Source organism: Lysobacter sp. P5_C4, from assembly GCF_054049695.1.
Genome location: NZ_JBFULX010000003.1, coordinates 337204 through 394874 on the forward strand (window position 1 = coordinate 337204; position 57671 = coordinate 394874).

47 protein-coding genes (2 of these 47 only partly in view) are annotated in these 57671 nt (G+C 66.5%); 14 read left to right on the forward strand and 33 right to left on the reverse strand.

Annotation, left to right across the window (positions count from 1 at the left end; translation table 11 throughout):
• Together ACXJJ8_RS09570 and ACXJJ8_RS09575 are read right to left on the reverse strand one after the other, a co-directional pair.
• Nucleotides 1–335, reverse strand: the 5' end (the start) of a protein-coding gene (locus ACXJJ8_RS09570; protein ID WP_499029309.1) for a DUF4145 domain-containing protein. The gene continues 349 nt to the left of window position 1, outside the view; 335 of the gene's 684 nt are visible here — the first part of the coding sequence; the start codon lies at nucleotides 333–335; the stop codon falls past the left edge of the window.
• A gap of 71 nt (nucleotides 336–406) precedes the next feature.
• Nucleotides 407–799, reverse strand: a complete 393-nt coding sequence (locus ACXJJ8_RS09575) for a hypothetical protein (protein WP_499029311.1) — start codon at nucleotides 797–799, stop codon at nucleotides 407–409.
• Between the two features lie 95 nt (nucleotides 800–894).
• Between ACXJJ8_RS09575 and ACXJJ8_RS09580 the strand changes: the two genes are divergently transcribed.
• The gene (locus ACXJJ8_RS09580) at nucleotides 895–1137 is read left to right on the forward strand and encodes a hypothetical protein (RefSeq protein WP_499029314.1); all 243 of its coding nucleotides are present in this window, start codon (nucleotides 895–897) and stop codon (nucleotides 1135–1137) included.
• A gap of 5 nt (nucleotides 1138–1142) precedes the next feature.
• Here ACXJJ8_RS09580 and ACXJJ8_RS09585 read toward each other — a convergent pair whose 3' ends face one another.
• The 12 genes from ACXJJ8_RS09585 to ACXJJ8_RS09640 all read right to left on the reverse strand — a co-directional run bounded on the left by ACXJJ8_RS09585 (nucleotide 1143) and on the right by ACXJJ8_RS09640 (nucleotide 15773).
• A complete protein-coding gene (locus ACXJJ8_RS09585) occupies nucleotides 1143–1367 on the reverse strand; it encodes a hypothetical protein (protein ID WP_499029316.1) in 225 nt (74 codons plus the stop codon).
• Entirely contained in the window at nucleotides 1364–1993 is a 630-nt protein-coding gene (locus ACXJJ8_RS09590; RefSeq protein ID WP_499029318.1) for a VC1465 family Xer recombination activation factor, read from the reverse strand. Before ACXJJ8_RS09590 ends, ACXJJ8_RS09585 begins: the two co-directional genes overlap by 4 nt.
• Before the next feature lie 73 nt (nucleotides 1994–2066).
• The gene (locus ACXJJ8_RS09595) at nucleotides 2067–5096 is read right to left on the reverse strand and encodes a tyrosinase family protein (protein WP_499029320.1); all 3030 of its coding nucleotides are present in this window, start codon (nucleotides 5094–5096) and stop codon (nucleotides 2067–2069) included.
• Between the two features lie 115 nt (nucleotides 5097–5211).
• Nucleotides 5212–5616 (reverse strand): DUF4124 domain-containing protein, encoded by a 405-nt coding sequence (locus ACXJJ8_RS09600; RefSeq protein WP_499029322.1) that lies wholly within the window; start codon nucleotides 5614–5616, stop codon nucleotides 5212–5214.
• 216 nt (nucleotides 5617–5832) lie between these two features.
• Entirely contained in the window at nucleotides 5833–7950 is a 2118-nt protein-coding gene (locus ACXJJ8_RS09605; protein ID WP_499029324.1) for a diguanylate cyclase domain-containing protein, read from the reverse strand.
• 43 nt (nucleotides 7951–7993) lie between these two features.
• Complete coding sequence (locus ACXJJ8_RS09610) at nucleotides 7994–8560, reverse strand: hypothetical protein (protein ID WP_499029327.1); 567 nt, start codon at nucleotides 8558–8560, stop codon at nucleotides 7994–7996.
• A gap of 69 nt (nucleotides 8561–8629) precedes the next feature.
• The gene (crcB, locus tag ACXJJ8_RS09615) at nucleotides 8630–9028 is read right to left on the reverse strand and encodes a fluoride efflux transporter CrcB (protein WP_499029329.1); all 399 of its coding nucleotides are present in this window, start codon (nucleotides 9026–9028) and stop codon (nucleotides 8630–8632) included.
• Entirely contained in the window at nucleotides 9025–10203 is a 1179-nt protein-coding gene (locus ACXJJ8_RS09620; protein ID WP_499029331.1) for an MFS transporter, read from the reverse strand. The genes crcB and ACXJJ8_RS09620 overlap by 4 nt, the downstream gene beginning before the upstream one ends.
• On the reverse strand, nucleotides 10203–11573 hold the full coding sequence (locus ACXJJ8_RS09625) for a replication-associated recombination protein A (protein WP_499029595.1): 1371 nt from the start codon (nucleotides 11571–11573) through the stop codon (nucleotides 10203–10205). The genes ACXJJ8_RS09620 and ACXJJ8_RS09625 overlap by 1 nt, the downstream gene beginning before the upstream one ends.
• A gap of 40 nt (nucleotides 11574–11613) precedes the next feature.
• A complete protein-coding gene (lolA, locus tag ACXJJ8_RS09630) occupies nucleotides 11614–12231 on the reverse strand; it encodes an outer membrane lipoprotein periplasmic chaperone LolA (protein ID WP_499029333.1) in 618 nt (205 codons plus the stop codon).
• A 65-nt stretch (nucleotides 12232–12296) separates the two neighbouring features.
• Complete coding sequence (locus ACXJJ8_RS09635) at nucleotides 12297–14645, reverse strand: DNA translocase FtsK (protein ID WP_499029335.1); 2349 nt, start codon at nucleotides 14643–14645, stop codon at nucleotides 12297–12299.
• Between the two features lie 60 nt (nucleotides 14646–14705).
• On the reverse strand, nucleotides 14706–15773 hold the full coding sequence (locus ACXJJ8_RS09640; RefSeq protein ID WP_499029336.1) for an alanine dehydrogenase: 1068 nt from the start codon (nucleotides 15771–15773) through the stop codon (nucleotides 14706–14708).
• 131 nt (nucleotides 15774–15904) lie between these two features.
• On the opposite strand from ACXJJ8_RS09640, the gene trxB reads away from it, so the two are divergent.
• The 4 genes from trxB (at nucleotide 15905) to infA (ending at nucleotide 19029) form a co-directional block, all read left to right on the forward strand.
• Nucleotides 15905–16858, forward strand: coding sequence for a thioredoxin-disulfide reductase (gene trxB, locus ACXJJ8_RS09645; RefSeq protein ID WP_499029338.1), 954 nt, complete (start codon nucleotides 15905–15907; stop codon nucleotides 16856–16858).
• 6 nt (nucleotides 16859–16864) lie between these two features.
• Nucleotides 16865–17986 carry a GNAT family N-acetyltransferase gene (locus tag ACXJJ8_RS09650; protein ID WP_499029340.1) on the forward strand — a complete coding sequence of 374 codons (1122 nt, stop codon included), beginning with the start codon at nucleotides 16865–16867 and terminating at the stop codon, nucleotides 17984–17986.
• Nucleotides 17983–18717, forward strand: a complete 735-nt coding sequence (gene aat, locus ACXJJ8_RS09655) for a leucyl/phenylalanyl-tRNA--protein transferase (RefSeq protein WP_499029342.1) — start codon at nucleotides 17983–17985, stop codon at nucleotides 18715–18717. Before ACXJJ8_RS09650 ends, aat begins: the two co-directional genes overlap by 4 nt.
• A gap of 93 nt (nucleotides 18718–18810) precedes the next feature.
• Entirely contained in the window at nucleotides 18811–19029 is a 219-nt protein-coding gene (gene infA / locus ACXJJ8_RS09660; protein WP_036168934.1) for a translation initiation factor IF-1, read from the forward strand.
• Between the two features lie 69 nt (nucleotides 19030–19098).
• On the opposite strand, the gene clpA is transcribed toward infA, so the two are convergent.
• Nucleotides 19099–21369 (reverse strand): ATP-dependent Clp protease ATP-binding subunit ClpA, encoded by a 2271-nt coding sequence (gene clpA, locus ACXJJ8_RS09665; protein ID WP_499029344.1) that lies wholly within the window; start codon nucleotides 21367–21369, stop codon nucleotides 19099–19101.
• Between the two features lie 120 nt (nucleotides 21370–21489).
• Nucleotides 21490–21810 carry an ATP-dependent Clp protease adapter ClpS gene (clpS, locus tag ACXJJ8_RS09670; protein WP_499029346.1) on the reverse strand — a complete coding sequence of 107 codons (321 nt, stop codon included), beginning with the start codon at nucleotides 21808–21810 and terminating at the stop codon, nucleotides 21490–21492.
• Between the two features lie 121 nt (nucleotides 21811–21931).
• On the opposite strand from clpS, the gene ACXJJ8_RS09675 reads away from it, so the two are divergent.
• From ACXJJ8_RS09675 to acnA, 4 genes are all read left to right on the forward strand, one after another.
• A complete protein-coding gene (locus ACXJJ8_RS09675) occupies nucleotides 21932–22393 on the forward strand; it encodes an NUDIX hydrolase (protein WP_499029348.1) in 462 nt (153 codons plus the stop codon).
• 45 nt (nucleotides 22394–22438) lie between these two features.
• The gene (mnmA, locus tag ACXJJ8_RS09680) at nucleotides 22439–23539 is read left to right on the forward strand and encodes a tRNA 2-thiouridine(34) synthase MnmA (RefSeq protein ID WP_499029598.1); all 1101 of its coding nucleotides are present in this window, start codon (nucleotides 22439–22441) and stop codon (nucleotides 23537–23539) included.
• Nucleotides 23536–24174 (forward strand): high frequency lysogenization protein HflD, encoded by a 639-nt coding sequence (gene hflD, locus ACXJJ8_RS09685; RefSeq protein ID WP_499029350.1) that lies wholly within the window; start codon nucleotides 23536–23538, stop codon nucleotides 24172–24174. The genes mnmA and hflD overlap by 4 nt, the downstream gene beginning before the upstream one ends.
• Nucleotides 24175–24296: 122 nt before the next feature.
• Nucleotides 24297–27068 carry an aconitate hydratase AcnA gene (acnA, locus tag ACXJJ8_RS09690; protein ID WP_499029352.1) on the forward strand — a complete coding sequence of 924 codons (2772 nt, stop codon included), beginning with the start codon at nucleotides 24297–24299 and terminating at the stop codon, nucleotides 27066–27068.
• 51 nt (nucleotides 27069–27119) lie between these two features.
• Here the strand turns inward: acnA and ACXJJ8_RS09695 are convergent, their stop codons facing one another.
• Complete coding sequence (locus ACXJJ8_RS09695; RefSeq protein ID WP_499029354.1) at nucleotides 27120–27557, reverse strand: nuclear transport factor 2 family protein; 438 nt, start codon at nucleotides 27555–27557, stop codon at nucleotides 27120–27122.
• Nucleotides 27558–27700: 143 nt separating this feature from the next.
• Here ACXJJ8_RS09695 and ACXJJ8_RS09700 point away from each other — a divergent pair, with 143 nt between their 5' ends.
• Together ACXJJ8_RS09700 and ACXJJ8_RS09705 are read left to right on the forward strand one after the other, a co-directional pair.
• A complete protein-coding gene (locus ACXJJ8_RS09700) occupies nucleotides 27701–29383 on the forward strand; it encodes a long-chain fatty acid--CoA ligase (RefSeq protein WP_499029356.1) in 1683 nt (560 codons plus the stop codon).
• A 175-nt stretch (nucleotides 29384–29558) separates the two neighbouring features.
• A complete protein-coding gene (locus ACXJJ8_RS09705) occupies nucleotides 29559–30431 on the forward strand; it encodes a crotonase/enoyl-CoA hydratase family protein (RefSeq protein WP_499029358.1) in 873 nt (290 codons plus the stop codon).
• Nucleotides 30432–30478: 47 nt separating this feature from the next.
• Here the strand turns inward: ACXJJ8_RS09705 and ACXJJ8_RS09710 are convergent, their stop codons facing one another.
• The 12 genes from ACXJJ8_RS09710 to dapB form a co-directional block, all read right to left on the reverse strand.
• Nucleotides 30479–32665, reverse strand: coding sequence for an ATP-binding protein (locus ACXJJ8_RS09710; RefSeq protein ID WP_499029599.1), 2187 nt, complete (start codon nucleotides 32663–32665; stop codon nucleotides 30479–30481).
• Entirely contained in the window at nucleotides 32662–33738 is a 1077-nt protein-coding gene (rpfG, locus tag ACXJJ8_RS09715; RefSeq protein WP_499029360.1) for a cyclic di-GMP phosphodiesterase response regulator RpfG, read from the reverse strand. The genes ACXJJ8_RS09710 and rpfG overlap by 4 nt, the downstream gene beginning before the upstream one ends.
• Before the next feature lie 114 nt (nucleotides 33739–33852).
• Nucleotides 33853–34230, reverse strand: coding sequence for a PilZ domain-containing protein (locus tag ACXJJ8_RS09720; protein WP_499029363.1), 378 nt, complete (start codon nucleotides 34228–34230; stop codon nucleotides 33853–33855).
• Between the two features lie 81 nt (nucleotides 34231–34311).
• Nucleotides 34312–35832, reverse strand: coding sequence for a lysine--tRNA ligase (gene lysS, locus ACXJJ8_RS09725; protein ID WP_499029365.1), 1521 nt, complete (start codon nucleotides 35830–35832; stop codon nucleotides 34312–34314).
• Between the two features lie 13 nt (nucleotides 35833–35845).
• Nucleotides 35846–36974 (reverse strand): peptide chain release factor 2 gene (gene prfB, locus ACXJJ8_RS09730; protein ID WP_499029367.1). Its coding sequence is split into 2 segments (ribosomal slippage): nucleotides 35846–36898 and nucleotides 36900–36974, totalling 1128 coding nucleotides; the frame shifts between segments, so codons are not numbered across the junction.
• Nucleotides 36975–37050: 76 nt separating this feature from the next.
• Nucleotides 37051–39720: a DUF2135 domain-containing protein gene (locus ACXJJ8_RS09735; protein WP_499029369.1), complete on the reverse strand. Its 2670-nt coding sequence runs from the start codon at nucleotides 39718–39720 to the stop codon at nucleotides 37051–37053.
• A gap of 60 nt (nucleotides 39721–39780) precedes the next feature.
• Nucleotides 39781–41496 carry a single-stranded-DNA-specific exonuclease RecJ gene (recJ, locus tag ACXJJ8_RS09740; protein ID WP_499029371.1) on the reverse strand — a complete coding sequence of 572 codons (1716 nt, stop codon included), beginning with the start codon at nucleotides 41494–41496 and terminating at the stop codon, nucleotides 39781–39783.
• On the reverse strand, nucleotides 41493–42389 hold the full coding sequence (locus ACXJJ8_RS09745) for a phosphoglycerate mutase (RefSeq protein ID WP_499029600.1): 897 nt from the start codon (nucleotides 42387–42389) through the stop codon (nucleotides 41493–41495). The genes recJ and ACXJJ8_RS09745 overlap by 4 nt, the downstream gene beginning before the upstream one ends.
• 49 nt (nucleotides 42390–42438) lie before the next feature.
• Nucleotides 42439–42903: a transcription elongation factor GreA gene (greA, locus tag ACXJJ8_RS09750; protein ID WP_499029373.1), complete on the reverse strand. Its 465-nt coding sequence runs from the start codon at nucleotides 42901–42903 to the stop codon at nucleotides 42439–42441.
• 17 nt (nucleotides 42904–42920) lie between these two features.
• Nucleotides 42921–46169 carry a carbamoyl-phosphate synthase large subunit gene (gene carB, locus ACXJJ8_RS09755; protein WP_499029376.1) on the reverse strand — a complete coding sequence of 1083 codons (3249 nt, stop codon included), beginning with the start codon at nucleotides 46167–46169 and terminating at the stop codon, nucleotides 42921–42923.
• Nucleotides 46170–46173: 4 nt separating this feature from the next.
• Nucleotides 46174–47313: a glutamine-hydrolyzing carbamoyl-phosphate synthase small subunit gene (carA, locus tag ACXJJ8_RS09760; RefSeq protein WP_499029378.1), complete on the reverse strand. Its 1140-nt coding sequence runs from the start codon at nucleotides 47311–47313 to the stop codon at nucleotides 46174–46176.
• Between the two features lie 181 nt (nucleotides 47314–47494).
• Nucleotides 47495–48226 (reverse strand): 4-hydroxy-tetrahydrodipicolinate reductase, encoded by a 732-nt coding sequence (gene dapB, locus ACXJJ8_RS09765; protein ID WP_499029380.1) that lies wholly within the window; start codon nucleotides 48224–48226, stop codon nucleotides 47495–47497.
• 215 nt (nucleotides 48227–48441) lie between these two features.
• Here dapB and ACXJJ8_RS09770 point away from each other — a divergent pair, with 215 nt between their 5' ends.
• Together ACXJJ8_RS09770 and ACXJJ8_RS09775 are read left to right on the forward strand one after the other, a co-directional pair.
• Nucleotides 48442–49992, forward strand: a complete 1551-nt coding sequence (locus ACXJJ8_RS09770) for a tyrosinase family protein (protein ID WP_499029382.1) — start codon at nucleotides 48442–48444, stop codon at nucleotides 49990–49992.
• 170 nt (nucleotides 49993–50162) lie between these two features.
• Nucleotides 50163–51671, forward strand: a complete 1509-nt coding sequence (locus ACXJJ8_RS09775) for a tyrosinase family protein (RefSeq protein WP_499029384.1) — start codon at nucleotides 50163–50165, stop codon at nucleotides 51669–51671.
• Nucleotides 51672–51743: 72 nt separating this feature from the next.
• Here ACXJJ8_RS09775 and dnaJ read toward each other — a convergent pair whose 3' ends face one another.
• The 4 genes from dnaJ to hrcA form a co-directional block, all read right to left on the reverse strand.
• Complete coding sequence (gene dnaJ, locus ACXJJ8_RS09780; RefSeq protein ID WP_499029386.1) at nucleotides 51744–52871, reverse strand: molecular chaperone DnaJ; 1128 nt, start codon at nucleotides 52869–52871, stop codon at nucleotides 51744–51746.
• A 6-nt stretch (nucleotides 52872–52877) separates the two neighbouring features.
• Nucleotides 52878–54794: a molecular chaperone DnaK gene (dnaK, locus tag ACXJJ8_RS09785; protein ID WP_499029387.1), complete on the reverse strand. Its 1917-nt coding sequence runs from the start codon at nucleotides 54792–54794 to the stop codon at nucleotides 52878–52880.
• 109 nt (nucleotides 54795–54903) lie between these two features.
• Complete coding sequence (grpE, locus tag ACXJJ8_RS09790) at nucleotides 54904–55419, reverse strand: nucleotide exchange factor GrpE (protein ID WP_499029389.1); 516 nt, start codon at nucleotides 55417–55419, stop codon at nucleotides 54904–54906.
• 86 nt (nucleotides 55420–55505) lie between these two features.
• On the reverse strand, nucleotides 55506–56558 hold the full coding sequence (gene hrcA, locus ACXJJ8_RS09795; RefSeq protein WP_499029391.1) for a heat-inducible transcriptional repressor HrcA: 1053 nt from the start codon (nucleotides 56556–56558) through the stop codon (nucleotides 55506–55508).
• An 80-nt stretch (nucleotides 56559–56638) separates the two neighbouring features.
• Here hrcA and recN point away from each other — a divergent pair, with 80 nt between their 5' ends.
• Nucleotides 56639–57671 carry the 5' portion of a DNA repair protein RecN gene (gene recN / locus ACXJJ8_RS09800; RefSeq protein ID WP_499029393.1) on the forward strand. The gene runs 638 nt beyond the window's last position, so only the first 1033 of its 1671 coding nucleotides appear in the window; its start codon is at nucleotides 56639–56641; its stop codon lies beyond the right edge, outside the window.

The window sequence follows — 57671 nt, forward strand, 5'->3', positions numbered from 1 at the left end:
CTCAGGTCACGAATAGCGCACGCCTCCTCGTAGTCCTCCCGAATCGGGGCAGGAACGTACGAAGGAAATGCCTTCGCGCTAGATTGGGGCCTCAGCTGCCAACTAAGCAGTTTTCCTACGAAGCGGTCGGTTTGAGCGTCGATTTTGTGCAGAGACGCCTTAATCGAGTACTCGCGGCACTCCGGCACTGGGCACGTAGTCGATTCAACGAGAACACCGAGGCGCACCTCCTCCTTGTTTTGGTCGTAGAAGGTGACCGTGCCCGAGGTGTAGTTCGATGACGTGATCGTCGTCGCCCGACCGCAATACGGGCACGTCCATGGAAAGGTCTTCATGAATGGCTGACCACCCTTTGATCTGACGCAAGACTACGGAAGCTGGTTCTGGGGAACAAGGCGGTGTCCGATTAGCTGGGCGTCTCTACAAAGCGGTCAGCAGGAACAAAGGCGGCCACCGCAAGGCTGCGCCCTGCACCCGGTTCGACCTGATCCTCGGGCGCGTCCTGTTCTTCGACCTCGGTCCACGGACGTTCGCTCAGATGACCAGTCTCCAACGCCATCACGCGCAGACGCTCGGCGACTTGGAACGTGAGGGCTTCGTAGAAGTCACGGGCGTCGCCCCACGGATCGCCATCCACGATCCAACGCCGGCCATCCGGCGGGACCATCTTCCGGGTCGCGGCCAGATACGCCTTCATGGCCAACGCGAGGAACGAGTCGCCGTCGATGAAGATGGTCGACGCGAGAGTCGGATAACGGTGCGCCTGGGCGGCTGCCCACGTTTCAACATGGCGTGTCATTGAGTGGCACCTCGTCCTGGTATGGGTTCCGTCGAAATTTCACGACAGGTTGTTAGGCTTGCCCCACCCGGGACACCGGGCATGGGAGAGAGACCATGCAAGAAGCCGACCTGACCGACCTCCGCGCCGAAGTCGTGTTTTTGCGCCACGTTCTGGCGGAGTTCCTCAACAGAAAAGGCGGCACAAGTAGCGACATCGATCAACTGGTGCGAGCTGCGATGAAGGACGCCGCGCAGGGTGGCGGCATCTTCGACACGAGCAACATTCACCTCAGCTCTCCTCTGGGCGGCAGCCCGCTGGATAAAGCGCGAGACCGTTTCCGAAAGCTGCTGAAGTAGACAGCTCATCGCGCACCCCCTTTTGGAGGTTGCTCGGCATCAAGCATCGCGGCGCTCCTGAGCCACGCAGCAAGCAGGCGCACGTCGGGATCGGTGGGTTCGGCGTCGAATGGTTCGAGTCCTTCCCACTGGCGCGAACGAAAGAGGAGCAAGGCGTTGATCGTCCGCGCCAGCGGCAGACATTCGTCGGCCGTGAGCGCTTCGATCGCGCGTTTGCGGGGCCCCATCATGCGGCGACCCCCTTTTGGCCCGTGTTACTCCCCGGGCCAATCGCCAACACCGCCTCTACCCTTTTCACCGGGTTCCACCGGGGAAAAGCCCCATCCGACGAGTGTTCCACGACGCCGACTGTCCCAACGGCGGGCCACCGGCGCAGTTGCATGTGCGGAAATGCGGACGCGCTGAGCGCAACGTGCGGGGCGCGGGCATCGCTGCGCTTACGCGCAGCGAAGGCCGCGCCCTCGCCCACCAGCTCCAGCTTCCTGCGCGTTTCCGTAAACGCCTCTGCGCGCCGGACGAGCAGCGAGAGCCACGTCAGGTCGTGCGGTTCGAAGGCGTGGTTCTCAGGCGTCACCAGTCGGCCGCCGATGATTGAATAACCCTCCCAACGGGGATCGATCAGATCCCCGTGTCGGAAGACGCGCAGCAGCCGGAACGCAGCCCACGCGGGACGCGCCTTCCCAGTCTCCCAATGGCCGATGGTGCGCAGGCTGACGCCGAGAAACTCGGCTGCCTGCTCCCGGGAAAAGCCCGATTTCTTGCGTTCTGTCGCGAACTGCTCGGGCGTGACAATGGGCGTTTTACGCGGGAATTTCCCGTGTTTTCCGGCTCGCGCCGGGTGACGCCTTGGATGCATTATGCGAAGTCTCGTAGATGGGCATGGGCGGGTTCTCTGTTCGGTCCCCGCCCATCCTGGAGGCCCCTGGCCCTCACTTCGCGCTTCGATGTGGCCCCACGTGGATGTGCGTACTCGCGTCGCCGACTTCGCCGCCATCGTCGGTCACGCGCACGGTCACGATGCGGTGTTCGGTTTCCGGCACCTGCACCGTCACTTCGAACGGCGGCGCCTTGCGGGCGCCCACAGGGACGAACTTCGCCTCGAACAGGTCGCTGTCGGCCAGGAAGAATTGCACGTCGCGGATCTGGCCATCGGGGTCCCGGGCATCGGCCGTCAGGATCACGGTGCCCGGCGCATCACCGGCGCGGGCCTGCAGCGTCACGACGGGCGGCAAGTTCTCCACGCCCAGGACCAGGCGGTCTTCGGACGCCGTCAGGCCTTCGCTGTCTTCGGCGACGACGCGCAGGCGTTGCGGGCCGACCGCGGGCGTCCATTCGAACGTGGAGGCGCCCGCCTCCGCCTGCACGGGCTTGTCGTCGACGAAGAGCGTTACCTTGCGGATCTCGCCGTTCGGATCGACGGCATCTACGTTCAACTGCATCGGTTGGCCCGCGTGCACGAGCACATCGTCCAGTGCCATGCGCACGCTCGGGGGTTCGGTGGTGTCGGCGCGGTTCGCCACGAGTGCTGCGTCGAAGACCAGGGTGTCCCGTGCATCGTCCTGATACCGATGCACTTCGACCGCCAGTACGTTCTCGCCGGCGCGCAACACCTCCGGCGACATTCGCACGGGGAAATACGCGAGTTCGGCCGCTCCCGTGATCGGCTTCAGGACTTGCTTGTCGAAGTTCACGCGGTGCACTTCGCGGCCGTTGAGGTAGACAACGGCGCCGTCGACTGCGCGCAGGCGCAAGGTCAGGTCGCGCAAGGCCTGCGGGTCGCGCACGTCGAAGTGTTTGCGGAAGTAGGCAGTCTGCGTTCCAGGTGCCACGCCCGACATTGCCTCGAGTTGCGGCGCGAATCCCAACGGCGCCGGCGCCTCCTGCCAGTGCGTATCGTCGAACTCCGGCGCGCTCCAATCCGGCGGCGGCTGGTCGAAGGTCTGGAGTCGCCACGCGCTGCGCTCCCGCACCAGGTTCAGTTGCGAGACGTCGAGCGCAAACCGCACGCCGCCGACGACCACGGGCACCTTGCAATCCGTTCGCTGTTGCACGACATCGAACAGCAGCGGCTCCTTCATCGGTTTGTAATCGCCACGCAGTTGGAACACGAGGTGGAGCGGGAATCGCTCTCCAGGTTTCAACGAGACGTGCCTGAGCGCCTCATCGGATCCACGAAGCGGCATGAAGACGGTGTCCTTCGGCAGGTGGGCCATCCCCTGCCGTTGTTTCGCAAGTGCCCTCCCCCGCACCCCCTGCCCGCCGATGCGGCTGAACAATTCCGCCGGCATGCCGACTTCGACCGTTTCAACGGATTGCCCGAGCTGCGCGTAGCGCTGCGGCACTTCGCGGAATTGCAGCGCCATCGTCGTTGGTGCATCGGTGTCGTTCCCGACCGACATCGACATCGCCGCCATCGTGCCGCTGAAACTGTCGAGGACCTGGATGTTCCGCCAGGCGAGGTTGTTGCCGTTGCGCACGTTGGTCGTGACATTGGTCCCTTCGGCGGTGCTGATGGGCGTGATGCGACCCAGCAACGCGAAACCGTTCACGTCGCCGAGGCAGGCATAGTTGCCCGGTTTCGGCGGATACCACGGGACTTCGAGGATCACTGCCTGGCCCGGCGCCAGCACGGGAATCGTGAGGGGCGCGGCGTCGTAGATCGGCGGAGACAACACCGAACGATCGAAGCTGGACTTGGTCACGATGAAACCGCCTGCCGAGGTCCACGGGTCGATCGGCGCGCCGGACGGCACCACGCCGCTCCACGGGCGCAAACCATTCACCAGCACCGCACTCGTCGCCGAGGAACCGTAAGCGGTGCCCGCTTCGGCGCGTGACGTGTTCGCCCGTTGCCAGCGCGCCCATTGTTCGTCGACCTTGCCGTGCAGCAGGAAGAAAAACGGATCGCGGGTCGCCGACGCAACGACGGCCATCGACCCGCCCGTGCCGCCGATATAGCCGTGGTTCGCGTCGTGGTTGGGCGTCTGTTCGATGTTCACGCTGAAGTTTTCCGCGGCGTTGGTGCCACGGTAGTTGTTCCAACCCAACTGCGTTGCATCCGACTGCGTGGCGGGCATGCCCGTTCGCAGGTTGCGCACCACGCTCGCGCTTTCCGCGGCAATCGGATCCAGCGCCGGCGTCAGCGGCGCGCCCATCCCGGTGCCGCCCGTACCGCGACCGGAGTTGCCCATGAACGTGGAGGTGTAGAGATTTGTTCCGCCGGTGCTGTTGGTCGGATCCGTCGTCCATTGCCAATACATCAATTTGACGCGCGGGTCGGCCTCTTGCAGCAGGAGTTCGAGGCGGTTGAGGAACTCGCGGTGCCACGGCAGGAAACCCGGGTTGTGGTGCTCCGGCGCGCGCACGTGGACTTGCTGTTGCTTCGTCCAGTAGTCGTAGCCGGTGAGCAGTGCGAATGCCGGCGTCGTGGCGACTGCGATGTACGCATCGCGCAGGCGTTGGCGTTGCGCGGCCGTGGCGGTTGCGGCGTTGACGCGCGGCTTGGTGATCTCCGCGCCCATGAGCCGGCTCGCGCCGCAAACGGTCGGGTAAGAATCCACCCAGCTGGCCGGCCACGCCGGGCTTGCCGACGCTTTCGCCCAATACAGATGCATTTGCTCGGTGCCGGCCGACGAAGACGTGCCGAGATTGCGCACGCGCACGTAGACGTAGTTCGGCAAGGCGAAGCGCGGGTTGCGATATTCGGGGTTCTGGTGCGCCGCTGGGGTCCACGATGGCGACGCGGGATTGAACGGCGTCGGCCGATAGTTCGGATCGGGGCTGTTGCGCACCCAGATGTCTTCGGAGATCCACATCGGCCCGGCATCGGGATTGGGTTGCACGCCGGTGTCGGCGGGCGTGTCGCGAATGTACAGATCCGCCTGGGCGATCGCCGCATTCGCGGCGCAACACGCGAGCGCGGCGACGACGCACTGCTTCAACCTGAAGAGCTTGCGCATGACGATCTCCTCCGCGCCCCTGCAATGAGGAAGGACGCAATCAATCGCCCGAATGGGTCACGCCGGTCGATGGATGCGACGGGAGCCGCATTCATCGGGGCCGACGCCCTCGCGCTCATAGGCCCTTGCACGCCGCCTGCACCTTGTCTCCCAAGGTTCGCAACTGTTCGAAGGTGCGTTCCAGGCCTGCTCCATCGAGTATGCGTTGCTCTTCGGCGCGAGCCGCTGCGCACGCCTGTCGTTGTCGATTGCGCTTGTCGCCTTTCCCGGGTTTTGCGCCACCACGATCGATTTTCGGTGCTTGCGCCTTGGCGCCTTTCGCGGACTTGGATTTCACGACACGCTCCTGCGCATGCGGCGCCTCCGGCACCGCGATGGTTTTCGTCAACCGACTGCCGGCTTCGCACGGCGTGTCCTGGTACGACACGGCGCCATCGGCGGCCACGCATCGCAACAACTCCGTGGCGCAGGCAAGGGCCGGCGCCATCGACAGCACGAAGGACAACGCGAACCGTTGCATGTCGGCATCCTTGCCTTTCCGCCCGGCGACGGGCCGGGCTTCCTTGAATCGCAACATCGATGACGGCGACGCACGTTGCCGGAGTCGTCGTGGCTCCGAGGGGCCTTCGCAGCGGGCGCCGCCGCCATCGAAGTCCAGATTGCCGTTTCGGCGGCGCGGAATCTGTCAGGGAACTCCGCAACGCAATGTCAGAACCCTGCTTTTTTTTCCAGGGCATCAGTCTTCGATCACCCGCCAGGTGTTGCGCCCGGCCGACTTCGCTTCGTACAGGGCCTTGTCGGCCAGCGCGAGCAATGTATTCGCCGACGCCGCCTGCGCGACAAATGCGATGCCGATGCTCGTGCCCATCTGCAATTGCAGACCCTCGAACACCACGGGCGCGCGCACCACGGCCAGGAGCTTCTGCGCGATCACTTCGGCCACTTGCGGCGTGCGCGCATCCTCGATGAGCACGGCGAACTCGTCGCCACCCAGGCGCGCCACCGCGTCCACGTCGCGCACGCACGTGGACAACCGCTCGGCGAAGGCCTGCAGGACCGCATCGCCGGCGAGGTGCCCGTGCGTATCGTTGATCGCCTTGAACCTGTCGAGGTCCAGCGCCATCAGCACCAGCGGCGAACCCTGCCGCCGCGATCGTGCGATCGCCTGCGCCAGTCGCTCGTCGAACTGGCGCCGATTGCCCAGCCCGGTCAACGCATCCACGCGCGCCAACTTCGCCAAGGCCTGCTCAGCCTCTTTCAGGGGCGTGATATCGAACGTCAGCGCGTAGAACCCGCGATGCGTTCCATCCGGCGCGAGATCCGGCACGAAATGCGACTGCAGGTACCGGCCGCCGGACGACGCACTCGGATCGCGCTCGAACCGCTGCTCCTGCCCTTCCAGCGCACGATGGATGTAGGGCGCCCATTCCAGGTAGGCCGTTTCCCCGCGTGCCTCGCGAATCGTGCGCCCGAGCAGTTCGTCGGGCTTGCGGCCGAACAAGCGCTCGTAATACGCATTGATGAAGGTGTAACGCTCCTCCGCGTCGATGTGCACGATCAGGGCCGGCATGTTGTCGGCCACCGCGCGCAGGCGCGATTGGCTTTCATCCAGCGCCGCCAACGCCTGCATCCGCTTGCTGATGTCGCGCGCGGAGGCGACCAGCTCCCAGGGCGCATCGGGGTCGCCGCTTTCCACGCGCGTCGCCGCGACTTCGACCCATCGCTCCAGCCCATCCTTGTGCAGGATGCGGAAGGTCACCGGCTCCGAAATGCCGGTGGCCGCGATCCGCTGGAATGCCGCGGAAGCCTCCGGAATATCGTCCGGATTCACCAGGTCCCAGCGCGCCCGCAGGAATTCCTCCGGTTCGTAACCCAGCACGTGGCGGATGGCGGGCGACACATACGACGGCGCGCCTTCGGCCGACATGCGCACGACCAGGTCGCGGCTGTGATCGGCCAGCGTGCGATAGCGCACCGCCAGCCGGCGACGCTCCGACAACACGGTCGCCACCGGCAACGCGAGCAGGCAGGTCGCCGCAACGAACAATTGCAGCAGCAAGGTCCGCTGCAGCAACGAAGGCGAGGCCACCAGTGCGAACGGCCCCGTACCCAGCGCGGTGGCAATGCCGCTCAAGGTCGCGATGACCACCGTCGCACCCACCACGCCCGCGAACCCGTGCCGGAACACCACCAGCAGCAACGGCACGAAGACCAGGAACAGCAGCGGAAATCGTTCCTGCGTGAACACGATCGCGCAGACGGCGAGCAACGCGCCCATGCACAGCCCGTAGTCGAGGTGGCGTCCACGCCGCCCGAGGATCCAGCGCCCTTCCCTGCGCGCCACGACCATCAAGGTCGCCACGATCACCATGCCGATGACGTGCGCGCAGTACCAGGTGAGGAAGGCGCCGCCGAACGATGTGCCACCGTTCAACGCGTTGACGAGGGCGCCGATCAACGCGGACAGTGCGCACGCCAGCAGCGTCGATGCGGTGGCCGTGAACGCCAGCGTCAACAGTTGCGCGGGGTCGGTGATGTCCGGCACGCGGCGTCGAATGGCGCCGGCCACGCAGGCGATCTCGACGAGGTTCGCGAACGAATTGCCGAACGACATGCCCAACGCGTCGCCATGGACCAGGCGCGCCGCGATCTCGCCGACCCACCCCGCCGCGATCCAACACGGCCATTGCCGCGTCGGCTTGAACAGCAGCACGCCGACGACGATGCCGTTGGCGATCCACGCCGACGAGACACTGCCGGCCACGCGCGTGAGGTCGATCGCGATCCACGCGAAGACCGCCGTTGCGATCGCGAGCAGCAACAGGCGGCCCGGAACCCCAGGCCACCGTGGCATGCGTGTGGTCGGGCTCACCACGCGTGCACCGCGCAGGATGGCCTCAGCGGCCGCGGCCCAGCCACCAGGCGATCGGCACGCTGGCGATCAACAGGCCCAGGCCCGTGTCGAGCAAGGCACCGACGGTGAAATCCATCGGGAAGCGATACCAATTCCAATACGGCACGCTCGTGGTCAGCCAGGCCATCACGCCCAGTGCGCCGCCCATCAGCACGCGCTTGCCGAAGGCCACGGGCGCCAGCGAAAGAATCCACGCAGCGAACAAGGCGACGAGTACGTCGATGACGAACTGCTTGGCCAGCGCAGGCCCCATCGTCTGCAGGTTCGGGTTGGGCGTCGGATCCCAAACGACGAAGGCCGATGGCGCATCCTTGTATTTGGTGGTGAAGGCATTCATCGCCTCGGTGTCGCGCCACATCGCCGGGTCCATGCCGGGGACCATGTACACGCCCGGGCCCTTGTCGGCGCTGGCGTGCAACGCGGTCATCGCCGCATCCTGGTTGCTGGCGACCTTCATGCCCATCTCGCCGATGGGCAACACGACGTGGGCGATGGCGCCCCACAGGAACAACACGATTCCGCCGATCAAGCCGGCAACGAAAGTCCGCATGCCCGTCCCCTTCCGATGCGCGGCGGATGCCGCGTGGCGAGGATGCACCGGCCCTGCCCCGTCGGCAACCTAGCAGGGCGGGCGAATCCAGCTCGCCGTGCGTGCGCCGAACCACACCAGCAACAAGCCTGCGACAAGCGTCACACCGAGGTACAGCAACGCCTGGTCACTGCGTTGCGAACGGGAGAACAGCAGGCATTCGAGCATCAACGCCGAATACGTCGTCAGACCGCCGAGGAAACCGACGATCAGGAACGCACGCCAGTACAAGGCCGCGGGGCCGCGATTCTCGAGCCAGATCGCGATGAAGCCGGCGAGGAACGAACCGGCGAGGTTCACCGCCAGCGTGCCCCACGGCAGTCCGTCGCCCAGGCGGCGCAACAACGCACCACCGACCCAGAACCGCCCGGCGGCGCCAAGGGCGCCACCCAGCATCACCAGGACCAACTGCTGCCACCAAGCGTTCATGACATGACTCCGGCGCGTTGCTTGAGCGGCCACAGCACGATCCCGGCGCACAGCGCCAGCGCCGCACTCGTTCCGAACGCGATCATCGGCGCGCCGTTCTCCCACAGCATTCCGAACACCGCCGAGGCCGGCAACAACAGCAATCCCGTGATCAGGTAATACCAACCGAACGCCGTGCCCGCGCGATCGGCGGGGATGAGGTCGGCGACGAGCGCGCGCTCGGCCCCTTCGATCGTTGCAGTGACCAGGCCGTAGGCGGGGAACAACACCCACAACCAGTGTTTGTCGATCGGCACCACGCCGAGCAGCACATACAGCAACGCGTATCCGGCCCAGCCGGCGAGGATCAGGCGTTTGCGGCCGATGCGATCGGACAGCGCCGACAATGGTGTCGACGCCAATGCCGCCACCGCGGAGAACGATGCCCACAACAACGTGATCCGGCTCGCGCCAAGCCCCAGGTCCTGCGCGCGCAGCAGGAGGAACATGTTCGATGCGTTGCCGAGCGTGAACAACCCGAGGGCGAACAGATAGCGGCGATACGGCGCGGGCAATGCCGAGAAACGCCAGTCGATCGGGCCGGACGACTTGACGTGCGCGTGCGTCGGCTCACGCAGGCGGAGCGCCATGATCAGCACGAAGACGGCGGGCACGAAGGCGAACAGGAATACCTGTCGCAGCGAGAACCCCAGCGCCAGCAAGGCCGCGGCGATCAACGGGCCGATCACCGCGCCGGCGTTGTCCATCCCGCGATGCAAGCCATACGCGAGCCCGCGTTGCTCCGGTGCCACGCTCGCGGCCAACATCGCGTCGCGTGGCGCGGACCGCAATCCCTTTCCCACGCGATCCACGAACCGAAACACCAGCACGCCGAACCAACTCGTCGCGATGCCGATCAACGGCCGCGCGATGCCCGCAAGTCCATACCCCACGACGACAAAGGGCTTGATGCGCCGCATGCGATCGGCCAGGGCGCCCGAGAACAATTTCAACAGACTGCTCGCCGCCTCGGCGACGCCTTCGATCCAGCCCAGCGCTTTCGGCCCGGCCATCAGGACGCTCGCGATGTACAGCGGCACGAGCGGATAGATCATGTCGCTCGCCGCGTCGTTGACCAAACTGATCGCGCCCAGCAGCCACACCGTCTTCGGCAGGCGCGCGAGCGCTTGGCGCATCAGGCGGCGTCCCCGTCCGTCGTTCCCGGTGCGTCACCGCGCGCTTTCGACCGCGCTTCGCGCAAGGCGTCGAGCTTTTCTTTCATGCGACCTTCCAGGCCGCGATCGGTCGGCGCGTAGTACACGCGTTCGCCCATCTTGTCGGGGAAGCCGGTCTGGCCCAATGCGATGCCACCGGCGGCGTCGTGGTCGTATTGATAGCCCTTGCCGTAGCCGAGCTGCTTCATCAGTTTCGTCGGTGCGTTGCGGATGTGCATCGGCACGTCCAGCGTGCCGTATTCCTCGACGTCGCTGCGCGCCTGGTTCCAGGCGGTGTACGCGGCATTGGATTTCGACGTGGTCGCAAGATAGATCGCGACTTGCGCGAGTGCGAGATCGCCTTCGGGGCTGCCCAGGCGGTCGTAGGTATCCCATGCATCCACGGCCATCTGCAATGCGCGCGGATCGGCCAGGCCGATGTCTTCCACCGCCATGCGCGTGAGCCTGCGCGCGAGGTAACTCGGATCGGCGCCGCCATCGAGCATGCGCGCAAGCCAGTACAGCGACGCATCCGGATTCGAACTGCGCACCGACTTGTGCAACGCGGAGATCTGGTCGTAGAACTGCTCGCCGCCCTTGTCGAAGCGGCGCGTGCGATCGGCCAGCACCTGCGCGAGCGTCTGCTCGGTGATCGTGCCGCCCTCCCCCGCCAGGTCCGCCGCGATTTCCAGGAAGGTCAGCGCGCGTCGGACGTCTCCGTCGGCGGCGCGTGCGATGAGCAGCAGCTGCTCCGGCGCGACGTGCAAGTCGCGATCGCCGAGCCCGCGTTGCGCGTCGTCGAGTGCGCGTTGCAACGCGACGGCGATGTCTTCCGGCGACACCAATTCCATCACGTGCACGCGGCACCGCGACAAGAGCGCGGAGTTGAGTTCGAACGACGGGTTCTCGGTGGTCGCGCCGACGAACAGGATCGTGCCGCGTTCGATGTGCGGCAGGAAGGCATCCTGCTGCGCCTTGTTGAAGCGATGCACCTCGTCGACGAACAACACGGTGCGCCGGCCTTCGGCGAATCGATGGCCCGCTTCGGCGAGCACCTGGCGCACTTCGGGCAATCCGACCAGCACGGCGGAGACAGCGCGGAACTCTGCGTCGGCATACGTCGCGAGCAACTGCGCGAGCGTCGTCTTGCCGCAGCCCGGCGGGCCCCAGAGGATCATCGAGTGCACGTGGCCGGATTCGATCGCGCGCCGCAACGCCGAACTGGGTGCGAGCAGGCGGCGCTGCCCCACCATTTCATCGATCGTGCGCGGCCGCACCCGCTCGGCGAGCGGACGCAGCGCGTCGCGATCGACGCTCAGCAGGTCCTGCTCTTGCGGAGCAAGCCCGGGGATTGCAGGGGTGCGCTGTCTCGCCACAGCGCGATGATAACGATCAGCCGCCCGCGACGACGTCGACGCCCTTGGACGGCGCGAAGGAGAACGTGCCCTTGGCGAAGCCCGGGTTCTTCTTCCAGGCCGAGAAGCTTAGTTCGGTGCGCTGGCCGAGCGGGTCGACGATGCGCATGCGCCTGAGGCCGGCGTTGTCGAAACCCAGGCGCGCGGATTCGAAGCTGGCGTTGTCGGGGTTGCGCGGACGCAGTTCGATCCAGTCCAGGCCCTCTGCGGTGGGAAGCTCCTTGACCGCGAATTCCTTGTCCAGTCGCGTGGGATCGATCAGCGCGGTGAGCGGCGAGCTGCGCTCTTCCACGCCCTGGGCGCGCTTGGTGACTTGCTTGAGGTCGGGGTCGTAGACCCACACGGACTTGCCGTCGGCGACGATCAATTGTTCGAAGGGCTTGGCGTACTCCCAGCGGAAGTTGCGCGGCGCCGACATCGCGACGCGGCCGCTGGAGGCTTCCTTCTTCTTGCCGTTGGCATCGAAGACCTGCTGGGTAAACGTACCGTCCAGCCCCTTGAGGTTCTTCGTGAACGCGGTGAGGTCGTCGCGGCCGCCGGCGTGGGCGGTGGTGGCGAGCAACGCGGTGGTCAGGCCGATGGAAAGCAGGCGCATGGCAGTGTCCGTGGAGACGTTGCGGAAAGTCTGCCGGGAAAAGGATGAATGGGGGATCACGCGCCCTACTTCGGAGGCGGCGGTGCCAGCACGCTGCGATCGCCGTTGTGTTCCGGCGGCGTCACCACGCCTGCCGCTTCCATCGCTTCGATCAGGCGCGCGGCGCGGTTGTAGCCGATCTTCAGGCGGCGTTGCACACCGGAAATCGATGCGCGGCGGGTTTCGGTGACGATGCGCACCGCCTCGTCGTACAGCGGATCGGATTCATCGCCGCCACCGCCGCCGGACTCCGGCAAGCCGGTGGCACCGACGACAACGCCATCGCCCATCGTCTGGACTTCATCGAGCACGCCGTCGATGTAATCCGGCCGGCCGCCGATCTGCTTGAGATGTTCGACGACGCGATGCACTTCTTCGTCGGAGACGAAGGCACCGTGCACGCGTTCGGGCATCGCGGTGCCCGGCGGGAGATAAAGCATGTCGCCGTGGCCGAGCAGCGTTTCGGCGCCCGACTGATCGAGGATCGTGCGCGAGTCGATCTTGCTGGAGACCTGGAACGCGATGCGCGTCGGGATGTTCGCCTTGATCAGGCCGGTGATGACGTCGACCGACGGGCGTTGCGTCGCAAGAATCAAATGAATGCCGGCCGCACGCGCCTTCTGCGCGAGGCGCGCGATGAGCTCTTCGACCTTCTTGCCGACGATCATCATCATGTCGGCGAATTCGTCGATGAACACGACGATGAACGGCAGCGTTTCCAGCGGGCGCGGCGCTTCGCCGAGTTCCGGGTTCGGCTTGAACAAGGGATCCATCAAGGGCTGGCCGGCCTCGATGGCGTCCTTCACTTTCTTGTTGAAGCCGGCCAGGTTGCGCACGCCGACCGTCGACATCAATTTGTAGCGGCGCTCCATTTCGGCGACGCACCAGCGCAGGCCGTTGGCGGCTTCCTTCATGTCGGTGACCACCGGCGCCAGCAGATGCGGAATGCCCTGGTACACGGACAACTCCAGCATCTTCGGGTCGATCATCAACATGCGCACGTCCTTCGCGGACGCCTTGTAGAGCAGCGACAAGACCATCGCGTTGACCGCGACGGACTTGCCCGAGCCCGTGGTGCCCGCGACGAGCAAATGCGGCATGCGCGCGAGATCGGCCACCGTCGGCCGCCCTGCGATGTCCTTGCCGAGCGCGAGCGTCAGCGGGCTGGGCGACTTGTCGTATTCCTTCGAACGCAGCAGTTCGCTGAGATAGATCATCTCGCGCGAAGTGTTCGGCGTTTCCAGGCCGACCACCGACTTGCCCGGGATGACGTCGACCACGCGCACCGACTTCACCGACAGGCCGCGCGCGATGTCCTTGTCGAGCGAGGAAATCTGGCTGACCTTGACGCCGGGCGCGGGCTCCAGTTCGAAGCGCGTGATCACCGGGCCCGGATACGCGCCGACGACCTGCGCATCGATGCGGAAATCCTTGAGCTTGAATTCGATCTGGCGCGACAGCGTTTCGAGCGTTTCCTCGCTGTAGCCCTTCACCTGCGGCTTGGGATCGTCGAGCAATGCGAGCGGCGGAATGCCCGTGCCGTCGCCGGTATGGAACAGCGGGATCTGCGTTTCGCGCTTGGCGCGATCGCTTTTCTCGACAACGGGCGCCGGCGGCGGTTCGATCTTGACCGGCGCACGCTTGGCGCGCAGTTCGGTTTCGATCTTGCGCGTCTCTTCGCGTTCCTCGCGGAAGGCGCGCGCCTGCTGCCATTCGGCCGCCTGCTGCGTACCGCGGCGGAGCAGCGGCGGAATCTTGAGCACCCACGCGCCGATGCGGTCCATCACCGTCAGCCACGAGATGCCGGTGGCGAGCGTGGTGGAAATCAGCAACAGCGCGACGAGGAAGAGATTGGCGCCAACTGGCCCGAAGCCGTGGTACAGCGAACGGCCGACGATCTGGCCGAGGATGCCGCCGCTGCCCGCCGAGAAATCCGGGGCGCCGCCGATGCGCAGATGCAGGAAGCCCGTCGCAGACACGAGGAAGCCGACGATGCCGACCAGCCGCAGCGCGGGCCCGAGATCGGCATCGCCGTCGCCATCGCTGTCCATGCCGAACAACGCGATCCAGGCGATGAGCCCGAGCATGATCGGCAACAGGAAGGCGACGTAACCGCACAGATACAACAGCACGTCGGCGGTCCACGCACCGACGATGCCGCCGAAGTTGTGCAAGGGGGCGGTGACGCTGCCCGAATGGGACCAGCCCGGATCGTCCGGCGAGAAGGTCCAGAGGCTCGCCATCAGGTAGGCGAGCACGGGGGCGATGGCGATCAGCGCGAGGTCGCGCCACAGGCGCTGCCGGCGCGCGCCGCCGCCCGCGGCGACCGGAGCCGCCGCGTTCTTGCGCCTGGATTTGCCGCCTTCCAAAGCCACCGGCCTTGCCGACACGTATGACCTGCCTTTAGGTGTATCCCCTAGGGCCTTGATCCTACGTCAAACTTTCATGTCCTGCAGCGCGGGATGCACGATTTTCCCGGCTTCGACGTTGATGCCGCGCACCAGCGCCTCGTTCGAGCGCCAGTTGCCCGAAGCGAGCTTGTTGACCCACGGCAGGATGGCCGCGCAGATGGCCTGCGACGAGGTCTGCGGCACGGCGCCCGGCATGTTGGTCACGCAGAAGTGGGTGACGCCCTCTTCGACGTAGGTGGGCTCTTTCCAGGTGGTCGGGCGCGAGGTTTCGAAGCAGCCGCCCTGGTCGATCGAGATGTCGACGACGACCGATCCATCCTGCATGCCCTTGAGCATTTCGCGCGTCAGCACGTGCGGCGCGCGGGCGCCGGTCACGAGCACGGCGCCGACGACCAGGTCGGCCGACGCCACTTCGCGCGCGACGACGTCGGCGTAGGGATACAGCGCGGTGACGTTGTTGCCCATCGCCATCATTTCTTCCATTCGGTCCTGGCGCATTTCGAACACGACCACGTTCGAACCGCCCGCCGCGGCGAGTTCCGCCGACGCGCGACCGGCCTTACCGCCGCCGAACACCACGACCTTGCCGCGCTCGGTCGACGGCAGGCCGCCGAGCAGCTTGCCCTTGCCGCCTTCGGGCTGGTGCAGCAGGTGCGTGCCGACCTGCACCGCGATCTTGCCGGCGATCACCGACATCGGCGCCAGCAGCGGCAGGTCGCCGTTGGGCAGCTCGACGGTTTCGAACGCGACGCCGGTCAGGCCGATGTCGAGCAGGCGGCGCGTCAGCACCGGCTCCGCCGCCAGGTGCAGGTAGCAGAACAGCAGGTGGTCCTTGCGCAGGAGCTTGAGGTCGCCTTCGATCGGCTCCTTGACCTTCACGATGAGTTCGCCCTTCTCGTACAGGGCGGCCGCGTCGTCGGCGATCTTCACGCCGAGCTGCGTGTATTGCTCGTCCTTGAAGCCGCTCTTCAGGCCCGCGCCCTGCTCCAGCCACACTTCGTGGCCACGCTTGACGAGGTCGCCCGCCGCCGCCGGCACCAGCGCGACGCGGCCTTCGAGGGTCTTGGTTTCCTTGGGGACGCCGATCCGCATTGCAGTGTTCTCTTCGTGGGAGGCGCGAGCGCCTTGTGTTGTCGTGGGGTCGCCGCCACTATTCCGCGACGCGGCGAGGGATGAAAAACCAGTCGCGCATCTTACGCGAACTCCCCACCGGACGCCCCTGCATGACTTCTGCGAAGCACTGCTCCCTGCTCATCCTCGGCTCCGGCCCCGCGGGCTGGACCGCGGCCGTTTATGCCGCGCGCGGCAACCTCAAGCCGGTGGTGATCACCGGCCTGCAACAGGGCGGCCAGCTGATGACGACCACCGAGGTCGACAACTGGCCCGGCGACGTGCACGGCCTGCAGGGCCCGGCACTGATGGAGCGCATGCAGCAGCACGCCGAGCGTTTCGAAACCGAGATCATCTTCGACCAGATCCACACGGCGGACCTGTCGCAGCGCCCCTTCCGCCTGAAGGGCGACTCGGGCGAATACACGGCCGACGCGCTGATCATCGCGACGGGCGCGACGGCGAAGTACCTGGGCCTGGAATCGGAACAGAAATTCCTGGGCCGCGGCGTATCGGCGTGCGCCACCTGCGACGGGTTCTTCTTCAAGGACATGGACGTGGCGGTGATCGGCGGCGGCAACACCGCGGTCGAGGAAGCGCTGTACCTGTCGAACATCGCGCGCAAGGTCTACGTCGTGCATCGCCGCGACACGCTGCGCGCCGAAAAGATCATGCAGGACAAGTTGTTCGCGAAGGTGCAGGCCGGCAAGATCGAAACGATCTGGCACCACACCGTCGACGAGGTCATCGGCGACGATGCCGGCGTCACCGCGCTGCGCCTGAAGTCCACGCAGGACGGCTCGACGAAGCAGATCGACATCCACGGTTTGTTCGTCGCGATCGGGCATACGCCGAATACCTCGTTGTTCGAAGGCCAGCTGGCGATGCACAACGGCTATCTCGAAATCCGTTCCGGCCTGTCGGGCATGGCGACGCAGACCTCGGTGCCCGGCGTGTTCGCCGCCGGCGACGTCGCCGACCAGGTCTATCGCCAGGCCGTGACCTCCGCCGGCTTCGGCTGCATGGCCGCGCTCGACGCCGAGAAATTCCTCGACAAGGAAGGCTGAGGCCCGATGCACGCGCGCATCCTCGGCGCGCTGACCGATGTCCCCGCTGATGCGTGGGACGCGCTGCACGACGGCGGCAATCCCTTCGTGTCGCATGCGTTCCTGGCGGGCCTGGAGGAATTGCAATGCGTGCGCGCATCGCTGGGTTGGGTGCCTGCGCACCTGGCGTTGTTCGACGGGCAGTCGTTGGTCGGCGCGGCGCCGGGGTATCGCAAGCGCAATTCGCACGGGGAATTCGTGTTCGATCATGCGTGGGCGCAGGCGTATGCGCATCACGGGCTGTCGTATTTTCCGAAATGGCTCGGCGCGGTTCCCTACTCGCCCGTGACCGGGCCGCGGTTGCTGGCGCGCGACGATGCGACGCGTGCGTTGCTGGCCGCGGCCATCATCGCGGTCGTGCGCGAAGCCGGCTGGTCCTCGGCGCACGTGAACTTCCATCGGGCGGACGAAGCAGCGGCCTTCGATCCCGACTGGATTCCGCGCATCGACGTGCAGTATCACTGGGAGAATCGCGGCGGCTGGGGCGACTTCGACGCCTTCCTTGCCGCGATGGACCACAAGCACCGCAAGAACATCCGGCAGGAACGCGCGAAGGTCGCGCGCGCCGGCGTGCGCATGCGCGTGGTGCATGGCGATGAAGCCAGCGACGCCGACCTGGCGGCGATGCACGGGTTCTACCTGCAGACCTTCCACGAGTACGGCAACACGCCTGCGCTGACGCTCGATTTTATCCGCCACCTGGCGCATACGATGCCGCGCGCGCTGGTGTTGCTGCTGGCCGAACTCGATGGCGAAACCATCGCCGGCGCGCTGTGCCTGCGCGGTGGCGACACCTTGTACGGACGCTACTGGGGCGCCACGCGCCTCGTGCCCGGGCTGCATTTCGAAACGTGTTACTACCAGGGCATCGATTACTGCCTGCGCGAGGGCTTGCAACGCTTCGAACCCGGTGCGCAGGGCGAGCACAAATTGGCACGCGGTTTCCTTCCGACGCTGGTGCACAGCCGTCATTGGATCGGCGAGGAAGATTTCGCCGACGCGATCCGGCACTGGTGCACCGAGGAAGCGGTCTCGGTGCGCCGTTACTGCGCCGCGTTGCAGGCGCATTCGCCGTTCCGGGTGCCATGACCTCGCGCATGCCGATGCTGCTCGGTCCCGATCCGGTGTTCCCGCCGGTGGAACTGGCGCTGCGCGAACCCGATGGATTGTTGGCGGTGGGCGGCGATCTGTCGGTGCCACGGCTGCTCGAGGCGTATCGACACGGGATCTTCCCGTGGTTTTCCGCGGGCCAGCCGATCCTGTGGTGGTCGCCCGATCCGCGCATGGTGTTCCGCACCGACGGTGGCGTTCGCCTGTCGACGAAGTTCCGTCGCGCGTTGCGGCGTTCGCCCTGGGTGGTGCGCGCCGATACGCGGTTCGAGGCGGTCATCGAAGCCTGTGCGACCATCCCGCGCCTGGGGCAGCGCGGCACCTGGATCGTGCCGGCGATGCGCCGCGCGTACGGTGCGCTGCACGCGCACGGGCATGCGCACAGCGTCGAAGTCTTCGACGGCGATCGCCTGGTGGGCGGGCTCTACGGTGTGTCGGTCGGCGCGATGTTCTTCGCCGAGAGCATGTACAGCGGCGCTTCGGGCGGATCGAAGGTCGCGCTGGCCGCCCTCGCCCACCGCCTGCAGGCGTGGGGTTGGCCCTTGATCGACGCGCAGGTCGAGAACGATCACCTGGTGCGGATGGGGGCCGGATCACTGCCGCGCGACGCGTTCCAGCGCATCGTGGCGACCCAGGTGGCCTGCCCCGCGGAACCGGGCCCCTGGACCGCGCGCTTCGGCGAACTCGACGCCGCGACCCTCGCCGGCTGAACGCGCCGCTTGGCGCTCCAGCGCCGCGCATGCCAGAATGCGCGACTTTGCGGGCGGCCGAACGCCGAACCGCCCTATCCGATCAGGAAATACATGGCCAAAGACGACGTCATCGAGTTCGAGGGTACGGTCACCGAAACCCTCCCGAACACCATGTTCCGGGTGAAGCTCGAGAACGGCCACGAAATCATCGCCCACATCTCCGGTCGCATGCGGAAGAACTACATCCGCATCCTCACCGGCGACAAGGTCAAGGTGGAAATGACGCCTTACGACCTGACCAAGGGGCGCATTACGTACCGTATGAAATAAAGCACGCAAGTGCTTGAATGAAAAAGGCGACCCGAGGGTCGCCTTTTTCGTTTACGCCGGCTTCGACGGTCAGACCGTCACCGGCAGCAGCTTCTCCGGCTCGGGCTGCGCTTCCACCTTCAGCTCGCCCTCGACCACGTCGATGCTGACCTTGCCGCCGCCGACCAGCTTGCCGAACAACAGTTCGTCCGCGAGCGGCCGCTTGATCTTGTCCTGGATCACGCGGGCCATCGGGCGGGCCCCCATCAACGGGTCGAAGCCGTGCTGGGCGAGCCAATCGCGGGCCGCCGGCGTGGCCGACATCGACACGTCCTTCTCGTGCAACTGGACCTCCAGCTCGATCAGGAACTTGTCCACCACGCGCAGGATGTGTTCCATGCCCAGCGCCTGGAACTGCACCACCGCGTCGAGGCGGTTGCGGAACTCGGGGCTGAAGCTGCGACGGATCACCTCCATCGCATCGGTGCTGTGGTCCTGGCGCGTGAAGCCGATCGTGCGACGCGCGGCCTGCGCGGCGCCGGCGTTCGTCGTCATCACGACGATCACGTTCTTGAAGTTCGCTTCGCGCCCGTTGGTGTCGGTGAGCACGCCACGGTCCATGACCTGCAACAGGATGTTGAAGATGTCCGGATGCGCCTTCTCGACCTCGTCGAGCAGCAACACGCAGTGCGGCGTCTTGACGATCTTCTCGGTCAGCAGGCCGCCCTGGTCGAACCCGACGTAACCCGGGGGCGCGCCGATCAAACGGCTGACCGAATGCGGCTCCATGTACTCGGACATGTCGAAGCGCACCAGTTCGATGCCCAGTTGCAGCGCGAGCTGGCGCGTCACTTCGGTCTTGCCCACGCCGGTCGGGCCGGAGAACAGGAAGTTGCCGATCGGCTTGTCGGGATTGCCCAGGCCGGAACGTGCGAGCTTGATCGCGGAGACGAGCGTGTCGATCGCCGGATCCTGCCCGAAGATCACCATCTTCAGGTTGCGATCCAGGTTCTTCAGCACGTCCTTGTCCGAGGCGCTGACCTGCTTGGTCGGGATGCGCGCCATCTTGGCCACGATCGTTTCGATTTCCTCGACATCGATCAGCGACTTGCGCACGGCGGCGGGCAGCAAACGCTGGCGCGCGCCGGCTTCGTCGATGACGTCGATCGCCTTGTCGGGCAGAAGGCGATCGCCGATGTGCTTGACCGACAGGTCGACCGCGGCCTGCAGCGCTTCGTCGGCGTAGGTCACGCCGTGGTGCGATTCGTAGCGCGGCTTGAGGCCGTGCAGGATTTCGACCGTCTCGCCTACCGTCGGCTCCACGATGTCGATCTTCTGGAAGCGACGCGCGAGCGCGCGATCCTTTTCGAAGATGCCGCGGTATTCCTGGAAGGTGGTCGACCCGATGCAACGCAGCTCGCCCGAGGCCAGGACGGGCTTGATCAGGTTGGAGGCATCCATCGTGCCGCCCGACGCCGAGCCGGCGCCGATGATCGTATGGATCTCGTCGATGAAGAGGATCGCACCGGGGTGCTTCTTCAACTGCGCGAGCACGGCCTTCAGGCGCTTCTCGAAATCGCCGCGATACTTCGTGCCGGCCACGAGCGCGCCGAGGTCGAGCGCGTAGATCACCGCGTCGGCCAGGACTTCGGGCACGTTGCCTTCGACGATGCGCTTGGCCAGCCCTTCGGCGAGCGCGGTCTTGCCCACGCCGGCTTCGCCGACGTAGAGCGGATTGTTCTTGCGACGGCGGCAGAGCACCTGGATGGTGCGTTCGACTTCATCGGCACGGCCGACCAGCGGGTCGATCTTCCCGGCGAGCGCGAGGTCGTTGAGGTTGCTGGCGAATTCGGCCAGCGCGTCGCCCTTGTGTTCGCCCTCCTCGCCCTGGCGCGTTTCGTCCTGCGACTGCGATTCCTCGCCTTCGCCGGTGCGCGTGATGCCATGGGAAAGATAGTTGACGACGTCCAGCCGCGTGACGTCCTGCTGGTTGAGGAAATACACGGCGTGGGAATCCTTCTCGCCATAGATGGCGACCAGGACATTCGCACCGGTGACTTCCTTCTTGCCCGAAGACTGGACGTGGTACACGGCACGCTGCAGCACGCGCTGGAAACCCAGCGTGGGTTGCGTGTCGCGCCCGTCGTCGTCCGCCAGGCGCGCGACCGAGGTTTCGATCGCCTTTTCCAGTTCGTGGCGCAGGCGCGGGAAATCGGCGCCGATCGCCTTGAGCACGGCTTCGGCCGAGGGGTTGTCGAGGAGCGCGAGGAGCAGGTGCTCCACGGTCATGAACTCATGGCGGGCCTCGCGGGCCCGCTTGTAGCACTGGCCGATGGTCTGCTCGAGATCCTTGCTGAACATGTTGCGTGGCCTCCGACGGCTTGGCCCTGTTAGGTATCCAGCGTCCTATATGGGGAACGCGAAATACCTTTTCCAGTGGCCTTCGTCAGGGCTTGCCAACGAGCGGCCTTCGCGAGGTGTTTACGCCTTTTCCATCGTGCACAGCAAGGGGTGCTGGTTGACCCTTGCGTACTCATTCACCTGCGCCACCTTCGACTCTGCAACGTCCCGCGTGAATACTCCGCAGACGCCGCGGCCGCGCGTGTGCACGTGCAGCATCACCTGGGTCGCCTTTTCGAGATTCATGGCGAAAAACCTCATCAAAACGTCCACGACGAAGTCCATCGGCGTGTAATCGTCATTGAGCAACAGGACCGAATACAGCGGGGGACGCGCCGTTTCGGGCTTGCTGGTTTCCACCATTGCGCCGTGATCGCGCTCATGTTCGTTCTTTCGTGCCATGGGCGGGATTATACGGAGGGGCGCAAGCCCTCCCGACGCCCCGCGTTGGACGGCCGACTGGCGCCGCCGTCACAATGCCCGTGTGAAAACACCTTGACCCCCGACAAGGATCCAACCCCACGTGACCTACCGCGAAGGCCGCTTCTGGCAACCCGACGTCACCGTCGCGACGATCGTCGTGCGCGACGGGCGGTTGCTCATGGTCGAAGAACGGGTGAACGGCAAGCTCGTATTGAACCAGCCCGCCGGGCATTTGGAGCCCGACGAAAGCCTGGTCGACGCGGCCCTGCGCGAAACGCGCGAGGAAACAGGCTGGGACGTGCGTTTGACGGCGTTCGTCGGCGCTTATCAGTGGAAGGCCGAAACAGGCCGCCATTACCTGCGTTTCGCGTTCGCCGCCGAACCCGGGCAGCATGATCCCGCGCGCCCGCTCGATACCGGCATCGAACGCGCCGTATGGATGACGCCCGCCGAACTGCAAGCCGCGCACGACCGCCACCGCAGCCCGCTCGTGTGGCGCGTGGTGGCCGACCATCTCGCCGGACGTCGACATCCCCTGTCGATGGTGCAGCAGTTGGCCTGAGGCAGGCACGTGGACGCGAAACCGCAGGTGCGCACCATCGTCGGCATGTCCGGCGGCGTCGATTCGTCGGTCGCCGCCTTGCTGCTGCAGGGCCGGGGCGAGCCGATCGCCGGCCTCTTCATGCAGAACTGGGCCGACGACGGCAGCGGCGACTGCCGCGCCGACGAGGATCGTCGCGATGCGGTCGCGGTGTGCGGTCGGCTCGGCATCCCGATCCACTTCCGCGATTTCTCGAGCGAATACTGGAACGGAGTGTTCCGGCATTTCCTCGACGAATACGCCGCGGGCCGCACGCCCAACCCCGACGTGCTGTGCAATCGCGAGATCAAGTTCAAGCATTTCCTCGACGCGGCGCATGCCCTGGGCGCAGAGCGCATCGCGACGGGCCATTACGCGCGCGTGGATCACGCGGGCAGTCGCGTGCGCCTGCTGCGCGCGGTGGATCGCAACAAGGACCAGAGTTACTTCCTGCACCAGCTCGGCCAGGCGCAACTGGCATCGACCGTCTTTCCGCTCGGCCATCTGCCGAAGGACCAGGTGCGTGCGATCGCACGCGAGGCCGCGCTGCCCACGCATGCGAAGAAGGATTCGACCGGCATCTGTTTCATCGGCGAACGCGACTTCCGCGAATTCCTCGCGCGTTACCTCCCTGCCCGGCCCGGGGAGATTCGCGATCCGCGGGGGAACGTGGTCGGCGAACACCCCGGTGTTTTCTTCTTCACCCTCGGGCAGCGCGAAGGCCTGCATATCGGTGGCGTGCGTGGGCGCGATCCGGCGCCGTGGTACGTGGTCGACAAGCACGTCAACGACAACGTGCTCATCGTCGACCAGGGCAGCGACAGCCCGCATCTGTATTCGACGACGCTCTGGTCGGAAGCCGCGCATTGGATCGCCGGCAGCCCGCCGGCAGCGCGCTTCGAATGCACGGCGCAGACGCGTTATCGGCAGCACGAGGAGGCGTGCACGGTGACGGTCGCCGACGACGGCACGCTGGCGGTACGCTTCGTCCGTGGCCAGCGCGCGGTCACGCCCGGGCAGTCGCTGGTGCTTTACGACGGCGATACTTGCCTCGGCGGCGCGGTCATCGCCCGCACGGATGCAAGGTCGGACGCGATGCTTTCGACGAAGGAGTGGCAGAACGCATGACGGACAACCCCGCCCCGGCCAATTCGATCGAGGAACGCGTGCTCGCCCTCGCCGGCCTGGCGCAGGCCTTGCGCCAGGTGCGCCAGATCGCCGAAACCGGGCAGGCCGACACTTCGGTGCTGCAGACGGCCACCGACAGCGTGTTCCGCCTGGATGCCGACACGCCGGTGGAGGTCTATGGCAACGAACACGCGCTCGCGCCGGGCATGCAATTGCTGCACGACTACTTCACGAGCAGCGCCGATTCGCGCGACGAACTCCTGCCGCGCCTGGCATTCGCCGTGCTGCAACTCGAACGCCGCTTCGTGCGCGAAGGCGCGACGGCGCAGAAAGTGCAGGAAGGCATCCTCGCGCTCGCGCCGACGGCGCAACGCCTGGGCAGCACGCATCCCGACGTGCTCGGATCGCTCGGCACGCTGTATGCCGACACGGTCAGCCACCTGCGCCCGCGCGTGATGGTGCAAGGCAATCCGCACTATCTGGGCCAGGCGGCCATTGTTTCGGAGATCCGCGCGGTGCTGCTTGCCGCGCTGCGTTCGGCCGTGTTGTGGCGCCAGCTCGGCGGCAGCTTCTGGGATTTCGTCCTCCGCAGGCGCGCGATGGTCGGCGCCGTGCAGTCGCACTTGCGACTGTGAACACGCGCAAGCTGGGCGGGGACACCCTCGATCCGGCATAATTACGGGGCTCAGCCCTGCGAATTCCGCGGCTCGCCGCGATTCGCCGGCCCCCACACCGCAAGACACCGGAGCCCCAACCGATGGCCGACTCCTTCGCCACCCGCGCCGAACTCGACGTCAACGGCAAGTCCCTCGCCTACTACAGCCTGCCCCGCCTCGGGCAGCGCTTCGACCTGTCGAAGCTGCCGTACTCGATGAAGATCCTCCTCGAGAACCTGCTGCGGCACGAAGACGGCGTCACGGTGACGCCCGAGCACATCGAAGCGGTTGCCACGTGGGACCCGAAGGCCGAGCCGGACACCGAGATCGCCTTCATGCCGGCGCGCGTGGTGCTGCAGGACTTCACCGGCGTGCCGTGCGTCGTGGACCTGGCGGCGATGCGCGACGCCGTGGTGCGCCTGGGCGGCGACGCCACGCGCATCAATCCGCTGATCCCCTCTGAGCTGGTGATCGACCATTCCGTGCAGGTCGACGTGTTCGGCCGCGCCGATGCGCTGGAACTCAACGGCGAGATCGAGTTCTCCCGCAACATGGAGCGTTACAGCTTCCTGCGCTGGGGCCAGAAGGCGCTGAACAATTTCAAGGTCGTGCCGCCGAACACCGGCATCGTGCACCAGGTGAACCTCGAGAACCTGGCGCGCGTGGTCGTCGAACGCGAAGTGCAGACGCGTGATGGCCGCACCGAACTGCAGGCGTTCCCGGACACCGTGTTCGGCACCGACTCGCACACCACGATGATCAACGGCATCGGCGTGCTCGGCTGGGGCGTGGGCGGCATCGAAGCCGAAGCTGCGATGCTCGGCCAGCCCTCGTCGATGCTGATTCCGCAGGTCGTGGGCTTCAAGCTCACCGGCAGGTTGCCGGAAGGCACGACCGCCACCGACCTCGTGCTCACCGTGACGCAGATGCTCCGCGCGCTCGGCGTGGTCGGCAAGTTCGTCGAATTCTACGGCGACGGCCTGCAGCACCTGCCCCTCGCCGACCGCGCGACGATCGCCAACATGGCGCCCGAATACGGTGCGACCTGCGGCATCTTCCCCATCGACGCCGAAGCGCTGAACTACCTGCGCCTGTCGGGTCGCAGCAAGGAACAGATCGCGCTCGTCGAGGCCTATGCCAAGGCGCAGGGCATGTGGCACGACGCGCAGACGCCGCACGCCACGTACTCGGCCACGCTCGAACTCGACCTGGGCGACGTCAAGCCCTCGCTCGCCGGCCCGAAGCGCCCGCAGGACCGCGTGCTGCTGGAGAAGGTCAAGGACAACTACCACGCCAATCTCGAAGGCCTCATCGCCAATCGCACGGCGAAGAAGACCGAAGTCGTGCGCTTCGATGCCGAAGGCGGCGACCAGCCGCAGGCCGATCATCTCGCTGCCAAGCCCAAATCGAAGATCCGCGTCGCCGACCAGGATTGCGAACTCACCGATGGCTCGGTCGTGATCGCCGCGATCACCTCGTGCACCAACACCTCCAACCCCGCCGTGATGCTCGGCGCCGGCCTGCTCGCACGCAACGCGGTCAAGCTCGGGCTGAAGGTCAAGCCGTGGGTGAAGACTTCGCTCGGCCCGGGTTCACTCGTGGTCACCGATTACCTCAAGAAGGCCGGCGTGCTGGCAGAGCTGGAGAAGCTCGGCTTCTTCGTCGTCGGTTACGGCTGCACCACCTGCATCGGCAACTCCGGCCCGCTGCCGGACGAAGTGTCCAAGGGCATCGCGGAGAACGAACTCGTCGTCGCGTCCGTGCTGTCGGGCAACCGCAACTTCGAGGGCCGCGTGCATCCCGAAGTGAAGATGAACTATCTCGCTTCGCCGCCGCTGGTCGTCGCCTACGCGCTCGCCGGCACGGTCGACATCGACCTGGTCAACGAACCCCTCGGCCACACCCCCGACGGCAAGGACGTGTACCTCCGCGACATCTGGCCGACGAACAAGGAAATCGGCGACATGATTTCCGCCACCGTCGGCCCGGAGCTGTTCGCGCAGAACTACGCCGACGTGTTCAAGGGCGATTCGCGCTGGAACAAGATCGCCTCGCCCGACGGTGCGGCCTTCCAGTGGGACGGCGCGTCGACGTACATCAAGAACCCGCCCTACTTCGACGGCATGACGATGGACATCGGCTCGATCGCCGACATCCATGGCGCGCGCGTCATGGGCCTGTTCGGCGATTCGATCACCACCGACCACATCTCGCCGGCCGGCAACATCAAGAAGGATTCGCCGGCAGGCCGTTTCCTGCAGGCGCGCGGCGTGCAGCCGGCGGACTTCAACAGCTACGGTTCGCGCCGCGGCAACGACGACGTCATGGTGCGCGGGACCTTCGCCAACATCCGCATCAAGAACCTGATGTTCGGCGGCGAAGAAGGCGGCAACACGCTGTACTTCGACCGCGCGGGCAATCCGGGCGAGAAGCTCGCGATCTACGACGCGGCGATGAAGTACAAGGCCGACAACGTGCCGCTGGTCGTGTTCGCGGGCAAGGAATACGGCACCGGTTCGTCTCGCGACTGGGCGGCGAAGGGCACCAACCTGCTGGGCGTCAAGGCGGTCGTGGCAGAAAGCTTCGAGCGCATCCACCGCTCCAACCTCGTCGGCATGGGCGTGCTGCCGTTGCAGTTCATGGAAGGCGAGAATGCGAAGTCGCTGGGCCTCACCGGTGCCGAGACGATCGACGTCGTCGGCCTGGACGACGGCAAGTCGCGCACCGCGACGGTCATTGCGCGGGGCGCAGAGGGCGAAAAGCGTTTCGACGTGCGCGTGCTGTTGCTGACGCCGAAGGAAGTCGAATACTTCCGCAACGGCGGCATCCTGCATTACGTGCTGCGCCAGTTGGCTTCGAAGAAAGCGGCGTAATCCGCTTCCCGGCGGATCGGAAAAGGCGGCCCCGCGGCCGCCTTTTTTCGTTCAGAGCCTCGGTTCCCACTCCGCGCTCAACAGTTCCCAGTCCTCGCCGTCCTGGCGCCATTGCGTCGTGACCTCGTAGACCTGTCCGAGGTCGGCATCAAAGGTCGAATCGCCACCGGTCAACGCAGCGGTGCAATGCACGCGCGCCCCGCCCGGCTGCAATTGGATATCCAGCGGCCCGAGGGTCACGCCCACTTGCCTGTTCTGCAGGAACACCACCGCGGCCAGGCGCTGCGCGCCCTTGCGGTCCATGCCGTCGGGGCCGATGAAATCCCGTGCGATGCCGTCCGCCAGCGTCGATGCGTCGCGTTTTTCGATGGCGGTCTGCATCTGCGCAATGCTGCGCCGCAGCGACTGCTCCGGCGGCGTTCGCGAACAAGCCGCGAGCAGGAGAACGCAGATCGGAAGCAGCACCACCACCTGCAGGAACCGCCGCATCGCCCTCTCCTTCGAAACCACGCCGCAAGCCAGATGGAGCGCCTTGCCAGCGTTTGGTGCCTATGCTCCAATCGGGAGCGATCCGTACGGTCCCGCATCGGCCGTACACATGGTTTGGAACGCGATTACATCGGGGAGATCGCATGCAGCAGGCACGTCCGTGGTTGGCCAGTTACCCGCAAGGCGTGCCGGCGCAAATCGATCTCGAGGAATTCCCGTCCATCGTTTCGGTCCTGCAGTCCTCGCTGGAAAAGTATCGCGACCGTCCCGCGTTTTCCAACCTGGGCAAGACGCTCACCTACGCCGACGTCGACCGCCTGAGCCAGCAGTTCGCGGCCTACCTGCTCGGTGAGCTCAAATTGAAAAAGGGCGATCGCGTCGCGATCATGATGCCCAACTGCCTGCAGTACCCCATCGCCACGTTCGGCGTGTTGCGTGCGGGCCTGACGGTCGTCAACACCAACCCGATGTACACCGCGCGCGAGCTGAAACACCAGCTCGTCGATTCGGGCGCGACCGTGCTGGTCGTACTCGACAACTTCGGCGCCGTCGTGCAGGAAGTCCTCGCACAGACGCAAGTCAGGCAAGTGATCACGACGGGCCTGGGCGACATGCTCGGATTCCCGAAGGGCCCGATCGTCAACTTCGTCCTGCGCCACGTGAAAAAGATGGTGCCCGACTACGACATCGACGGCGCGATCCGCTTCCGCGATGCGCTCACCCTGGGGCAGATGCAAACCCTGGCCGACGTCGCGATCGATCCGCAGGATCTTGCGTTCCTGCAATACACCGGTGGCACGACGGGCGTGGCGAAGGGCGCCATGCTCACCCACCGCAACCTCGTGGCCAACATGCAGCAGGCCGCGACGTGGATCGGCACCAACGTGAAGTACGGCGAAGAAACCATCATCACCGCGTTGCCGCTGTACCACATCTTCGCGTTGACGGCGAACGGCCTGGTCTTCATGAAATTCGGCGGCCACAACCACCTGATCACCAATCCGCGCGACATGCCCGGGTTCGTCAAGGAGTTGAAGAAGATCCCGTTCACCGCGATCACCGGCGTCAACACCTTGTTCAACGGCCTGCTCAACACGCCGGGTTTCGCCGACATCGATTTCTCGCGCCTGCACCTCACGCTGGGCGGTGGCATGGCCGTGCAACGCGCCGTGGCCGAACGCTGGAAGCAGGTCACCGGCTGCACGCTCGTCGAAGCCTACGGCCTCACCGAAACCTCGCCCGCCGCGTGCATCAACCCGATGGACCTGGCCGAATACAACGGCGCGATCGGCCTGCCGATTCCCTCCACCGACGCCTGCCTGAAGGACGAAGACGGCAACATCGTCAGCGTCATCGGCGAGGTCGGCGAGTTGTGCATCCAGGGCCCGCAGGTCATGCGCGGCTACTGGAACCGCCCGGATGAGACCGCCAATGTCATGGATGCCGACGGCTGGCTGCACACCGGCGACATGGCGAAGATGGACGCGAAGGGGTTCTTCTACATCGTCGATCGCAAGAAGGACATGATCCTGGTCTCGGGCTTCAACGTGTACCCGAACGAAGTCGAGGACGTGATCGCCATGCTGCCGGGCGTTCTCGAAGTCGGCGCGGTCGGCGTGCCCGACGAGAAATCCGGCGAGGCGGTCAAGGTCGTGATCGTCCGCAAGGATCCCAAATTGACCGCCGAAGAGGTCAAGGCGCATGCCCGCGAGAATCTCACCGGGTACAAGCAGCCCAAGTACGTCGAGTTCAGGACCGAGTTACCCAAGACCAACGTCGGCAAGATCCTGAGACGCGAGCTCCGGGAGCAGAGCGCCAAGCGCTGACCCGCAATCGGCGGATCCGTCGCGATCGGCTACCGTCCGTCGCCCGGTGACTGGAAACGCTTGCAATTTCACCCGGCGATGACGTTTCACCGGGTGTAGCATCCCCTGCGTGGGTCATTCGCCCGCCCGCTACCCACCCCTGTTCGCGGACGGGCTCCCTAGGGGAACACCAAACATGAGCAACATCGAGAAGCTGCAGCGCAGCCATCGCTATCCCACCCTGCGTGTCGAAGCGGAGCCGTCGGGCGCGTCCCATTGGCTCTACATGCATGCAGACGCCGGCACCGGCATCCGTCCGTGTTTCCGCACGGAACTGATGGACGAGATGTGGCGTTACCTCAGCAGCATCACGCTCACCAAGGGCCAGCGCCAACCCGGCAACCTGCGCCACGTCGTCATCGCCTCGGACGCCCCCGCGTTCAACCTCGGCGGCGACCTCGAACTGTTCGCTCGCCTCATTCGTGAAAACAACCGCGAGCAACTGCTGGCCTACGCGCGTCGCTGCGTCGATGGCGTGCACAGCATCCACGGCGGCCTCGGCGGCGACGTGCGCACCATCGCGCTGGTCCAGGGCGACGCGCTCGGCGGCGGCATGGAACTCGCGCTGTCCTGCCACACGATCGTTGCCGAAGAAGGCGTGGGCATGGGCCTGCCGGAAGTGCTGTTCGGCCTGTTCCCGGGCATGGGCGCCTACTCGTTCCTCTGCAAGCGCGTGACGCCGCAGCAGGCCGAGAAGATGATCCTGAGCGGGCAGATCTATTCGAGCGAAGAGCTGCACAAGATGGGCGTCGTCGACATCCTCGTTCCGAAGGGCGAAGGCGAGCTGGCCGTGCAGGACCTGATCCGCCAGCAGCAGCRCTCGCCGCATTCGCATCTCGCGCTGAACCAGGTGCGCCAGATCGCGCAGCCGGTGGGTTACGACGAACTGATGGGCATCACCGAGGTGTGGGTGGATACGGCACTGGCGCTGGGCGATCGTTCGCTCAAGACCATGGACCGCATCGTCCGCGCGCAGGAACGCCGTTCGGGCGCCGAAGCCGCCGCGTGAGCGTCACCAGGATGCACCGCTCGACCTGACGTCTTGTTTCGCCAGATCTAGCTGTTTTCGTTGTCGCGCGCGGCACGATGCCCGCGCGCGTCCAGCGCAGCCCGGCCTTGCGCCATGCGTTCGCACAGCACGGAAAGCCGCGAACGCCATTCGCGCGTGAGTTGCCATTCGGGGATGCGCATCCACTCGCTGCTGGCCGCGGCCAGCTTCACCAGGCCGAGGTTGCTCGACACGCCCTTGAGCGCGTGCGCGTGATCGCGCACGGCCGCCCAATCGCCGGCCTCGCCGGATTTTTCCAGCGACGCCAGGCAGGTTTCCGCGTCGCGCAAGCATTGCGCGATGAACTCGCGCACGAAGGTTTCGCCCATGCCGAGCGAGCCGAGTTCATCCAGGACGCCCGGATCGAAGTCGTCGTCCGAAACCGGCAACTCGATGCGCGGGCTGGTGGCCTGCACGTTCGACTGGCCGCTGATGGCGACCTCCGCCAGCGTATCGAGCAGGCGCGCCGCGACCACGGGCTTGGGCAGGAACGCGCGGGCACCGGCCTGCGCGCACTGCTGGATGGCCTCGGGCGTGACGTCCGCGGTGAGCACGATGACCGGCGTGCGCTTGCCGCCGCCGGCTTCCATCACGCGCAACTCGCGCAACAGGTCCAGGCCGCTGACGCCGGGCATGTGCAGGTCGACGATGGCGGCGTCGAAGGTGTTGGCCGACATCGCATCGAGCACTTCCTCGCCGTCGGCGACGCTGGTCACGCGATGCCCCGCCTTCTGCAGCAGGCGCTGCAACACCATGCGGTTCGCGGCGTGGTCGTCGGCGATGAGCAGATCGAGCGAACGCACGCGCGCACGATGGCGCAGGAACGGATCGCCGAACGCGATGACGTTGGCCGCCGTGTCGCCGAAGGACACCGCCACCGGCGCCGCGGGCTTGCCTTCGACCGCGGGCGCGGGCGCACTGACCGGAACGGCCTGCACTTGGTCGAAAGGCAATTCGACCCAGAACCGGCTGCCCCGCTTCTCCGAACTCTCGAAGCCGATGCTGCCGCCCATCGCTTCGGTCAGGCCCTTCGCGATCGTGGTGCCCAGGCCCGTGCCGCCGTAACGGCGCGACAGGCTCGCATCGGCCTGCTCGAATGCTTCGAACAAGCGGGCGCGCGCGGCCGCGGGAATGCCGATGCCCGTATCGATGACGGTGAAACGCAGGCGCACCTGCCTGCCGTCGGATTCGGGGTGCGCCAGGGCGACTTCCAGGCGCACCGAACCTTCGTCGGTGAACTTGATCGCGTTGCCCGCGAGGTTGATCAGCACCTGGCGCACGTGGCCAGCGTCGCCGATCACGCGGTCGGGCACGTCCTGCGCGATGCGCGCGAGATATTCGATGCGCTTGTTGCGCGCGGTGGGCTGCAGGATCGCGCCGATGTTCTCGAGCAATTCGCCCAGCGAGAACTCGACCGCATGCAGCTTGAGCTTGCCCGCTTCGATCGCGGAGATGTCGAGCACGTCCTCCACCAGCGACAGCAACGTCCGCGTGGAGGCCTGGATGGTGTTGAGGCACTCGCGCTGTTCGGCATCCAGGCGCGTCGTGGCCAGCAGTTCGGACATGCCCGCAAGGCCGTTCAACGGCGTGCGGAATTCGTGGCTCATGTTCGCCAGGAACCGGCTCTTCGCTTCGTTGGCGCGCCGCGCTTCCTCGGTCGCCCTGGTCAAGGCACGCAGCAGGCCCGACAGATACAGCGGCACGGCGACCAGGCCGACGAGCAACCCGATGCCCAGGCTGCTGTTGTCGTGCCAGTAATCGCTGAAGAGCAGCGTGCAGCCGAAGCTCGTCACCGCGCCGGCGACGGCCAGGTAGAGATAGCGATTGCCGAAGCGCAGGCCGTTGCCGACCGTCACCCACATCAGGATGACGTAGACCCACGCGAGCGGTTCGCCCATGCGGATCATCGCCAGGCCCATGAGCCCGTAGTCGGACAGCATCCCGACCGCGCGCCGCACGTGCGAGACACCCGGCCGCGCGACGATCGACAACACGATGCCCAGGCCCACCGCGAAACCGGTGCCGACCATCAGCAGCACGTCGCGATATTCGGCCCAGGGTTCCGAACCCGGCCCGCGCAGCAGCAGGTAGGCCAGCACGACCGACAGCACCGCCAGGCGAACGAGCGCCTGGCCGTGTTCGCTGTCGGTGCGGTTGGTCAGGCGCTGCCGGAGTGCCGCGAATGCCACGATCAGGCTTCCAGTGCCGGCCGCGCGCTGACGGTGGAGAAGCGCTGGCAGATGTCGTCGAGGCGTGCCCGCTGGCGGATCAGCACTTCGACGCACTTGGGATCGAACAGGCGGCCACGTTGCGCGTAGAGGTACGCCAGCGCCGCTTCGATGGTCCACGCTTCCTTGTAGGGGCGCGGGGAGATCAGCGCGTCGAACACGTCGGCCACCGCGACGATGCGCGCCTCGAGCGGGATCGCTTCGCCGACGAGGCCGTCGGGATAACCGCTGCCGTCGTAACGCTCGTGGTGGCGTAGCGCGACGGTCGCGCCGGTCTGGATGAAACGGCTCTGGCTGCCGCTCAGCAGCTCGTGGCCGATGCGCGGGTGGCGACGCATGATCTGCGTTTCCTGGTCCGTCAACGGGCCGGGCTTGAGCAGGATGGCATCGGGAATCGCGATCTTGCCCATGTCGTGCAGGGGCGCGGCGAGTTCGATCAGGCGCGCCTCTTCTTCCGTCAGGCCGAGGCCTTCGGCGATGAGGCCTGCAACATGCGCCATGCGTTCGAGATACGCGCTGGTGCCGATGTCGCGGTATTCGATCGCGCGCGCCAGGCGCGACAGCGTTTCGCGCTCGCGCTCTTCGACCTCGTTCATGCTCGACAACAAGCGTTGCTCGAGCGAGAGCGCACGCTGCTTCACCGTCTCGGCCTGCTGGCGCAGGTGCAACAGGTTGCGGCAACGCGCGCGCAGTTCGCGCGGGCGCACGGGCTTGACGAGGAAGTCGATCACGCCGGCTTCGAGCGCGGCCTGGCGGACGGGTTCGTCGCCGACCACGGTGACCAGCACGATCGGCACGTCGCGGTGCACCGGCGGGCGGCGGAAACGGCGCGCGAACTCCAGGCCATCCATGCCGGGCATGCGGTAGTCGAGCAGCAGCAGGTCGGGCCGGTTGTTCTCGCACCACGTGAGCGCGGCGGCGGGATCGCCGAAATCGTGCACGGCCAACTCGGGACCGATGTCCTCGAGGATGTGGCGCAACATGGTGCGCGCCGATGTCTGGTCGTCGACGATGACCACGTTCACTTCATTGACCCGCATGCGTTGGCGCCCCCCGGAATCCTTCCCCCGGCGTTGGCCGGGAGCATACCCCGCCAAGCGGCGGGGAAGACGGAACGGCAGTGGAATCCGCGACGGCGTCCGCAACGCGGAAGATCAACGACGCCCCCGCCGTTCGTCGGGGCCGCCGGTGTGCAGGGTGCCGTACTGCGAGAGCACCCGTTCCAGCGTTCGCGCCATGCGGTCGGGCATCGGTGCGAAGCGCAGGCCCACGGTATCCGAATCGGTGCGTGCAACGCGCGCCATGAGAAGGAACTCGACCCCCGCTTCCTGTGGCCCGCAACGCACCTCGACCTCCACTGCCTGCCCCACGCGCAGGGCGAAGCCCGGCGGGCGCAGCATGTGAAGACCGGAGATCGACAGGTCGCGGAGGGGCGCACGGAAGTCGCCATCCGGCCCCCGGATGAGCGCCTCGCCCTCGACATACACGCGCGAGCGCCGGATGTCGGACTGCGCCGTCGGCGCCATGCCCATGGTGTAACCGCCCTGCGTCCCCTGTTCCCGGTTTTGACGGGCAAGGGCACCGCAAGCGGACATCCGGGTCGCGAAAACGGCTTAACCGTGCGCTTCCGGGCGCATGTAGGGAAACAGCAGCACGTCGCGGATCGAGTCCGAATCCGTCAGCAGCATGACCAGGCGATCGATGCCCACGCCCAGGCCACCGGTCGGTGGCAGGCCGACTTCCAGGGCGCGGATGTAGTCCGCGTCGTAGTGCATCGCCTCGTCGTCGCCGCCTTCCTTCGCCTCGACCTGTGCACGGAAACGCGCCGCCTGGTCTTCCGGATCGTTGAGCTCGGAGAAGCCGTTGGCCAGTTCCTTGCCGCCGACGAAGAGCTCGAAGCGATCCGTGATCCCCGCCTCGGTGTCCGATTCGCGCGCGAGCGGCGAGACTTCCACCGGGTAATGGGTAATGAAGGTTGGCTGGATCAGGCCCGTTTCCACGGTCTTTTCGAAAATTTCCAGTAGCAACTTTCCCCAGCCGTAACCCGGCTTCACCGGAATGCGCAAACGCTCGCAATGACGCGCCAATGCGGCGCGGTCGCGGCAGTCGGCGACGCTGATTTCGGGGTTGTGTTCGCGCACGGCTTCTTCGAGCTTCCAGCGACGGAAACGCGGGCCGATGTCGATGGCGTTGCCTTCCCACGTCAACGCCGTCGTGCCGATGGCGTCCTGCGCAGCGTGGCGGATCATGTCCTCGGTCAGGTCCATGACCTCGTCGTACGTGGCGTAGGCCTCGTACAACTCGAGCATCGTGAACTCCGGGTTGTGCCGGGTGCTGACGCCCTCGTTGCGGAAGTTGCGGTTGATCTCGTACACGCGTTCGAAACCGCCGACGACCAGGCGCTTGAGATACAGCTCCGGCGCCACGCGCAGGAACAGGTCCAGGCCCAGCGCGTTGTGGTGCGTGGTGAAGGGCTTGGCGGTCGCGCCGCCGACGATGTAATGCATCATCGGTGTTTCCACTTCGAGGAAGCGGCGCGCGTCCAGCCAGCGGCGGATCGCACCGATCACCTGCGAACGCTTGACGAACACATCGCGCGCCTCGGGCGTCACGATCAGGTCGACGTAACGCTGGCGATAGCGCTGCTCCACGTCGGCCAGGCCGTGCCACTTGTCCGGCAGCGGGCGCAGCGACTTGGTGAGCAGGCGCAGCGCATCGACCTTGACCGACAACTCGCCGGTCTTGGTGCGCATCAGGGTGCCTTCGGCCGCGAGGATGTCGCCGGCGTCCCAGCCCTTGAAGGCGTCGTAGGTCTCGCCCAGCGTGTTGGATTGCAGGAACAGCTGGATGCGACCGCTGACGTCCTGCACCTGCGCGAACGCAGCCTTGCCCATCACGCGCTTGGCGAGCATGCGGCCCGCGAGTTTGACGCGGCGTCCCTGCGCTTCGAGCGCTTCGCCGGTCCACTGGCCGGCGTCGGCGTATTCGGTTTGCAGATCCCCGGCGTGGTCTTCGCGACGGAAGTCGTTGGGGTACGCGTTGCCTTGCGTGCGCAATTGCGCGAGCTTCGCGCGGCGCTCGGCGATCAGGTGGTTTTCGTCGTGTTGCGGCTGGGTGTCGTCGGTCATCGTCATTCGTGTCGTTGCATCAGGCAGCGTCGCTGCGCTTGGAGCCGGCTTCGAGGCCGGATTTGAGGCTCGCCTCGATGAACTCGTCGAGGTCGCCATCCAGCACGTTCTGCGTGTCGCTGCGTTCGATGCCGGTGCGCAGGTCCTTGATGCGGCTCTGGTCGAGCACGTAGTTGCGGATCTGGCTGCCCCAACCGATGTCGGACTTGGTGGCTTCCAGCGCATCCTTCTCGGCGTTGCGTTTCTGGATCTCGGCCTCGTACAACTTGCCCGCCAGCATTTTCATCGCGCGGTCGCGGTTGGCGTGCTGGCTGCGTTCGGTCTGGCACGCAACGACGATTCCGCTCGGCACGTGCGTGATGCGCACCGCCGATTCGGTCTTGTTGACGTGCTGGCCGCCGGCGCCGGACGAGCGATACACGTCGGTGCGCAGGTCGGCCGGGTTGATGTCGATTTCGATCGAGTCGTCGACTTCCGGCGAAACGAACACCGACGTGAACGAGGTATGGCGGCGGTTGTCCGAATCGAACGGCGACTTGCGCACCAGGCGATGCACGCCGATTTCCGTCTTCAGCCAACCGTAGGCGTAATCGCCTTCCACGCGGAAGGTCGCCGATTTGATGCCGGCGACTTCGCCGCCGGAGACTTCCAGCAGCTCGGTCTTCCAACCGCGCGACTCGGCCCAGCGCAGGTACATGCGCAACAGGATTTCCGCCCAGTCCTGCGCTTCGGTGCCACCGGCGCCGGCCTGGATATCGACGAAGGCCGAATGCGAATCCATCTTGCCGGAGAACATGCGCTGGAATTCCAGCTGGTCCACGCCGCGCGCGTAGCGTTCGACGTCGGCCACGACCGCCTGCAGCGTCTCCTCGTCGTCTTCCATCTCGACCAGTTCCAGCAGCTCGTTCGCGCCRGCCAGGCCTTCGGTCAGGTCGCGGATGCCGTTGACGGTCTTGTCGAGGAAGCTGCGCTCGCGGCCGAGGGCCTGCGCGCGTTCGGAGTCGTTCCAGACATCCGGGCTTTCGAGTTCGCGGTTGACTTCTTCCAGGCGCTCCTTGCGGGCGTCGTAGTCAAAGAAACCCCCTCAGCGCATCCAGCCGACCGGTGAGGTCGGCGATGCGCTGGCGGATGGGATTGAGTTCGAGCATTGGCGATCACGAAAATGTGTTGCGTTCGGCCGCGAATGATACCAGCCGGGGGAAGTCCCCCGGCTGCAGGCCGCCCTCAGTTCACTTCGAATTCGCCGACGAGGACCGTTTCCTTCGCATCGGCCAGGCGCAGGGTCACGGTCTGGTCCTTGCGTGCGGAGGTGCCCCAGCCGGTGCTGAGCGTCAGGGTCAGGGTCGTGGCACCGGTGACGATCTGCTGGCGGTCGCCGAAGAAGTTCGCCTCGACGCGGTATTTCCCGGGCTTGGCATCGCGCAGCAGGAATTCCTCGGGGCCATAGCCGCCGGTGAAGTCGTCCGACAGTTGCCCGCCCTGCCAGGTCAGGCGATTGCCGTAATAACAACGCTCGCCGTTGGGGTCGGTGACCCACAGGTCCATGTCGCTGTTGTCGCTGTCCCAGGCGAGCACGGCACGCAGGTCGACCGGCAGGTTGCGCAACAGGCGCCGGTCGACGAACGCCGTGGCCAGCGGCGCCGGGCTGGTCGCGACGATGGCGTTGAGCTCGTTGAGCGCGACGATTTCCACGCCATCGAAACGCGCATCCCACGGGGTGGCGACGACGTCGTACAGATGCACGATCGCCTCCTGCCGCTGGCCGGTTGCAGCCAGCGCAAGGCCGAGGTCGCGATGGCTCTGCGGCTCTTCGGCGGCCATCGCCAGCACCTTGCGGAAAACCTCGACCGCGCGTGCATGGTCTTCGGCCTGCATCAGGCGATAGCCCAATACGCGGAGGACGTGGCGGCTTTCCAGTCGCATCTCGGCCAGGTTCGACAAGACGCGCAAGGCTTCGATGCGACGCCCCTTCGCGAGCAGGATGTCGGCGACGTCGAGGTAGAAGGCGGTGCTGTCGGCGTGCGCGTCGCGTTCGCCGAGGTAGCGGGCGTAGAGATCGGCGGGTTTCGCCTCGCGCAATTGGCGGGCGTAAGGCGCATCGGATTGCCAGGCTTGCAGGGTGATGGTGGCGGCGGGCGCAGTCGAGGCAGGCGCGTCCTCGCTTCCACCGGCGACGGCATCGAGACTCGCCTGCTCTTCCGGCGCCGGCGGCGGCGCCATCAGCGGTGCCGACATGGCGGCCATGGCGGCGGCCGCAGGCGCGCGTCTCTCCCGCATCGCTTCGTCCGCCTGCCTTGCGATCTTCGCCGCCGGGGAATCCTTCGGATACCTGCGTTCCCACCAAGCGATGCGCTGCGCGAATGTTTCCGCAACGCGGTCGATGCGCTCGCTGCGGTCCTGCTTGCGCGCCTCGTCGCGCGCTGCCTGCAGTTGCGCGACTTGCGCGCGCAACCCCGTCGGCGCAGGAATGTCGTAGCGCACGTAATCGTCGGCACGCTCGAGCACGATCAGCGAGGTGCCCGGCGTGACGATGCCGAATCGCTGCCCGATGCGCGCGATCTGTGCGGCATTGCGTTCCGGATCGGCGGAGAGGGCGCGCACTTTCCATCGGGCCCACAGCGTCGCGACTTGCGAATGCGACGGCCCGTCGATCGGCATGTCCACGCGCACGGTGCGCTGCCCTGCCCCGTCGTCGAGCGTGACGTCGACGAAGGCGCCCGCATGCGTCACTCGCCCGGCAACCCGCAGGAGTCCGTCGTCGATGAAACGGGCCGGGACTTCCACGTCGGTGACGCCATGCGGCGCGAGCCCCACGATGCGCAGCCCTCGACCGAGCAGGCCACGCGTTGCGGCGTCACCGCGGCGCGCGTCGACCAGCAGCCGCCCATTGCGCTGCTGCGCGATCGTCGCAAGGCGGACGGTGTCGACGCCGGCGTCCTCCGGCGCGATGGCGTACAGGCGTTGGCGCGCGCGGAGTCCGGGCACTTCGCGTTCGCCATAGGTGCCTTGTCCGTCGCTGAAGAGCAGGTACTCGTCGATGTCCGCGCGTGGCGTCCACGCGGCCAGGTCGGTCGCACCGTCGTACGCCACCGACTCCAGTCGGCGACGCAACGCAGACCAATCACCGTTGCGGATTTCGAAGACGCCTGCGTCTTCGCCGACGTCGCGCAACAGCCGCAATGCGACCGTGCCCGAGCCCATGGCCCGGAAATAGTCGTCGAGCAGCGACCATGTGCCCATGCGGTTGCGCTTGCGCGCCGAGCTCGATGCATCCCACAGGATCTGCACGCGCGTGGGCATTGCGCGTTGCACGAACGCGGGCTTGCCCACCGGCACCTGGCCCAGGACATAAGCTTGACCCATTTCGTTGCGCGCCATCCAGGATGCCTTCGATCCTGCATCGATTGCGCTCTCCCGATCGATGATCAGCCGGACGTGACGCTCGCCCTGCGCCGGAATCGGATACACGCGCAGGCGGAAGTTGTTCCCCGCCGTCTGTTCGAGCAAACCGGGGTCGACGCCGCGCCGTTCGATGGCTTCGAACACCTGCCGCCCCTTGTCCTTCGGAACGGGCACCGCGTCGCGCATCTGTCCGTCGATATCCAGCGCAAAGCCGGTGATCTGTTGCCCCGGGGCGAGTGGAAACTCGAGCGTGCCTTCGAGCAGCCGCGCATTGGGATTGCGCAGCACCAGTGTGATGGTCCTGCGTTCGACCGGTCCGGCGCGATCGACGGTGTCGCCGATCTCGCGCACCTGGATGGGCCGCAGGCCTTTCGCATCTCCCCCGATGCGCACGACCGGGGCGGCGAGGTTCTGTGCACGCGATGCAGGCGACGACAAACCGATGGCGAACGTGATCGCACACGCGATCACCGCGACGATGGAACGTGGCATGCGAACTCCCCTCTCCGGCCCGTGATGTTCCCCTCGAACGCGCGGGTCGCGTGAACGGGGTCAGGCGTCGGTCGCGTATTCCACGATCAGTTGCACCGCATCGCCGCCACGGTAGTCGTCGACCGCCAGGCGATACGCCAGGTGCACGCGCGCGGGCGGCGGCGTGCCGGTCCATCCATTGAAGTGGATGGCGTCGATCGGCGTGGGGCGGTCCGTGATGCGCAACGAGAGCTTGAGGTGCCGCAGGCCGACCACCTTGTGGCCGACCACGTCGAACACGCCGTCGAACAAGGGTTCGGGAAACGCCTGGCCCCAGGGGCCACCGTCGCGCAGGGATTCGGCGCTGGCGCGGACGAACTCGTGCGCTTCGAGCGCGCCGTCGCTGACGACTTGCGCTTGCAGGAAGGCCGGATCGAGCACGCTTTGGACGTGGTCGCGCAGCGCATTGGTGAAGGCGTCGAGCCCGTCGTGCGAGAGGCTCAGGCCCGCCGCCATCGCGTGCCCGCCGAAGCGCGGGATCAGGCCCGGCAGCGTCGCATCCACCGCCGCGAGCGCATCGCGGATGTGCAGGCCCGCGATCGAGCGCGCCGATCCGCGCAGCGACGCACTGCCCGGCTCCGATGGCGCGAAGGCGACGACCGGCCGATGCACGCGTTCCTTCATGCGCGAAGCGACGAGCCCCACGACGCCCGGGTGCCACGCCGGATCGAACAGGCACAACACGGGCGGCAGTGCACCGTCGAGCGCGACCCGCGCGAGCGCGGCTTCGGCTTCATCGGTCATCTGCTGCTGCACGCCCTTGCGTTCGGCGTTGATTTGCCCGAGCACATTCGCGAGTTCGCGGGCCTGCGCGGGATCGTCGGTGAGCAGGCATTCGATGCCGAGYGCCATGTCTTCGAGCCGGCCCGCGGCGTTGATGCGCGGCGCGAGCGCATACCCGATGTCGGCGGCGGTCAGCGTGCGGACATCGCGCCCGCTGCTTTCGATCAAGGCCTGCAGGCCAGCGCAACCCTGCCCCGCGCGCAGGCGACGCAAGCCGGCGCCGGCGAGCGCACGGTTGTTCGCGTCCAGCGGGACGAGGTCGGCGATGGTGCCGACAGCGACGAGGTCGAGCAGCGTCGTGAGATCCGCCGCACAAGGCAGACCTTCCGCGCGCAGGCGCGCGCGCAGCGCCAGCAGCACGTAGAACATCACGCCGACGCCCGCGAGCGCCTTGCTGGGGAATCCATCGCCGCGTACGTTCGGATCGACGATCGCATGCGCATCGGGCAGGGTCTGCCCGGGCAAGTGATGATCCGTCACCAGCACCTGCCAGCCGCGTGCGCGCGCCGCGGCAACGCCTGCATGGCAAGCGATGCCGTGGTCCACGGTGACCAGCAGATCGGGCGCGAGCGCCGCAAGATCGTCGACCAGTCCCGGCGACAACCCATAACCATGCACCGCCCGATTGGGCACCGCATGCGACACGCGCCGCGCGCCGAGCATGCGCAGGCCGCGCACGCCGACCGCGCACGCCGTCGCGCCGTCGCAATCGAAATCGCCGACGACGACGATGTGCTTGTCCTGCAAGATCGCATCGCGCAGCAACGCGGTCGCCGCGTCCATGCCGCCGAGCGTGTCGGGCGCATGCAGGCTTGCGAGCTTCGGACGTGCGGCGTCGAACCCGGCGGCGCCGCGCGTGGCGTAAAGGCGGCGCAGGAGCATCGGCACGTGGTCGGGCCAATCGCCCGCGGGTGCAATCTCGGGACGGCGCACGATGCGGCGCGTCGTCGTCATGCGTCGAACGCCTTCAAGGGCTTGCGCCAGAAACGCCAACGTTGGTTGCGGGCAAGCGTGAACTGCGCGCCGTCTTCGCAGTCCAGGTGCAGCGAGGTCATGGCGCCCATGCGCAGGCGCTGCAACGCAGGTGCGAACCAGTGCGTGTCGAGTTCGCGCAGGTCGCGCACCGCACGCAGGTCGACGAGCCCGGCAAGGCCCAGTTTCCCGGTCAGGTCGATGCCGTCGATCTTCGCTGCCTTCGCGAGCGCGCGCAGCGTCACCTCGTTGGATTGCACCAGGGCATGCGACGTCGTCACATGATCCGGCGGCACGCCGCCGCCCCAGAACCACAAGGAATTCACCGGCGGCTTGCCCGCGGCCTGGCGCTGCGCGTTCAAGGGATGTTGATGCAAGGCGACCTGCGCCTCGCTGAGCAACGCGCGCCATCGACGGCCTTCCGGCCCTTCGGGCAGATGGTCGAACAGATCCGCGCCCAATGCTTCGTCAGGCGAGGCCATCGAAGGCAGCTTCGCCTCGCGCGGCAAGCGCAGATACCAACGCGCGGGCCGCGGTGCATCGATCGGCATGCCCGAATCGCCGAACAGCGGCCGCAATACCGATAGCAATGCATCGGCATCGGCTTGCGTCAGTTGCAAGGCATCGCCGCACGCGAGCAATCGCGCGCCGTTGAGATCGGGGCGGACGAACGCGGGGTCTGCACGCAGCCAGGCGCCGAGGTTCGCATCGTTCGCGTCGAAGGCACGCGTGATCGCCGCGACGGGCCAGCCGCGCGGCAACAGGTCGAAATGCCGGAGCAACTGCGCGCGCTCGCCGGCTTCCACGCCACTGCGATCCGCGCGCCCCAGTGCCGTGGCGAGCGCCGGCGACATCGGCTGTCCGCCGAGTCGCATGCGCGCCGGCAACAGGAAGGTCGCCGACGCAGCCTGGTTCGCCACGCCGTCAGGCCTCGTAACTGACCGCGACGATTTCGTACTCGCGCTGCCCGGCAGGCGCTTCGATGGTGACCGTGTCGCCTTCGTGCTTGCCGATCAGCGCACGCGCCACCGGCGAGGAGATCGCGATCATCCCCAGCTTGATGTCGGCTTCCAGGTCGCCGACGATCTGGTACTTGCGTTCTTCGCCGCTGTCGGTGTCGGCGAGTTCCACGATCGCGCCGAACACGATGCGCGAACCGGCGTTGAGCGCCGACACGTCGATCACCTGCGCGTGCGACAACTCTCCTTCGAGCGTCTTGATGCGGCCTTCGATGAACCCCTGCTGCTCGCGCGCGGCGTGGTACTCGGCGTTTTCCTTTAGGTCGCCGTGCGCGCGCGCCTCGGCGATCGCATGGATCACCGCCGGCCGCTTCACCGACTTCAACTCTTCCAGTTCCGCGCGCAACCGCTGCGCGCCTTTCGATGTCATGGGTGCCCGCGTCGTGCTCATGCCTGCTTCAATTCCTGGTGGAGCGCCTGCAGCGCATTGACCTCGCCCGTGCCGCGATGGTCGAGCGAATTCAACAGCGCGCGGGCGCCCGCGATGGTGGTCGAGTACGTGACGCGCTGCTGCAAGGCTTCGCGCCGGATCGAGAACGAGTCGGCGATCGCCTGCTTGCCCTCGGTCGTGTTGACGATATACACGATCTCGCCGTTCTTGATCAGGTCGACGATGTGCGGACGGCCCTCGATCACCTTGTTGATGCTCGCGCAATCCAGCCCGTTCTTCCGCAGGAAGTCCGCCGTACCGCCGGTGGCGACGAGCGAATACCCGCGGCGCACGAGGTCCTGCGCGACCGACAACACGCGCACCTTGTCCGGATCGCGGACGGAGATGAATGCCTTGCCCGCCGGCGGCAGCGCCTTGATGCCGCCGGCTTCCTGCGCACGCGCGAACGCGGCGCCGAAGCTGCGGCCCACGCCCATCACCTCGCCCGTCGAACGCATCTCCGGGCCCAGGATCGGATCGACGTTCTGGAACTTCGCGAACGGGAAGATCGCTTCCTTCACCGAGTAGTAGCCCGGCACGACTTCCTTCGTCGCGCCCTGTTCGGCGAGCGTCTTGCCCGCCATGCAGCGCGCGGCGATCTTCGCCAGCGGCACGCCGGTGGCCTTGGAAACAAAGGGCACCGTGCGCGAGGCGCGCGGATTGACTTCGAGAAGGAAGATGGTGTCTTCGCCGTCATCGTTCTGCTGGATGGCGAACTGCGTGTTCATCAGGCCGACGACCTTCAGCGCCTTGGCGAGCGCGACCACCTGCTCCCGCAGTCGATCCTGCGTCTGTGGCGACAACGAATACGGCGGCAGCGAGCACGAGGAATCGCCCGAATGCACGCCGGCTTCCTCGATATGCTCCATCACGCCGCCGATCAGCACATGGCCGTCCTTGTCCGCGATGATGTCGACGTCGACTTCCACCGCGTTGTCGAGGAAGCGGTCGAGCAGCACCGGCGAATCGTTCGACACCTTCACCGCCTCGCGGATGTAGCGCGAGAGGTCGGCGTCGGAGTACACGATCTCCATCGCGCGGCCGCCGAGCACGTAGCTCGGGCGCACGACCAGCGGATAGCCGATCTGGCGCGCGATGGCGAGCGCTTCGTCGTGGTTGCGCGCGGTACCGTTCGGCGGCTGCAGCAACTTCAGGTCGGTGACCAGGTGTTGGAAGCGTTCGCGGTCTTCGGCCAGGTCGATGGAGTCCGGCGAGGTGCCGATCACCGGCACGCCGTTGGCTTCCAGCGCCTTGGCGAGCTTGAGCGGCGTCTGCCCGCCGTACTGCACGATCACGCCCTTGGGCTGTTCGAGTTCGACGATCTCCAGCACGTCTTCGAGCGTCAGCGGTTCGAAGTAAAGGCGATCGGAGGTGTCGTAGTCGGTCGAAACCGTCTCGGGGTTGCAGTTGACCATGATGGTCTCGAACCCGTCCTCGCGCAGCGCGATGGCCGCGTGCACGCAGCAGTAATCGAATTCGATGCCCTGGCCGATGCGGTTCGGCCCGCCGCCGAGCACGATGATCTTGTCGCGCGAGGTCGGTTCGGCTTCGCACTCGTCTTCGTAGGTCGAATACAGGTACGCGGTGCTGGTGGCGAATTCGGCCGCGCAGGAGTCCACGCGCTTGTAGACCGGGCGCACGTTGAAGGCCTTGCGCAATGCGCGCACGGCCGATTCGTTGGTGCCGACCAGTTGCGCGATGCGCGCGTCGGAGAAACCGCGGCGCTTGAGCTGGCGCAGGCGGCGCGCGTCGAGGCCATCGAGGCCCGCGGCGGCGACGTCCTTTTCCATCGCGATCAGTTCTTCGATCTGGTCGAGGAACCACGGATCGACGAACGACAGCGCGTGCACGTCTTCGACCGACATGCCCGCGCGGAACGCGTCGCCGAGATGGAACATGCGTTCCGGGCCCGGCTCCTTGAGTTCGCGGCGCATTTTCGCTAGGTCGTCCTCGCTCGACAGATCCAGGCCCGTGGGATCCAGGCCGACCTTGCCGGTTTCCAGGCCACGCAGCGCTTTTTGCAGCGATTCCTGGAAGCTGCGGCCGATCGCCATCACCTCGCCCACCGACTTCATCTGCGTCGTCAGGCGCGCATCGGCGGCGGGGAACTTCTCGAAGGCGAAGCGCGGGATCTTGGTGACGACATAGTCGATCGTCGGTTCGAACGACGCCGGCGTCTTTCCCCCGGTGATTTCGTTGCGCAACTCGTCGAGCGTGTAACCGACGGCGAGCTTGGCGGCGACCTTCGCGATCGGGAAGCCGGTGGCCTTCGAAGCCAGCGCCGACGAACGCGACACGCGCGGATTCATTTCGATCACGACCACGCGCCCGGTCTGCGCGTTGATGCCGAACTGCACGTTGGAGCCGCCGGTGTCGACGCCGATCTTGCGCAGCACCGCGACCGAAGCATCGCGCAGGCGCTGGTATTCCTTGTCGGTGAGCGTCTGCGCCGGCGCGACGGTGATCGAATCGCCGGTGTGCACGCCCATCGCGTCGAGGTTTTCGATCGAGCAGACGATGATGCAGTTGTCCGCGGTGTCGCGGACCACTTCCATCTCGAATTCCTTCCAGCCGAGCACCGATTCCTCGACGAGGATTTCGTGCACGGGCGAGAGTTCCAGGCCGCGACGCACGATCTCTTCGAACTCTTCCTTGTTGTACGCGATGCCACCGCCGCTGCCGCCGAGTGTGAACGAGGGACGGATGATCGTCGGATAGCCGACGGTCGCCTGGATCTCGACGGCCTGTTCGAAGGTGCGCGCCACGGCGGCCTTCGGGCAATCCAGGCCGATCTCCGACATCGCGACGCGGAACAGCTCACGGTCTTCGGCCATGCGGATCGCGTCGCGCTTGGCGCCGATCAGTTCCACGTTGTATTTCTCGAGCACGCCGTTGTCGGCGAGGTCGAGCGCGCAGTTCAGCGCGGTCTGTCCGCCCATCGTCGGCAGCAGCGCATCGGGCTTTTCCTTGGCGATGATCTTTTCGACCGTCTGCCAGTTGATCGGCTCGATGTAGACCGCGTCGGCCATCTCCGGGTCGGTCATGATCGTCGCCGGATTGCTGTTCACCAGCACCACGCGATAGCCCTCGTCGCGCAGCGCCTTGCAGGCCTGCGCGCCGGAGTAGTCGAACTCGCACGCTTGCCCGATGACGATCGGGCCCGCGCCGATGATGAGGATGGTCTTGAGGTCGGTTCTCTTGGGCATCAGATTATTTCCGGGCTTCCATCGCGTCGATGAAGCGGTCGAAGAGTGGTGCGACGTCGTGTGGGCCCGGGCTTGCTTCGGGATGTCCCTGGAACGAGAACGCAGGTGCGTCGGTCAAGGCGATGCCTTGGTTGCTGCCGTCGAACAAGGAGCGGTGCGTGACCTTCGCGTTTCCGGGCAGCGAGTCTTCGTCCACCGCGAACCCGTGGTTCTGCGAGGTGATCATCACGCGGCCGGAGTCCAGGTCGATGACCGGATGGTTCGCGCCATGGTGGCCGAACTTCATCTTGCTGGTCGTCGCACCGATGGCCAGGCCCAGGAGTTGATGGCCCAGGCAAATGCCGTAGGTCGGGAGCTTGCGGTCGACGAAGGTGCGGATCGCGTCGATCGCGTAGTCGCACGGTGCCGGGTCGCCGGGGCCGTTGGACAGGAACACGCCATCGGGCTGCATCGCCAGCACATCCGAAGCCGGGGTCTGCGCGGGCACGACCGTCACCGCGCAGCCGCGCTCGGCCAGCATGCGCAGGATGTTCTGCTTCACGCCGAAATCGTAGGCGACGACCTTGTACTTCGAAGGGGTTTCGACGAAGGCGTTTCGATCCAGGTCGAGCTGTCCCTCGGTCCACGGGTACGCCGTGCGCGTGCTCACTTCCTTCGCCAGGTCCATGCCCTTCAGGCCGGGGAACTTGCGGGCGGCTTCGATCGCCTTCTCCACGTCGAGCACTTCACCGGCGCTGGACGCGGCGAGCAGCGCGCCATTCATCGCGCCGCGATCGCGCAGCAGCCGCGTGAGCTTGCGGGTGTCGATGTCGGCGATGGCCACCACGCCGCGCTGCTTCATCCACTCGGGCAGCGCCTGCTGGTTGCGCCAGTTGCTCGGGCGGCGCGGGACGTCGCGCACGATCAGGCCGGCGGCCCAGACCTGGCGCGCCTCGTCGTCCTGGTCGGTGCAACCGGTGTTGCCGATGTGGGGATAGGTCAGCGTGACGAGCTGGCGCGCATAGGAGGGGTCGGTGAGGATCTCCTGGTAGCCGGTCATCGCGGTGTTGAACACCACTTCGCCGACGGAAAGGCCGGGCGCGCCTACGGAAACGCCCTCGAAGATCGTGCCGTCTTCGAGTGCGAGGAGTGCGGTTGGGGTCACGGGCTTCGCCTATGTCGGGGGGATGCCCCTGGCCGCGAACCCGGAAAGAGGTTGCAGCAAAGCGCGAACGCGGCGTTTCTTCCGGTCCGTGCTGGCAGGTGGCAGGCGAGCCGGGATTGTACCGATGAAGGACGCGTCCGACAAACGATGCCGCCGGTTTCCGTGCGCGAGCCGCCGCCGATCAGCCCAACAGGTCGCCGATCCGGTAGCACCCGGCCGGCCGGCGCGCGAGCCACGCCGCGGCGTGGAGCGCGCCGCGGGCGAAGATGTCGCGGTTGGTCGCTCGGTGCGTGAGCTCGATGCGCTCGCCGAGGGTCGCAAACTGCACCGTGTGCTCGCCGACGATGTCCCCGGCGCGCAGCGATGCATAGCGCGGGATCGCGCCGCCCTGCCCCGCGGCATCGCCGAGGGTGAGCGCGGTGCCCGAGGGCGCATCGAGCTTGCGCACGTGGTGTTGCTCGACGATGTCCACGTCCCAGCCGGGCAATGCACGCGCGGCGCGTTCGACCAGGTTGGTGAGCACCGCCACCCCGAGGCTGAAGTTCGATGCCCACAACACCGGAATGCGCTGGCCGGCCGCGTCGAGCGCGGCGCGTTGCGTTTCCGAAAGCCCCGTCGTGCCGCTGACCAGCGCGCAACCCTGCGCAAGGCAATGCGCAAGCACCCCGTCGAAGGCTTCGGGCAGGCTGAAGTCGACGACGACATCGCACTCGGGCGCGGCGGCCAGCTCGTTGGAGGCGAACTGCGGCACGCCGTCGATCACCCGCTGCCCGACCTTGCGCGACACCGCACCGACGACGCTGAAGGCTTCCGGCCGCTCCGCTGCCAGCCGCAGGAGCGACTGGCCCATGCGCCCGGTGGCGCCGTGGACCAGCAAGCGATTCGGTGAAGCCGGCGTGAGGAATTCGTCCATGTGGGTGAGGCTAGCCGAACTGCTTTGCCCGCGCCACGCGTGACGAGGCGATGACGTTGCTGAACTCCTCGTGCGGATCGAAGCGGCCATGACCGGAATCTCACGCGAATCACGGTCTTGTGTGACGAAGGGCGCCGGGAAATGGGTTGGATGGGACTGGGAAGGACCATCCGCGGCGGACTTCGAACCATCGATTCGTTTCGCGGAGAGTTCCAATGATTTCGCTGTCCCGCCGCCGCTTCCTGCAAGGGGCCAGCGCGATGCCGCTGGCCGCATGGCTTTCGAACAACGCGTTCGCCCAATCCATGTCGCTCGTGCGTTACGACATCGCCTCGCCGCAGGGCCTGGACATGTTGACGACGTACGCCAACGCAATGCGCGCGATGCTCGCGCGCCCCGAAACCGACCCCACCAGCTGGCTCTGGCAGTGGTACACGCATTTCGTCAGCGGTGCGACCACCAAGGCCAATGAACTGACGCGCATCTTCGGCGCGACGGTCACGCCGCAGAGCATGCTGGCCAACGAAATGTGGAACACCTGCCAGTCGCACGCCGGGCAGAACACCAACCATTTCCTGCCCTGGCATCGCATGTTCGTGTTCTTCTTCGAACAGATCATCCGCGAAGTCAGCGGCCGGCCGGACTTCACCCTCCCCTATTGGGATTACACCTCGGCCGATCCGCTCAAGCGCGGCATCGTGCCGCTGCAGTTCCGACTGCCGCTCGACCCGGTGTTCAACGTGCTGTATCGCTCCAATCGCACCTCGCTCGCCAACACCGGCCAGCGCATCGACAAGACGCAGCCGACCGACCAGATGGACATCAGCGCGACGATGGCGTGCGCGGCCTACAGCACGGTCGGCACCGTGCTGGGCTTCTGCCGTTCCATCGATTCCAACATCCACGGGCGCATCCACGTGCTCGTGGGCACCGCCTCGAACATGGGCGCGGTGCCCTACGCCGCGCGTGACCCGCTGTTCTGGGTCCACCACTCCACCATCGATCGCATGTGGGCGAGTTGGAACGCCAACTACGCCGGCGTGAACCCGACCTCGACCTGGGGCAACACCCAGTTCGTGTTCGCCGATCGCCTGGGCCAGCGCGTGACGGGAAAACTGAAGGACTTCTTCAGCACGAGCGTCCTCGGTTACCAGTACGACTCGCTGATCGCACCGCCGCCTCCGCCGCCGCCTCCGCCGCAACAACAGCAGCAGGCCCCGAAGAAGAAGAGGACGCTCACCACCGTGCAGCGTGTCGCCGCCCTGATGGCGAGTACCCCCGAACGCGTGGCTTCGTCCGTGACGATGGCCGAACTGGGCGCGACCAACACGCGCGTGAACGTGGAGCGCCTCGCGTTGGCCAAGCAGGTCTCGCCGATGCTGGGCCTGGTGCCGGCCACCGCGCCGCAGCGCACTTACCTGGTATTGAAAAACCTGCATACGTGGAAGCAGCCCGAAGTGCTCTATCACGTGTACCTGGGGCCCGCGAAGGGCGCCCAGGCCAACGCCCCGCTGAACAAGAACACCTATGTCGGCGCGATCAACTTCTTCGATGCGGAATTCCACGATCACGGCGGCCATGGCGCGAAGCTGGATACCGCACTGGGCGAGAACTTCTTCAGCTTCGACGTGACCGAGTTGTTGCGCCGTTTCGAGCGCAGTGGCGCGGTTTCGCGCGATGCATTGCAGGTGACGTTCGTGCCGGGCGGCAAGCCCCGCGCGGGCGCAGGCAGCTTGGTCGCGAGCATCGAGTTGGTGCGTCAGTAAACGTTCACCGTCGCGCGCCCGGGGCGGGCGCGCGACGAAGGCAGGGGGCTGCAGTTCGCTTTCACGAGGGCCGCTTACACCCTGCCGTCACTCGGCCGAAGGTCATCCTTTCGCCCATCGCGGCGGGGGGCGAGTTCCACTGCTGCATGCGAATCGCAGGAGTAGGACTTATGAGCGTGATGACCCCGAGCAATCTGACCCGACGCAATCTGATCAAGGGCATCGCGGCAACGCCGCTGGTGTTCGGTTTCGCGCGCAATGCCCGCGCAGCCACGTTGTTGCGTTGCGATCTGTCCACGCCCGGCGGCCAGGACATGCTGGCCACCTACGCCGACGCGATCCGCCTGATGCAGGCGATGACGCCCGACAATCCCCTGAGCTGGACGTGGCAGTGGTACACGCACTTCGTCGATGGCGCGACCGTCAAGGCGGACGAAGTCACGCGCGTGTGGGGCGATGCGATCACGCCGCAGCGCACCCTGGCCGAGGAAGTCTGGAATACGTGCCAGTCGCACTCCGGCCAGAGTTCGAACTTCTTCCTGCCCTGGCACCGCTATTACGTCTTCATGCTCGAACGCATTATCCGCGTCGTCACCGGGCGCACGGATTTCGTGATGCCCTATTGGAACTACACCTCGGCCGATCCCGCCCAGCGCGGCGTGGTGCCGGCGCAGTTCCGCATGCCCGACGACCCGGTCTTCGGCGTGCTGTACCGGCCGAACCGTGTGTCCCGCGCGAACAGCGGCATGCCTATCCATGCGCTGCAGCCGGGCGATGCGATGAACGTCGACGAGGCGATGTCGAAGACGAACTACAGCACCGTCGGCAGCGTGACCGGCTTCGGCCGCACGGTCGATTCGACCATCCACGGCCGCATCCACACGCTGGTGGGCAACACGCGCGGCATGGGCGCGGTGCCGTACGCGGGCAACGATCCGTTGTTCTTCGTCCATCACGCCAACATCGACCGCATGTGGGCGAGCTGGAACAAGAACGGCAACAAGAACCCGACTGACGCGGTGGCCAACCCCTGGATCAACACCACGTTCACCCTCGCCGACGAGCGCGGCCTGCGCCAGACGCGCGCGGCCAAGAACCTCTTCAGCGCACTGCAGTTGGGCTACGACTACGACGCGTTCTTCCCGCGTCCGCCGGCTGCACCGACCACGCCGCCGCCCGCGACGCTGGCTGCCAAGGGCGTGGCCGGGGCGCAGAAGGTCGCGTCCGCCGTCAACATGGTGAACCTGGGCGCGGCGCCGACGACAGTCAAACTCGCGCGCGAGCCCAACGCCAAGGCGACCGCGATGCTCGGCCTCGACGCCGACGCGCGCCACACCTACTTGGTGCTGCGCAAGCTGCACGCCTGGAAGCAGCCGGGCGTGCTTTACCACGTCTATCTGTGCGAGTCGCCGAACACGGTGCCCGCCGCGCGGAACTACGTGGGGAACATCAACTTCTTCGACGCCGAATTCCACGAACACGGCGGCGGCAGCAAACTCGACACCGCGCTGGGCGACAACTTCTACAGCTTCGATGTCACGCCGCTGCTCGCGGGCCTGGCGAAGACCAACCATTCGAGTTCCACGCGCGACATGCTGTTCGTGAAGCTCGTTCCCGGCGGTCCGCCGGAGAAAGGTGCCGATGCGATGGTGGCGCAGGTGGACCTGATCCGGCAGTAATTGCCGGAGGACCGAAAACGACAAGGCCCGCATATCGCGGGCCTTGTGCTTGTTGGACCAGTCGTCCTGCGATCAGTTCGTCATCCGATCCCAGAATCCCTTCACGCCATCGATGAACGTGCTCGACTTCGGTGAGTGCTTGCGCGCACCGTCGCCGACGAAGGTCGCTTCGAACTTCTCCAGGATCTCGCGCTGTTCGGCGGTGAGGTTCACCGGCGTTTCGACGACCGCCTTGCAATACAGATCGCCGGGCGCGCGGCTGCGCACCGAACGCACGCCGCGATCGCGCAGGCGGAACACCTTGCCCGTCTGCGTTTCGGCGGGCACGCGCAATTCGAGTTCGCCGTGCAGCGTGGGCACGCGGATCGTGTCCCCCAGGGCGGCCTGCGAGATGCGGATCGGGATTTCGCAATGCAGGTCGTCGCCATCGCGTTCGAAAATGGCGTGCGGGCGCACGCGCACCTCGACGAACAGATCGCCCGGCGGCGTGCCCGGCGGACCGGCTTCGCCTTCGCCCTGCAGGCGGATGCGGTCGCCGTTGTCGACGCCGGCCGGGATCTTCACCGACAGGACTTTCTCTTCCTCCAGGCGGCCCTGCCCCATGCACGGCTTGCACGGATTGGGGATCGTCTTGCCGCGCCCGGCGCAATGCGGGCAGGTCTGCTGCATCTGGAAGATGCCGCGCTGCATCCGCACCTGGCCGCGGCCGTGGCAGGTCCTGCAGTCTTCGAGCACGCCGTCGTTGGAACCGGTGCCCGCGCAGTGGTGGCACGAGACAAGCGTCGGCACTTCGATGCGCTTGTCCAGGCCCGACACCGCTTCTTCGAGATCCAGCTCCATCACGTAGCCGATGTCGGCGCCGCGGCGTGGACCGCCGCGCGCACCGCCACCGCCGAAGATGTTGCCGAAGATGTCGCCGAAAATATCGCCCATGTCGGCGTACCCGGCACCGCCGGGCCCGCCGCCGCCCATGCCGTTTTCGAACGCGGCATGGCCGTGCTGGTCGTAGACGCGGCGCTTGGCCGGCTCCGACAACACTTCATAGGCTTCCTTGCATTCCTTGAACGCGGCTTCCGCGGCGTGGTCGCCGGGGTTGCGGTCGGGGTGGTGCTTCATCGCGCAGCGGCGGTAGGCCTTCTTCAGGTCATCCTCGCTGGCGTCCCGGGCAACGCCGAGGACTTCGTAGTAGTCGCGTTTCATGCGTGCTTACTTCTTGTCGTCCTTGACCTCGGTGAACTCGGCATCGACGACGTCGTCGCCCGCCGCACCGCCGCCTTGCGGGCCACCGGCGTCGCCGCCGCCCTGTCCGCCCGAGGCCGCCGCGGCCAGCGACTGCGCCGCTTCTTCCAGCCCGCGCGTCTTGGCCTCGATCTGCGCCTTGTCGTCGCCCTTCATCGCCGTTTCAAGTTCCGACAGCGCGCCTTCGACGCGACCGATGACATCGCCACCGACCTTGCTGCCGTGCTCGGTGATCGCGCTGCGCACCGAATGGATCAGCGCGTCGGCCTGGTTGCGGGCCTGCACGAGGTCATGGAACTTCTTGTCGTCCTCGCGATGCGCTTCGGCGTCCTGCACCATCCGCTGGATTTCTTCGTCCGACAGGCCAGAGCCGGCCTTGATCTCGACCTTCTGCTCCTTGCCCGTCTTCTTGTCCTTGGCATGCACGTGCAGGATGCCGTTGGCGTCGATGTCGAAGGAGACTTCGATCTGCGGCATGCCGCGCGGCGCGGCGTCGATGCCGGCCAGGTCGAAGCGCGCCAGCGACTTGTTGTAGCGCGCCTGTTCGCGTTCGCCCTGCAGCACGTGCACCGTCACCGCGGACTGGTTGTCCTCGGCGGTGGAGAAGGTCTGCGAGGCCTTGGTCGGGATCGTGGTGTTCTTCTCGATGATCTTGGTGAACACGCCGCCGAGGGTTTCGATGCCCAGGCTGAGCGGGGTCACGTCGAGCAGCAGCACGTCCTTGACGTCGCCGGCGAGCACGCCGCCCTGGATGGCCGCGCCGAGCGCGACGGCTTCATCGGGGTTGACGTCCTTGCGCGGTTCCTTGCCGAAGAACTCGCCCACCATCGCCTGCACCTTCGGCATGCGGGTCTGGCCGCCGACGAGGATGACTTCGCTGATTTCGCTGGCGCGCAGGCCGGCGTCGTTCAGCGCGATGCGGCACGGTTCGATCGTCTTCTTGACCAGGTCGTCGACCAGCGCTTCGAGCTTGGCGCGCGTGAGCTTGATGTTCAGGTGCTTGGGACCCGACGCATCGGCCGTGACGTACGGCAGGTTCACTTCGGTCTGCTGCGCGGAGGACAGCTCGATCTTCGCGCGCTCGGCGGCGTCCTTCAGGCGCTGCAACGCGAGCGGATCCTTGCGCAGGTCGATGCCTTGGTCCTTGAGGAATTCCTCGACGAGGTAATCGATGACGCGCTTGTCGAAGTCTTCGCCGCCCAGGAACGTATCTCCGTTGGTCGACAGCACTTCGACCTGCATCTCGCCGTCGACCGACGCGATCTCGATGATCGAGACGTCGAACGTGCCGCCGCCCAGGTCGTACACGGCCACCTTGCGGTCGCCGCCCTTCTTGTCCATGCCGTAGGCCAGCGCGGCCGCGGTCGGCTCGTTGATGATGCGCTTGACCTCCAGGCCCGCGATGCGGCCGGCGTCCTTGGTCGCCTGGCGCTGGCTGTCGTTGAAGTAGGCCGGCACCGTGATGACCGCTTCGGTCACCGTCTCGCCCAGGTAGGCCTCGGCGGTCTTCTTCATCTTCTCGAGCACGCGCGCGGAGACTTCCTGCGGCGAAAGCTTCTTGCCGTCGCTCGTTGCGACCCACGCGTCACCGTTGTCGTGCTCGACGATCTGGTAGGACACCAGGCCGATGTCCTTCTGGACCTCGGCATCCTTGAACTTGCGGCCGATGAGGCGCTTCACCGCGAAGAAGGTGTTCTTCGGGTTGGTCACCGCCTGGCGCTTGGCCGAGGCGCCGACCAGGACTTCGCCATCCTTGGTGTAAGCCACGGTGGACGGCGTGGTGCGGTCGCCCTCGCTGTTCTCGATGACGCGCGCCTTGCCGCCTTCCATGATCGCCACGCACGAGTTCGTCGTGCCCAGGTCGATGCCGATGATCTTGCCCATTGTGTCTCCCTCCAGGATCTATTCGAATTTGGTTGGCGGCCGTGCCGCCGGAATGCCTGCGATGTAGGGGTGCGCGCGGCCGCTTCAAGAGGCCGGCGGCGTCAACCGTTCAGTCGCGTCGCGCCACGACCACCAGTGCCGGGCGCAACAGCCGCTCGTTCAGCACGTAGCCTTTCTGGAACAGCTGCGCGACGCTGCCCGGCGGCAACGCGCCGGCTTCGACCATGCTCATGGCCTGGTGGCGTTCGGGGTCGAAGGTGTCGCCCGCCTGCGGGGCCACTTCGAGCAAGCCGTTGGCTTCCGCGATGCGGTGCAGCTGGCGCAGCGTGAGTTCCATGCCTTCGCGCAGCGGGTCGGCCTTCTCGGCGGCCGCCAGGCCCGCTTCCATGCTGTCGAACAGCGGCAGCAGCTCGGAAAGCAGGCGTTCGTTGGCGAACTTCCGCGCCATTTCCACGTCGCGCGCGAGGCGCTTGCGCTGGTTGTCGAGGTCGGCGCGCTCGCGCAGTTGCTCGGCGCGGAGTTGTTCGAGTTCGCCCCGGAGGGCTTCGATCTGGTCCTGCGGCACGTCCTCGTGGTCGAGGGCGGCGTCGGCGTCCTGGGGTTCCTGCGTGGGTTCCTGGATCATGCGAATCGGTCCGTTCGGCGGCGTCCTCGCCACCCGTGGTCTCAGCGATGCGGCCGGACCGACCGGCTTTCAAGCCCCGGGGGCGACTATCCGCCCGAGTTCGACTCCAGCGCCTTGCCCAGGACCCCCGCGGCCGCCTGCACCACCGGGATCACGCGGTCGTAGGCCATGCGCGTCGGCCCGATCACCCCGAGCACGCCCAGGACACGCCCCCCCGCGCCATAGGGCGCGGTGACCAGGGAGACCGATTCGAGCGGGGCGACCCCGCTTTCCTCCCCGATGAACACGCGGACGCCCGGCGCACGTGCGGTGCGTTCGAGCAACTGCAGGATCTCGCGCTTGCGGGAGAAGGCTTCGAACAGATCGCGCAGGCGGTCCAGGTCCGACAGGTCCTGCACGCCCATCAGGCGGGTCTGGCCGGCGAGCACGACATCGTCGCCGCCGTCGGGCGCGAGGGCCTGTTCGGCCAGCTCGACGGTGTGCGCCATCAAGGTTTCCATTTCCATGCGCGCCGCCCGCAATTCATGCACGAGCGTGGTGCGGATGTCCTGCAGCGGGCGCCCGGCGAAATGCTGGTTCAGGTAATTGGCGACACGTTCGAGCTCGCCGGCGTCCCAGGTCCGGCGCGTGTGCAGGATCCGGTTCTGCACGTCGTTGTCGGCGAAAACGAGAATCGCGAGCACGCGGTTGGCGTCGAGCGCGACGAAATCGATGTGGCGAAAGGCGAACTGTTCGCGCCTGGGCACGCCGACGACGCCGACGAAATGCGTCATCGCCGACAACAGTTCCGATGCGTTGCCGAGCAGCGCCTGCGTGCCCGAGCCCGCCGGCAATTCCTGCCGGAGACGCGCGAGTTCCCCTTCCGGCAGCGGCTTGACCTGCACCAGCGAATCGACGAACACGCGATAGCCCTGCGTCGTCGGGATGCGGCCGGCGGAGGTGTGCGGCGAGGTCAGCAGCCCGCCTTCTTCCAGGTCGGCGAGGATGTTGCGGATGGTGGCGGGGCTGATGTCCAGGCCGGCGTGGCGCGCCAACGTCTGCGAACCAACCGGTTCGCCATCGCGGATGTAACGCCCGATGAGGGTGCGCAACAACTGGCGTGCGCGCGGATCGAGTTCGGGGTCGGGTCGGGTGGCCATCAAGCCGGTATAAGCCCGCTGCGCGAGGTGCGCAACAGGAATCGCTTCGGGCGAGACGCAGGACCGTTTACGCTTACGCCATGCTCACGCACCTCGCCATCCAGGACTTCGCGGTCGTCCGCGCCGCGGAACTCGATTTCGGCCCCGGCCTGACCGTGATTTCCGGTGAAACCGGCGCCGGCAAATCCCTGCTCGTCGACGCGCTCGGTTTTCTCTCCGGCGCCCGCGCCGACAGCGGCGTGGTCCGGCACGGCGCCGAGCGCGCGGAATTGATCGCCGTCTTCGCACTCCACGACGCGCCCGAAGCGGCCGCGTGGTTGCGCGAGCAGGAACTCGACGACGCCGGCGAGGCCTGCCAATTGCGTCGCACGCTGCGCGCCGACGGCGGTTCGAAGGCGTGGATCAACGGGCGGCCGGCGACGATCGCGCAACTGGGCGAACTGGCGGGCCTGCTCGTCGAAATCCACGGGCAACACGAGCACCAGGCCCTGATGTCGCGCGGTAGCCAGCTCGCGCTGCTCGATGCATTCGGCCGCAATGAAGGCAAGCTCGCCGATGTGCAGGGCGCCGCGCGTGCCTGGTCTGCGCTGATGCGCGAACGCGATGCCCTCTCGCAGCGCGGGGACCCCGGCGATCGCCTCGGCTTCCTGGAACACCAACTCGCGGAATTGCGGCGGGAAGCGCTGGCGCCGGAGGCGTTCGCCGAACTCGTTGCCGCGCACAAGCGCCACGCGCACGCCGCCGGGCTGATCGCCGCCTGCGATGACGCCGGCGCCAGCCTCGGCGGCGACGACGGCCCGTCGCTCGGCCGCCAATTGCAGCAGGTCCGCAACGCACTCGCGCGCCAGGCCGAACACGAGCCGCGCCTGGCGGACATCGACGCGATGCTCGACATCGCCGCCATCCAGATCGACGAAGCGGCCTCGCTGTTGGAGCGCGTGCGCGCCGATCTCGACGTCGACCCGGCCGCCTTCGACACACTGGATCGCAAACTCGTGCAGCTGCACGACCTGGCACGCAAGCATCGTGTCGCGCCGGATGCACTGGCCGCGCAACGCGATGCGATCGAAGCCGAAGTCGCGGCGTTGCACGGGTCGGAAGAACGCGTTCGCG

Bases quoted from the DNA above. Each gene is read 5' to 3' on its own strand.
- ACXJJ8_RS09575 (WP_499029311.1), bottom strand. From the start codon at position 799: ATGACACGCCATGTTGAAACGTGGGCAGCCGCCCAGGCGCACCGTTAT.
- ACXJJ8_RS09580 (WP_499029314.1), top strand. From the start codon at position 895: ATGCAAGAAGCCGACCTGACCGACCTCCGCGCCGAAGTCGTGTTTTTG.
- ACXJJ8_RS09585 (WP_499029316.1), bottom strand. From the start codon at position 1,367: ATGATGGGGCCCCGCAAACGCGCGATCGAAGCGCTCACGGCCGACGAA.
- ACXJJ8_RS09590 (WP_499029318.1), bottom strand. From the start codon at position 1,993: ATGCATCCAAGGCGTCACCCGGCGCGAGCCGGAAAACACGGGAAATTC.
- ACXJJ8_RS09595 (WP_499029320.1), bottom strand. From the start codon at position 5,096: ATGCGCAAGCTCTTCAGGTTGAAGCAGTGCGTCGTCGCCGCGCTCGCG.
- ACXJJ8_RS09600 (WP_499029322.1), bottom strand. From the start codon at position 5,616: ATGCAACGGTTCGCGTTGTCCTTCGTGCTGTCGATGGCGCCGGCCCTT.
- ACXJJ8_RS09605 (WP_499029324.1), bottom strand. From the start codon at position 7,950: ATGCCACGGTGGCCTGGGGTTCCGGGCCGCCTGTTGCTGCTCGCGATC.
- ACXJJ8_RS09610 (WP_499029327.1), bottom strand. From the start codon at position 8,560: ATGCGGACTTTCGTTGCCGGCTTGATCGGCGGAATCGTGTTGTTCCTG.
- crcB (WP_499029329.1), bottom strand. From the start codon at position 9,028: ATGAACGCTTGGTGGCAGCAGTTGGTCCTGGTGATGCTGGGTGGCGCC.
- ACXJJ8_RS09620 (WP_499029331.1), bottom strand. From the start codon at position 10,203: ATGCGCCAAGCGCTCGCGCGCCTGCCGAAGACGGTGTGGCTGCTGGGC.
- lolA (WP_499029333.1), bottom strand. From the start codon at position 12,231: ATGCGCCTGCTTTCCATCGGCCTGACCACCGCGTTGCTCGCCACCACC.
- ACXJJ8_RS09640 (WP_499029336.1), bottom strand. From the start codon at position 15,773: ATGCGGATCGGCGTCCCCAAGGAAACCAAGACCCTCGAAGGCCGCGTC.
- trxB (WP_499029338.1), top strand. From the start codon at position 15,905: ATGACTTCTGCGAAGCACTGCTCCCTGCTCATCCTCGGCTCCGGCCCC.
- ACXJJ8_RS09650 (WP_499029340.1), top strand. From the start codon at position 16,865: ATGCACGCGCGCATCCTCGGCGCGCTGACCGATGTCCCCGCTGATGCG.
- aat (WP_499029342.1), top strand. From the start codon at position 17,983: ATGACCTCGCGCATGCCGATGCTGCTCGGTCCCGATCCGGTGTTCCCG.
- infA (WP_036168934.1), top strand. From the start codon at position 18,811: ATGGCCAAAGACGACGTCATCGAGTTCGAGGGTACGGTCACCGAAACC.
- clpA (WP_499029344.1), bottom strand. From the start codon at position 21,369: ATGTTCAGCAAGGATCTCGAGCAGACCATCGGCCAGTGCTACAAGCGG.
- clpS (WP_499029346.1), bottom strand. From the start codon at position 21,810: ATGGCACGAAAGAACGAACATGAGCGCGATCACGGCGCAATGGTGGAA.
- mnmA (WP_499029598.1), top strand. From the start codon at position 22,439: ATGTCCGGCGGCGTCGATTCGTCGGTCGCCGCCTTGCTGCTGCAGGGC.
- hflD (WP_499029350.1), top strand. From the start codon at position 23,536: ATGACGGACAACCCCGCCCCGGCCAATTCGATCGAGGAACGCGTGCTC.
- acnA (WP_499029352.1), top strand. From the start codon at position 24,297: ATGGCCGACTCCTTCGCCACCCGCGCCGAACTCGACGTCAACGGCAAG.
- ACXJJ8_RS09695 (WP_499029354.1), bottom strand. From the start codon at position 27,557: ATGCGGCGGTTCCTGCAGGTGGTGGTGCTGCTTCCGATCTGCGTTCTC.
- ACXJJ8_RS09700 (WP_499029356.1), top strand. From the start codon at position 27,701: ATGCAGCAGGCACGTCCGTGGTTGGCCAGTTACCCGCAAGGCGTGCCG.
- rpfG (WP_499029360.1), bottom strand. From the start codon at position 33,738: ATGCGGGTCAATGAAGTGAACGTGGTCATCGTCGACGACCAGACATCG.
- ACXJJ8_RS09720 (WP_499029363.1), bottom strand. From the start codon at position 34,230: ATGGGCATGGCGCCGACGGCGCAGTCCGACATCCGGCGCTCGCGCGTG.
- lysS (WP_499029365.1), bottom strand. From the start codon at position 35,832: ATGACGATGACCGACGACACCCAGCCGCAACACGACGAAAACCACCTG.
- ACXJJ8_RS09735 (WP_499029369.1), bottom strand. From the start codon at position 39,720: ATGCCACGTTCCATCGTCGCGGTGATCGCGTGTGCGATCACGTTCGCC.
- ACXJJ8_RS09745 (WP_499029600.1), bottom strand. From the start codon at position 42,389: ATGCGACTCGGCGGACAGCCGATGTCGCCGGCGCTCGCCACGGCACTG.
- greA (WP_499029373.1), bottom strand. From the start codon at position 42,903: ATGACATCGAAAGGCGCGCAGCGGTTGCGCGCGGAACTGGAAGAGTTG.
- carB (WP_499029376.1), bottom strand. From the start codon at position 46,169: ATGCCCAAGAGAACCGACCTCAAGACCATCCTCATCATCGGCGCGGGC.
- dapB (WP_499029380.1), bottom strand. From the start codon at position 48,226: ATGGACGAATTCCTCACGCCGGCTTCACCGAATCGCTTGCTGGTCCAC.
- ACXJJ8_RS09770 (WP_499029382.1), top strand. From the start codon at position 48,442: ATGATTTCGCTGTCCCGCCGCCGCTTCCTGCAAGGGGCCAGCGCGATG.
- ACXJJ8_RS09775 (WP_499029384.1), top strand. From the start codon at position 50,163: ATGAGCGTGATGACCCCGAGCAATCTGACCCGACGCAATCTGATCAAG.
- dnaJ (WP_499029386.1), bottom strand. From the start codon at position 52,871: ATGAAACGCGACTACTACGAAGTCCTCGGCGTTGCCCGGGACGCCAGC.
- dnaK (WP_499029387.1), bottom strand. From the start codon at position 54,794: ATGGGCAAGATCATCGGCATCGACCTGGGCACGACGAACTCGTGCGTG.
- grpE (WP_499029389.1), bottom strand. From the start codon at position 55,419: ATGATCCAGGAACCCACGCAGGAACCCCAGGACGCCGACGCCGCCCTC.
- hrcA (WP_499029391.1), bottom strand. From the start codon at position 56,558: ATGGCCACCCGACCCGACCCCGAACTCGATCCGCGCGCACGCCAGTTG.